This is a genomic window from Dictyobacter vulcani, from assembly GCF_008974265.1.
In the GTDB taxonomy this organism is placed as follows: domain Bacteria; phylum Chloroflexota; class Ktedonobacteria; order Ktedonobacterales; family Ktedonobacteraceae; genus Dictyobacter; species Dictyobacter vulcani.
In genome coordinates this window covers 115,343-173,013 of record NZ_BKZW01000004.1, presented here as the reverse complement: position 1 = coordinate 173,013, position 57,671 = coordinate 115,343, and the positions used below count along the sequence as shown (strand labels likewise).

Annotated in this window: 47 protein-coding genes and 5 pseudogenes (2 of these 52 running past the window's edge); 27 read left to right on the top strand and 25 right to left on the bottom strand. The window is 53.6% G+C overall.

The window, feature by feature from the left end; translation table 11 throughout:
- Both KDW_RS28045 and KDW_RS28040 read right to left on the bottom strand, forming a co-directional pair.
- A protein-coding gene (locus KDW_RS28045) for an SIS domain-containing protein (RefSeq protein ID WP_162005683.1) crosses the window boundary here: on the bottom strand, positions 1-538 show its 5' portion. It extends 470 nt beyond the left edge of the window; 538 of the gene's 1,008 nt are visible here — the first part of the coding sequence; its start codon is at positions 536-538; its stop codon lies off the left edge, out of view.
- Between the two features lie 141 nt (positions 539-679).
- Positions 680-949: a hypothetical protein gene (locus KDW_RS28040; protein ID WP_151759223.1), complete on the bottom strand. Its 270-nt coding sequence runs from the start codon at positions 947-949 to the stop codon at positions 680-682.
- Positions 950-1,179: 230 nt separating this feature from the next.
- On the opposite strand from KDW_RS28040, the gene KDW_RS28035 reads away from it, so the two are divergent.
- From KDW_RS28035 to KDW_RS27990, 10 genes are all read left to right on the top strand, one after another.
- Positions 1,180-2,769 (top strand): DUF7125 family protein, encoded by a 1,590-nt coding sequence (locus tag KDW_RS28035; protein ID WP_151759222.1) that lies wholly within the window; start codon positions 1,180-1,182, stop codon positions 2,767-2,769.
- A 17-nt stretch (positions 2,770-2,786) separates the two neighbouring features.
- Complete coding sequence (locus KDW_RS28030) at positions 2,787-3,245, top strand: response regulator (RefSeq protein ID WP_151759221.1); 459 nt, start codon at positions 2,787-2,789, stop codon at positions 3,243-3,245.
- A 158-nt stretch (positions 3,246-3,403) separates the two neighbouring features.
- On the top strand, positions 3,404-4,093 hold the full coding sequence (locus KDW_RS28025) for an HAD family hydrolase (RefSeq protein ID WP_151759220.1): 690 nt from the start codon (positions 3,404-3,406) through the stop codon (positions 4,091-4,093).
- Between the two features lie 454 nt (positions 4,094-4,547).
- A complete protein-coding gene (locus tag KDW_RS28020; RefSeq protein ID WP_151759219.1) occupies positions 4,548-5,027 on the top strand; it encodes a M67 family metallopeptidase in 480 nt (159 codons plus the stop codon).
- Positions 5,028-5,223: 196 nt separating this feature from the next.
- On the top strand, positions 5,224-6,423 hold the full coding sequence (locus KDW_RS28015) for a zinc ribbon domain-containing protein (protein ID WP_151759218.1): 1,200 nt from the start codon (positions 5,224-5,226) through the stop codon (positions 6,421-6,423).
- Positions 6,424-6,489: 66 nt separating this feature from the next.
- Complete coding sequence (locus KDW_RS28010; RefSeq protein ID WP_162005682.1) at positions 6,490-7,983, top strand: spermidine synthase; 1,494 nt, start codon at positions 6,490-6,492, stop codon at positions 7,981-7,983.
- 116 nt (positions 7,984-8,099) lie between these two features.
- Positions 8,100-9,497, top strand: coding sequence for an adenylosuccinate synthase (locus KDW_RS28005; RefSeq protein ID WP_151759216.1), 1,398 nt, complete (start codon positions 8,100-8,102; stop codon positions 9,495-9,497).
- 365 nt (positions 9,498-9,862) lie between these two features.
- Positions 9,863-10,846, top strand: a complete 984-nt coding sequence (locus KDW_RS28000) for an ABC transporter ATP-binding protein (protein ID WP_151759215.1) — start codon at positions 9,863-9,865, stop codon at positions 10,844-10,846.
- The gene (locus KDW_RS27995; protein ID WP_151759214.1) at positions 10,843-11,613 is read left to right on the top strand and encodes an ABC-2 family transporter protein; all 771 of its coding nucleotides are present in this window, start codon (positions 10,843-10,845) and stop codon (positions 11,611-11,613) included. The genes KDW_RS28000 and KDW_RS27995 overlap by 4 nt, the downstream gene beginning before the upstream one ends.
- 6 nt (positions 11,614-11,619) lie before the next feature.
- A complete protein-coding gene (locus tag KDW_RS27990) occupies positions 11,620-12,390 on the top strand; it encodes an ABC transporter permease (RefSeq protein WP_151759213.1) in 771 nt (256 codons plus the stop codon).
- A 1,072-nt stretch (positions 12,391-13,462) separates the two neighbouring features.
- Here the strand turns inward: KDW_RS27990 and KDW_RS35415 are convergent.
- A complete protein-coding gene (locus KDW_RS35415; protein WP_269822540.1) occupies positions 13,463-13,591 on the bottom strand; it encodes a hypothetical protein in 129 nt (42 codons plus the stop codon).
- A gap of 874 nt (positions 13,592-14,465) precedes the next feature.
- On the opposite strand from KDW_RS35415, the gene KDW_RS32035 reads away from it, so the two are divergent.
- A complete protein-coding gene (locus KDW_RS32035) occupies positions 14,466-14,609 on the top strand; it encodes a hypothetical protein (protein ID WP_233097955.1) in 144 nt (47 codons plus the stop codon).
- Here the strand turns inward: KDW_RS32035 and rsmG are convergent.
- The 13 genes and pseudogenes from rsmG to KDW_RS27935 all read right to left on the bottom strand — a co-directional run bounded on the left by rsmG (position 14,588) and on the right by KDW_RS27935 (position 28,790).
- On the bottom strand, positions 14,588-15,121 hold the full coding sequence (gene rsmG, locus KDW_RS27985) for a 16S rRNA (guanine(527)-N(7))-methyltransferase RsmG (RefSeq protein WP_151759212.1): 534 nt from the start codon (positions 15,119-15,121) through the stop codon (positions 14,588-14,590). The genes KDW_RS32035 and rsmG overlap by 22 nt on opposite strands.
- 2 nt (positions 15,122-15,123) lie before the next feature.
- Positions 15,124-15,951, bottom strand: coding sequence for a VWA domain-containing protein (locus KDW_RS33290; protein ID WP_198925626.1), 828 nt, complete (start codon positions 15,949-15,951; stop codon positions 15,124-15,126).
- A 67-nt stretch (positions 15,952-16,018) separates the two neighbouring features.
- Positions 16,019-16,282: a hypothetical protein gene (locus KDW_RS33285; RefSeq protein WP_198925624.1), complete on the bottom strand. Its 264-nt coding sequence runs from the start codon at positions 16,280-16,282 to the stop codon at positions 16,019-16,021.
- A complete protein-coding gene (locus KDW_RS33280; RefSeq protein ID WP_198925622.1) occupies positions 16,273-17,256 on the bottom strand; it encodes a hypothetical protein in 984 nt (327 codons plus the stop codon). The genes KDW_RS33285 and KDW_RS33280 overlap by 10 nt, the downstream gene beginning before the upstream one ends.
- Positions 17,257-17,268: 12 nt before the next feature.
- A pseudogene (locus KDW_RS27975) lies at positions 17,269-18,671 on the bottom strand (sigma 54-interacting transcriptional regulator).
- Positions 18,672-18,985: 314 nt separating this feature from the next.
- On the bottom strand, positions 18,986-21,160 hold the full coding sequence (locus KDW_RS27970) for an APC family permease (RefSeq protein ID WP_233097954.1): 2,175 nt from the start codon (positions 21,158-21,160) through the stop codon (positions 18,986-18,988).
- 399 nt (positions 21,161-21,559) lie between these two features.
- Complete coding sequence (locus KDW_RS27965; RefSeq protein WP_151759211.1) at positions 21,560-22,081, bottom strand: putative universal stress family protein; 522 nt, start codon at positions 22,079-22,081, stop codon at positions 21,560-21,562.
- A gap of 142 nt (positions 22,082-22,223) precedes the next feature.
- Complete coding sequence (locus KDW_RS27960; protein ID WP_151759210.1) at positions 22,224-23,495, bottom strand: universal stress protein; 1,272 nt, start codon at positions 23,493-23,495, stop codon at positions 22,224-22,226.
- 130 nt (positions 23,496-23,625) lie between these two features.
- A pseudogene (gene kdpC / locus KDW_RS27955) lies at positions 23,626-24,218 on the bottom strand (potassium-transporting ATPase subunit KdpC).
- 31 nt (positions 24,219-24,249) lie between these two features.
- Positions 24,250-26,381 (bottom strand): annotated as a pseudogene (kdpB, locus tag KDW_RS27950) (potassium-transporting ATPase subunit KdpB).
- A gap of 4 nt (positions 26,382-26,385) precedes the next feature.
- A pseudogene (gene kdpA / locus KDW_RS27945) lies at positions 26,386-28,124 on the bottom strand (potassium-transporting ATPase subunit KdpA).
- A 53-nt stretch (positions 28,125-28,177) separates the two neighbouring features.
- Positions 28,178-28,273 carry a potassium-transporting ATPase subunit F gene (locus KDW_RS27940; protein ID WP_151759209.1) on the bottom strand — a complete coding sequence of 32 codons (96 nt, stop codon included), beginning with the start codon at positions 28,271-28,273 and terminating at the stop codon, positions 28,178-28,180.
- 88 nt (positions 28,274-28,361) lie between these two features.
- Entirely contained in the window at positions 28,362-28,790 is a 429-nt protein-coding gene (locus KDW_RS27935) for a response regulator (RefSeq protein WP_151759208.1), read from the bottom strand.
- Between the two features lie 643 nt (positions 28,791-29,433).
- On the opposite strand from KDW_RS27935, the gene KDW_RS27930 reads away from it, so the two are divergent.
- Complete coding sequence (locus KDW_RS27930; protein WP_151759207.1) at positions 29,434-29,736, top strand: hypothetical protein; 303 nt, start codon at positions 29,434-29,436, stop codon at positions 29,734-29,736.
- A 274-nt stretch (positions 29,737-30,010) separates the two neighbouring features.
- Here KDW_RS27930 and KDW_RS33270 read toward each other — a convergent pair whose 3' ends face one another.
- A complete protein-coding gene (locus KDW_RS33270) occupies positions 30,011-30,238 on the bottom strand; it encodes a VOC family protein (protein WP_198925616.1) in 228 nt (75 codons plus the stop codon).
- 127 nt (positions 30,239-30,365) lie between these two features.
- Here KDW_RS33270 and KDW_RS27920 point away from each other — a divergent pair, with 127 nt between their 5' ends.
- Both KDW_RS27920 and KDW_RS27915 read left to right on the top strand, forming a co-directional pair.
- A complete protein-coding gene (locus tag KDW_RS27920; protein WP_162005680.1) occupies positions 30,366-31,346 on the top strand; it encodes a helix-turn-helix transcriptional regulator in 981 nt (326 codons plus the stop codon).
- A 166-nt stretch (positions 31,347-31,512) separates the two neighbouring features.
- Positions 31,513-31,818 (top strand): hypothetical protein, encoded by a 306-nt coding sequence (locus tag KDW_RS27915; protein WP_151759205.1) that lies wholly within the window; start codon positions 31,513-31,515, stop codon positions 31,816-31,818.
- Between the two features lie 318 nt (positions 31,819-32,136).
- Here the strand turns inward: KDW_RS27915 and KDW_RS33265 are convergent, their stop codons facing one another.
- The 4 genes from KDW_RS33265 to KDW_RS27895 all read right to left on the bottom strand — a co-directional run bounded on the left by KDW_RS33265 (position 32,137) and on the right by KDW_RS27895 (position 37,900).
- Positions 32,137-33,930, bottom strand: coding sequence for a helix-turn-helix transcriptional regulator (locus tag KDW_RS33265; RefSeq protein ID WP_162005679.1), 1,794 nt, complete (start codon positions 33,928-33,930; stop codon positions 32,137-32,139).
- Positions 33,931-34,348: 418 nt separating this feature from the next.
- Complete coding sequence (locus KDW_RS27905) at positions 34,349-34,663, bottom strand: response regulator transcription factor (RefSeq protein ID WP_162005678.1); 315 nt, start codon at positions 34,661-34,663, stop codon at positions 34,349-34,351.
- The gene (locus KDW_RS34405; RefSeq protein ID WP_371876289.1) at positions 34,660-35,907 is read right to left on the bottom strand and encodes a tetratricopeptide repeat protein; all 1,248 of its coding nucleotides are present in this window, start codon (positions 35,905-35,907) and stop codon (positions 34,660-34,662) included. Before KDW_RS34405 ends, KDW_RS27905 begins: the two co-directional genes overlap by 4 nt.
- The gene (locus KDW_RS27895; RefSeq protein ID WP_151759201.1) at positions 35,840-37,900 is read right to left on the bottom strand and encodes an ATP-binding protein; all 2,061 of its coding nucleotides are present in this window, start codon (positions 37,898-37,900) and stop codon (positions 35,840-35,842) included. The genes KDW_RS34405 and KDW_RS27895 overlap by 68 nt, the downstream gene beginning before the upstream one ends.
- A gap of 993 nt (positions 37,901-38,893) precedes the next feature.
- Here KDW_RS27895 and KDW_RS27890 point away from each other — a divergent pair.
- From KDW_RS27890 to KDW_RS34395, 8 genes and pseudogenes are all read left to right on the top strand, one after another.
- A complete protein-coding gene (locus tag KDW_RS27890) occupies positions 38,894-40,003 on the top strand; it encodes a LacI family DNA-binding transcriptional regulator (RefSeq protein WP_151759200.1) in 1,110 nt (369 codons plus the stop codon).
- An 87-nt stretch (positions 40,004-40,090) separates the two neighbouring features.
- Positions 40,091-41,809, top strand: coding sequence for an ABC transporter substrate-binding protein (locus KDW_RS27885; RefSeq protein WP_151759199.1), 1,719 nt, complete (start codon positions 40,091-40,093; stop codon positions 41,807-41,809).
- A 197-nt stretch (positions 41,810-42,006) separates the two neighbouring features.
- Positions 42,007-42,996, top strand: a complete 990-nt coding sequence (locus KDW_RS27880; protein ID WP_151759198.1) for an ABC transporter permease — start codon at positions 42,007-42,009, stop codon at positions 42,994-42,996.
- A 3-nt stretch (positions 42,997-42,999) separates the two neighbouring features.
- The gene (locus tag KDW_RS27875) at positions 43,000-43,977 is read left to right on the top strand and encodes an ABC transporter permease (protein WP_151759197.1); all 978 of its coding nucleotides are present in this window, start codon (positions 43,000-43,002) and stop codon (positions 43,975-43,977) included.
- Positions 43,977-45,152, top strand: a complete 1,176-nt coding sequence (locus KDW_RS27870) for an ABC transporter ATP-binding protein (protein ID WP_151759196.1) — start codon at positions 43,977-43,979, stop codon at positions 45,150-45,152. The genes KDW_RS27875 and KDW_RS27870 overlap by 1 nt, the downstream gene beginning before the upstream one ends.
- Before the next feature lie 12 nt (positions 45,153-45,164).
- Positions 45,165-46,238 (top strand): ABC transporter ATP-binding protein, encoded by a 1,074-nt coding sequence (locus tag KDW_RS27865; protein WP_443092591.1) that lies wholly within the window; start codon positions 45,165-45,167, stop codon positions 46,236-46,238.
- Between the two features lie 24 nt (positions 46,239-46,262).
- Positions 46,263-47,545 (top strand): annotated as a pseudogene (locus KDW_RS27860) (GH1 family beta-glucosidase).
- Entirely contained in the window at positions 47,545-47,676 is a 132-nt protein-coding gene (locus KDW_RS34395) for a family 1 glycosylhydrolase (RefSeq protein WP_233097943.1), read from the top strand. Before KDW_RS27860 ends, KDW_RS34395 begins: the two are co-directional and overlap by 1 nt.
- A 796-nt stretch (positions 47,677-48,472) precedes the next feature.
- On the opposite strand, the gene KDW_RS27855 is transcribed toward KDW_RS34395, so the two are convergent.
- Entirely contained in the window at positions 48,473-49,138 is a 666-nt protein-coding gene (locus KDW_RS27855) for an RHS repeat-associated core domain-containing protein (RefSeq protein ID WP_151759194.1), read from the bottom strand.
- Between the two features lie 1,205 nt (positions 49,139-50,343).
- On the opposite strand from KDW_RS27855, the gene KDW_RS27845 reads away from it, so the two are divergent.
- Complete coding sequence (locus KDW_RS27845) at positions 50,344-52,365, top strand: APC family permease (RefSeq protein ID WP_151759192.1); 2,022 nt, start codon at positions 50,344-50,346, stop codon at positions 52,363-52,365.
- Positions 52,366-52,472: 107 nt separating this feature from the next.
- Here the strand turns inward: KDW_RS27845 and KDW_RS27840 are convergent, their stop codons facing one another.
- Positions 52,473-53,171 carry a response regulator gene (locus tag KDW_RS27840; protein ID WP_151759191.1) on the bottom strand — a complete coding sequence of 233 codons (699 nt, stop codon included), beginning with the start codon at positions 53,169-53,171 and terminating at the stop codon, positions 52,473-52,475.
- Positions 53,164-54,837, bottom strand: coding sequence for an ATP-binding protein (locus KDW_RS27835; RefSeq protein ID WP_151759190.1), 1,674 nt, complete (start codon positions 54,835-54,837; stop codon positions 53,164-53,166). The genes KDW_RS27840 and KDW_RS27835 overlap by 8 nt, the downstream gene beginning before the upstream one ends.
- A 111-nt stretch (positions 54,838-54,948) precedes the next feature.
- Here KDW_RS27835 and KDW_RS27830 point away from each other — a divergent pair, with 111 nt between their 5' ends.
- From KDW_RS27830 to KDW_RS27815, 4 genes are all read left to right on the top strand, one after another.
- Positions 54,949-55,269 carry a hypothetical protein gene (locus KDW_RS27830; protein ID WP_151759189.1) on the top strand — a complete coding sequence of 107 codons (321 nt, stop codon included), beginning with the start codon at positions 54,949-54,951 and terminating at the stop codon, positions 55,267-55,269.
- 143 nt (positions 55,270-55,412) lie between these two features.
- The gene (locus KDW_RS27825; protein WP_162005676.1) at positions 55,413-56,336 is read left to right on the top strand and encodes a TolB family protein; all 924 of its coding nucleotides are present in this window, start codon (positions 55,413-55,415) and stop codon (positions 56,334-56,336) included.
- A 490-nt stretch (positions 56,337-56,826) separates the two neighbouring features.
- Positions 56,827-57,192, top strand: coding sequence for a nitroreductase/quinone reductase family protein (locus KDW_RS27820; protein ID WP_151759187.1), 366 nt, complete (start codon positions 56,827-56,829; stop codon positions 57,190-57,192).
- A gap of 92 nt (positions 57,193-57,284) precedes the next feature.
- On the top strand, positions 57,285-57,491 hold the full coding sequence (locus tag KDW_RS27815) for a hypothetical protein (protein ID WP_151759186.1): 207 nt from the start codon (positions 57,285-57,287) through the stop codon (positions 57,489-57,491).
- Between the two features lie 28 nt (positions 57,492-57,519).
- On the opposite strand, the gene KDW_RS27810 is transcribed toward KDW_RS27815, so the two are convergent.
- A protein-coding gene (locus tag KDW_RS27810) for an ABC transporter ATP-binding protein (RefSeq protein WP_151759185.1) crosses the window boundary here: on the bottom strand, positions 57,520-57,671 show its final stretch. Its footprint extends 553 nt past the window's final position; 152 of the gene's 705 nt are visible here — the last part of the coding sequence; its start codon lies beyond the right edge, outside the window — the gene reads right to left on this strand; the stop codon is at positions 57,520-57,522.

Here is a 57,671-nt window from a genome sequence, read left to right as displayed (position 1 = left end):
CTGCCAGCGTGGCTTCAATGGCGGCCGGGATATTCTGGAGTCCTGTCAGGAACTGCTGGCCGTGCTCTCCAGACATTGTACCGACCAGTTTGGCCAGCACGGCAAGGGCGGTGGTATAGGAGACGGTGTGGGTGCTGGATAGCTCTCCAGGACAGGTACGCAGGATTACGTCGGCCTCGGGCTCGGGCGCATCGATGCTGGTAATGGCAACCGTGTAAGCTCCAAGCTCACGGGCCCGGCGCAGAGCCTCGCCAGGAAAACGCTTGGTGCCACGATGACTGACTACAACCACCTGGTGCTCACGGGTCAGTGGGGCCGTGAGAGCCAGATCATGGGCACTCAGCGCCAGCGCCAGGATGCGCCCCCCACTCAGCGTATACAGCCAGTGCGCCGCCACCCGGCAGGCGTGCAGCGAAGTACCGATCCCCGCAAAAATAAGCGGCCGACCGGCATCCAGAGTCGGCACCTCAACCTGAGCCAGCACACGCGCAATAGCCTCCGGCTGTGAAGCGATCTGTGCATCAAGCGCAAAATTCATCGTAGCAAACTCCTTCTCAAATAGTAACGGCATGCTCTTGCGGCCAATACGTTTCGGTGAAGCGCATTCTGGTCGAGATGGGGAGACCTGTCGTACGTCGAGAGGTCGCTGCGACAGGCGCTGCCGGTACGAGAAATTGGTTTATGGTTCAACGTCGACGGTGAAACCTTTAGATTTGAGGCCGGCGGCCAGGCCGAAGAGGCGGGCATCTCCCTCAACGGTCCAGAGCAGCTCGGGCTGTCGGCCCTTGCTGACGTTTTGCTCCCACTCACACTCATAGGTCCCTTGCCATTGCCGATGCTGGACCCGGCCCTGGTATTGCCAGGGATTGGCCATCGGGCGGCGGTGATTGAAACCAAAGCCCGATCCATCAACGCTGGCAAAATCTTTACTCTTGAAAATAACCTTCATTGCTCACTTGCTCCCATCTCTCGTGCACGGGGATTGCGGGAATGTCTCCCGCTCCACCGGCTATCTCTTGGATAAACATATTGCAATATTTGGTATACTGTATACGAAACGGTGCAATAAGAAAAGATATAAAATGCCATGGATGTGCTAAAAGCAACCTTCCTCTCGCCAAATAGAGGAAGCCCGTGACATACTATAGCATCTGTGTTTTTTTGATCAAGAAAGAAGGCATGATGGATTTCCTTCCGCCTGATACAACATCGATCCCGATGCTTCCGCCGCCATCACCATTTGAGCCAACAGGCGTTCCCCAGTTGGATCTAGTGTTGGGGGGAGGACTACCAAAGGGAGCACTCACAGTTATCCTTGGACCTCCTGGAAGTGGGAAGACCACTCTTGCCAGTCAGATCGCGTTCGCCACTGCTCAACGTGGAGAAAACGTCCTTTTCTTGACGGCTTTCTCTGAACCAACAAGCAAGCTCCTGAATCACCTGCGTTCCTATCGCTTCTTTGCGGCAGACCTGATTGGCCGTAACGTACAGGTGTTTAGTATACAACAATTTTTTCCATCGGAAGGTCCCATCACGGAACAGGAGATTGTGGCAGAAGTGCGCCGTATAAAGGCGAGCATCATAGTAATTGATGGCTTCCAGGGGTTACACGATCAGGTGATCGCTTCTGTAGCCACCCGCCACCTGCTCTATAATCTTGGCACACAACTAAGCCTGCTTGGCACAACCACACTTGTCACAGCGGAGGCAGATCCGCACGATGCAACGCTCTTTCCTGAAATGACCACTGCGGATGTACTGATCGGGCTCTACAATACATTGCCTGGCGGACGCACCCATCGCGGCCTTGAAGTGATCAAAACACGAGGGAGAGCACCATTATCAGGTCTCCATGGTTTGTCGATCAACGAGCGAGGGATAGAGGTTTTCCCACGATTGGAAACACGGCTGGCGCAGCCGTTCCAGATGGGCTGGAATAAGAAGCCGCCTGCAACCACGCCAGCCAAACGAGCAACCTTCGGATTACCAGAACTTGATACCTTACTGGGTGGCGGCTTGACCCGCCAGACAGGAACGGTCCTGGTGGGAAACCTGGGAACGGGTAAGACATTTCTCGCGCTCCAATTTCTCCTCGCAGGGGTGGAACAAGGAGAACCGGGGCTTTTCCTTGGCTTTCGCGAGACAGCGGACCAGATGGTGCAAAAATCAGTGGGCTTTGCGTGGAGCCAACAGTTGCAGAACGCGTTGTCTCCCAACGGGGGATTGACCTTCCACCACTGGGATCCGGTTGAATTAGACCCCGATCATGTCGCCACAGAACTGCTGGATGCTCTGGAGCAAACCGGCACACGGCGTCTGGTCATTGATAGTATTACTGAATGGGAGCGAGTTATCCAAAGAAGCAGTGGAGCCGAACGTGTTCCCGATTATCTGGCGGCATTCCTGAGCATCTTACGGGACCAGGGTGTGACGCTGCTCGTGATCAAAGAACTAACCCAGAGCGTCAACACATACCAGGATTTCTCAGTGGATGAACTGACATTGCTCACAGAAAATGTGATATTCGTACAACAACTCATTTATCAAAAGCAATTCCAGCGCATTCTCTCCGTGCCAAAGATGCGCTATTCTGCTCACGATGAAACGCTCCGCAATTTTCTGATTCGGGCACCCGAAGGGGTACGTGTGCTGGCACCCAATGAGAGTGAACGGGACACCTTAATCAGAATAGCAGAACAACAAGCATCCGTCCCAAAAAGAGTGTCCCATCCGCAGAGGAGTTCCCTCTCAGAACAAGGACAAGACTAAGAAAGAAGTGTGCACATTTGCATGAAGAAATACCCATCGTTTTGATTGTTGACGATGACATACCGATTACTGAGGTGCTGGCGCTGGTGGTCCGGGAACTCGGTTACCAACCTCTGGTTGCCTTTAATGGACAACAAGCGCTGAACATCGCCCGTGAGCATTGGCCTGCGCTGGTGCTCACAGACTTGATGATGCCGGTATTGGACGGGGAAGGTGTAGTACGAGGATTACATAAAGAAGCAAGCAAACGGGACACGACACCACCATACATCGTAATGCTTACCGCGGCCAAACTATGGTCTGAGGTATCTTTGCCTGTAGACGCGTTCATCTCTAAACCATTTGAGGTCGAGCAAATTGAGCAACTCATTCGCAGCTTCCTTCCACCGGCCGATTCCCCTAATCGCACTCATTTCCAATCACTATTCATAGTAGCGATGCCAGCGGCCATCCAGGGCCGTCAATTTTGGCGGTGAAGGCCAAAAGCGAAACAAAAGAAAATAAAAGAACGTATCATTACACGTAGATGTACAGCGGAAAAGCTGTCGTTGCTAACAAGCGGCCATTGTCTTCCCACTGGTGGGATAATTGGACCGAGACATTTTTAATCTACTAGATAAGAGAGAAAGAACCCATGCCAAAACTGGTATTCTGGATCGATGTTGATAATACATTGCTCGACAATGATGGAATTAAGGACAAGCAGAACGAGTTTCTGCAAGCAGAACTGGGACCAGAGCTGACAAAGCTCTACTGGGATATCTATGAAGAGGTGCGTGAGGAACGCAGTGTGGTGGATATTCCTCTGGCCCTGGAGCGCCTGCGCGAGCGCGTGCCGCAAGACAAACTGGACGAGCAGACCTATCAGCATACGCTGTCGATGTTCCATAATTATCCTTTTGCCCAGGCATTGTATCCACATGCCATCGAGACCGTCCATTATTTAAGTTCCTTAGGAACCGTAGTAATCGTCTCCGATGGCGACCTCGTGTATCAGGCGGAGAAAATTTTCAATAGTAATCTGGCCGAGGCCGTCGAGGGACACGTCATGCTCTTCGTACACAAACAAGAACATCTCGACGAGATCCGCCAGCGTTATCCCGCCGACCACTGGACCGTCATCGACGACAAGCCCCAGATCCTGTTTGACATCAAGAAATTGATGGGTGATGACGTCACCACCGTCTTTGTGCGCCAGGGCAAATATGCCAGAGAAAGCTTCCCGGAAAACTACACACCCGACATGGACATCAACCATATCGGCGACCTCCAAAAATATCCCGGCAAACGCTTCTGGCAACAACACGATATCGCCTCATCGTAATCCTCTATCAGACATCATTTGATGGAGAAGCAGGCGTCAACCCGGGCATGCACGAGGCGCCAACCCGGGGATACAAGGGGCGTCAACCCGGGGATACAAGGGGCGCCAACCCGGGCATGCACGAGGCGCCAACCCGGGCATGCACGAGGCGCCAACCCGGGGATACAAGGGGCGTCAACCCGGGGATACAAGGGGCGTCAACCCGGGCATGCACGAGGCATCAACCCGGGCATGTACGAGGCGCCAACCTGGGGATACAAGGGGCGGCGAGCCCCTTGACTGGGGGATCGGGGGCTGTGCCCCGGCATCTCCCCCCATCCCGCCCGCGTAGCGGGCGCACAACCCATCAAACGAAGTTTGACATATAGTAGGTTCTTGCTTGCTGTGGTATAGTAGGGATAGCTGTTGTAAAGAAATGCTTTTTCTGCATTTATATTCATAGCTGGGAGCCTTTATGAGACAGCACGCTATTCCTTATCTGGCATTGGAAAAGACGGCGCAGGAAGCACTGTTAGAGGATGTATCACAGCGCGCGGAGATTGAGGCGTGCGGGGTGTTGCTAGGGCGCATGGATACTGATGGCAACTGGCTGGTGGAGCAGGCACAACCATTACAAAATACGGCCGGCTCACCAGTGTATTTTGAGTTTGAGCCAGGCGAGTTACTGGAAACCGAGATGCTACATTCCGGTGAAGTTATCGGCGTGTACCATAGCCATCCCACCGGCTTTCCCCGCGCCAGCCAGACAGATCGGGATAATATGCAGCGCGTCAATCAGGAGCAGCAGATTCCCTGGGTCTGGCTGATCATTAGTGGTCCCTTCGATGCGGCATTCCTGCAACGGGCCCGTGGTTCACTGGAAGCGGCCCCACTGATTGCCTATCACCACTTTGATCGCGAAGGCCTGAAAAATATCCCGATCCATCTCTCATGAGCCTGCTTGTTTGCTGCACCATCAGCAGCGGCTTCACCACACAAAGGTCATGAGAGATATGGTTACCTTTATAGCCACACCCCGACAAATACAGTATAATAAAAGCTGCTTAATCGGCGAAAGAAGGTAATCAAAAGGAGGCGTGCTTCCTCCCTGTGTTTACAAGCGGGGGTTTCCGCACGATCAAAAAAAATATATGAAATGTGCACGGTGTGGAAATGAACTCCGAGCGGGAGAAGAGTTTTGTAGCAATTGTGGGCGACCATCGGGCCCACTGGTCGGCACGCCAGGAAATGCGCAGTTGTCGTTTCCGCCACCAGGACTATATCCCGCACCCGCTGCTGCCCCCCCTACAGCATCATTGAGTCAGGACACGGCTATGCCATCCCCACAGGTCCAGAGCGCCTGGTCGTACGAAGAACCTGAACTTGCTTATGGACAGCAACAGCCAGTATCAGCAGGCATCTATCACGAGGCCACCGAGGCCTTTGTGCTCCCCCCCAGACAAAGCCAGGGCCTGGCTAATCCAGCAGGAAATCAGCTACAGCGAGCGCCAGCCAACTTTCGGCCTGCCACGACCAGACAGTTGGCACCGTCAGGAAGCCAGCAGCATTACGGAGTTGTGCCCGCACCCGCTCCAACAGGCTATCCACGGGTGCCACAGACACCATATCAGCGACAAGGCGGCCTGCCACAATCCAGACCGCCGATCTCACACTATAAACTACTGATCATCTCAATCTGCTTGCTTACCCTGATCATTGGCGTGCTCGGTGTCGCAGCAATCGTGGCCAGTACACGGCAGGATCAACAGGCAAAATCTACGCAGCAGCCCCCTCACGCGCATGCCACAACCAGGGTCGCCCCTACCCTAACGGTCGTCAGTACGCCAACGGCGCTCAGCACACCAACAACCGTGGCCATCGCCACATCGGTCCCGGTGGCAGGCTTTACCTGGTGTGGCACCGAGTGCGCTCCCAATGGCTTTATCGATCAGTACGCCGTCGGCTGGCAAAAAACACCGGTCGCAGGTAGTACTGGTATGCAATTTTTGAATCCACAGCAGGCAGATCAGATCGCGATCTTTAAGCGCCAGGACACCGCCACAGCGGCCGCGGGACAGTTGTTGGCGAACGAGATTCAGACGGTCTATGCCAGTCAACCAGGCTATCAAGCCCCGCAGGCGGTACAGACCGCGACAATCGGCGGCGAAACCTGGTCCGTGGCCGGCCTGCTCTATATGGGCGCGAATCAAACAATGGAGCAGGTGACCGTCTGTGTGACCGTTCACCAGGGAAAAACCTTCATCCTGGAATTTCAGGCACCGCAAAGTCAATTTGCACAAGTCAGCATCGCGTACTACAATATCATGATTGGTAAGTTCCAATTTATTTAAACCGGAACACCATAATCGGAGGAACAGTTGAAACACTTTCTGAGCGGACTGGTGTTCGTAAGTGGCATGACAAGCTTAGCCCTTGAGATGTGTGCATCACGTCTCCTGGGAGCCTATTTTGGGACCTCGCTGTTTATCTGGGGGAACCTGATTGGTCTGATCCTGCTTTATCTCATGGTGGGTTACTTTTTGGGTGGGCGCTTCGCGGACCGCTATCCACACACGCGCGTGTTGTGTATGATTACGGCGGTGGCTGGCATTTCCATCATTATCATCCCCTTTGTCTGTCAAAGCATCCTGACCTGGTCTGTCACTGGACTCGAACAAGTTTCTGTCGGCATATTTTTAGGCTCGCTGGTTGGCACTATGCTGCTCTTCGCCATACCAGTTATTCTCCTCGGACTCGTCTCACCGTTTGCGGTCCGCCTGGTGACGAGCGATGTGAAGAAGAGTGGACGTGTCAGTGGTTCGCTGTATGCTATTTCGACCGTGGGTAGTATTCTCGGTGCTTTCTTGCCTGTGCTCTGGCTGATTCCAACCTTTGGCGTACGGCGCACCATTCTGATTTTCGGTGTCGTGCTGCTGGCAGCCTCGCTGTGGGGCCTGCTACCGCGCTGGCAACGCGTCTCGTACATCCTGCCGGCACCGGCGCTGGCCATCCTGCTCACCATCGCCCTGCTCATCCAGATGGGACCCCTCAAAGAGATCCCGCATCTGATCCACGAACAGGAATCCTACTATAACTATATCCAGGTCACCCGGGAACCAGATGGCACACGCCAGTTGATCCTCAATGAGGGGCAGGCCATCCACTCGGTCTATAATCCACAGAAACAGGATATTCTGACTGGCTGGTACTGGGATTATTTCCTGGCGGCACCATATTTCAATAAGGGCATTCAACCCTCACAGGTCAAACGCGTTGGCATTATTGGATTGGCCGGCGGAACAGTTGCTCGCCAGTTCACACAGGTCTATAATAATGTCCAGATCGATGGCGCGGAAATTGATCCTGCAATCGTGCGCGTTGGGCGACAATATTTCAATATGAATGAGCCTAATCTACACGTCTATACTCAGGACGGGCGCACATTTCTCGCGGCCAGCAAGCATACATATGATATAGTAGCAATTGATGCGTTTCAACAACCATATATTCCATTCCAATTTACGACCCGTGAATTTTTTACCCAGGTGCGCAATCACCTCTCATCCACAGGAGTCGTGGCCCTCAATACCGGGCACACGGCGAAAGATTATCGACTCGTACAAGCATTTGTAAATACGCTGAGCACCGTTTTTCCAAGCGTGTACGTTTTTAATGTACCAGGTACAATAAATACTGAGATTATGGCAACCATGCAACCGACATCACTTGACACATTCCGGGCGAATCTCTCCCAGTTTTCAGCGGAGACAACCTTGGGACAACTCGCTACCGAAGTCCTCCCTGTAGCCACGCGCGGACGCGTTGACGGAGGTATAGTTTTTACCGATGACAAGGCACCCATTGAACAGATTACCGATCAATTGTTGCTGAACTACATATTGCAACCATAGTGCGAGACACCAGGAAGGTGTATTGACAGCAACAGAGTAAATTTGTTGTAATGGACAACAGGGTTATCCATAAGGCATGGGTAGACGAATCTAGAAAGCTGAGAGGAAACACGATCATGGCGGTAGTAGCAGTTATAGGTGCCCAGTGGGGAGATGAAGGCAAAGGCAAAATTGTTGACGAACTGGCGATGCGCGCAGACTACGTGGTGCGCTACCAGGGTGGCAACAATGCCGGCCATCGTGTGGTACACGACGGCGGTGAGTTTTCCTTTCATCTCGTCCCATCCGGTATTCTTTTTCCCAACACCATTTGTATCATTGGCAATGGTGTCGTAGTCGATCCAAAGGCACTCCTTGAGGAAATGGAGCAATTAAAGCAACAAGGTATAGATGTCTCGCGCCTCTATATCAGTGAACGGGCCCATGTTGTCATGCCCTATCATTTTGTGCTGGATCGACTCGAAGAAGAGTCTCGCACCGGCGAGAAACTGGAAGGTACACCACGCGGCATCGCCCCAGCCTACGTCGATAAACATGCACGCACCGGCATTCGCATGTCCGAGCTATCCGATGTCGATGCCTTCCGTGCCAAGCTATCGATGATTCTGCAACAGAAGAATCGCATGATCACCCAGATCTATGGCCAGCCCGCGCTCTCCCTGGAAGAGATCCATGGAGAATATTTCAAGTATGGACAGCAACTGCATACCCGCGTCGTCGACACGCAGAAGATGCTGCACGATGCCCTGGTCGAGCACAAAACCATCCTGCTTGAAGGCGCACAGGGAGCCCTGCTGGACATCGACTTTGGCACCTATCCCTACGTCACCTCATCATCGACCATGGCCGCCAATGCCGCCGTTGGCGCAGGCCTGCCTCCACGCTGTATTGATCGCGTGGTCGGAATCTATAAAGCCTATATTACCCGCATCGGTAGTGGTCCCATGCCCACCGAGATCTTTGACGGCACCGCCGAAGTCCTGCGCGGAAAAGGACACGAATTCAAAGGCAACAACGGCCGTGAGCGCCGCTGCGGCTGGTTCGACGGCGTAGCCGGACGCTTCATCGCCCAGATCAACGGACTCGATGCCGCCGTGATTACCAAACTCGATGTCCTGGATACCCTGCCCAGCATCAAGATCTGTACCGCCTACAACCTGCGTGGCCAGACCATCCATAACCTGCCCGCCTCACCCAACGACCTGGCCGCCTGCGAACCCATCTATGAAGAGGTCCCGGGCTGGCAATGCAGCACCACCGGCATCAGCACCTACGACGAACTACCCGAGGCCGCCAAAAACTACCTGAAACGGCTCGAAGAAATCCTGGAGACCCCCATCGTCATGGTCTCCGTCAGCCCGCAGCGCGGAAAAACCATCCAGATCCAGGATATCCTGACCGAACCAGACCACGATAATCGCTACCCAGAAACAGCATGCGCTAACGTAATCAAAATGCGAGGCCCGCGTGTTTGGGCCTCGCATTTTGATATCTTCCCGCCCCATCCCTCGTAGGTTCGGAGCATGTCTCCGATTTGTCCCATCACGATAACGTTTCTCGTAGGTTCGGAGCATGTCTCCGATTTGTCCCATCACGATAACGTTTCTCTTCAAGCCGTATCGTGCGGCGAACCAATCGAGGACAAGCCTCGAACCTACGCGATATCATGTAAAATTCTCAAGTGCAAATGTAGACTTGCTGGCTGCAATGCTGCTTATAGCGCCACCTCGTGCTCACCAGAGATAAGCTACTCTCAATTCTTGCATTAGTGTCGTATAGTATTCTTGTTGTCCATCAAGAGCAGGGCCGGCTCGGACAGCGGATGGTTGCATGCATGCACAGAACAGTGAAGCTTATGCAAGAGGGAAGGAAAGTTTCGATGGTTTCTGTGATTGATGTCCAGGATCTAACAATGGTTTATAAGGCTCCGTTACGAGAGGCTGGCTTGCGGGCCGCACTGGTCTCGGTGGTTCACCGCACCTATCGCGAGATTCATGCGGTAGAGAATATCTCGTTTACAGTGGATAGCGGTGAGGTGGTCGGCTTTATCGGGCCGAATGGTGCGGGCAAAACAACGACACTGAAAATGTTGAGTGGTATCCTGCATCCAACGCGTGGCGAGGTCAGGGCGCTCGGCGCTATTCCCTGGCGACGCGAGCCAGCTTTTTTGCGGCAGATCGCCTTGATTCGTGGCAGTCAGCCGATCAGTGGTCCAGGTGAGCTGACGGTGCTGGACTCGCTACGCTTCCAGCAATTGATCTATGAGGTGTCGGATACGGACTTCAAGAAAAGCCTGGCGGTGCTGGTCGAGATGCTGGATCTGGAGCAGCTATTGCGACGGCAGATCCGTGCCCTGAGCCTGGGTGAACGGATGCGCTGCGGCCTGGCTCTGGCCTTGATCTATCAGCCACGACTCCTGTTCCTGGATGAGCCAACGCTGGGACTGGATGTCACGGCCATACAGATGATGCGCCGCTTTATCGCCACCTATAGCCGCGAGACGCACGCGACCATCCTGCTGACCAGCCACTATATGGCCGATGTGGAGACACTCTGCAAGCGTATCGTGCTGATCGATAAGGGAAGATTGCAGTATGATGGTAGATTGGAGGAGCTTGCAGCCACGCTGTCATCCTATAAACTCCTCAAGGTCGCCATCTCCGATGAGCTATGTCCTGATTGGAGTGGTTATGGTGAGGTGGTGGAGACAGAGGACCGCAAGGTTGCCCTGCGTGTACAGCGTGATCAGGTTGCCGCAGTCACCACACGGCTCCTGGCCGAGTGTACGGTCATCGACCTGGCCATTGAAAATCCGCCGTTGGAGCGCGTCATGGATCAGGTCTATCGGGAGGGCATCGCATGAGGCGTATCCTGCACTTACTCGTGATCTCGACCCAACGCGAGATCCTGCAATGGCTGGCATGGCGCGCCTTTCTGCTAACCTTGATCATCAACCAGATGGTGGCCCCCTTGATCGGGCTCGCCATCTGGTCGGTGGCGCTTCCCGGCAATCACCAGATCTCAACCTATTATGTGGCCCTGCTGGCCGTTCAGCTAATGACGGTCTCTTATGAAAACCATACCGTTGCCAACGGCATCTACGACGGAACATTCAGTCAGCAATTGCTTAAGCCGCAACCGGTTATACTCGGGCCACTGGGCACAAATATCGCGCTGCGTGTACTGCATCTGCTATTTGGACTCCCCCTGCTGATCATCGTCGGGATTGGCATGGGAACCACATGGGATGTGAGGATGATACTCCTGGCGCTACCGGCGCTGCTGCTGGCCGCGATCCTGCGCTTTCTCTTCACATACCTGCTGGCACTTTCAGCCTTCTGGAGCGAGCAGGCGCACGCCATCGTCAGCTTTGGTGAAACACTGATCTTCCTGCTCGGAGGTTCAGCGGCCCCGATCGCACTTTTTCCTGCCAACCTGCACATTCTGGGAGAAATAGCGCCCATGTATGCCCTGCTGGGCTTTCCCGCCGAGATCATGAGCTCCGGACTACAGCAGAGCCAGATCCTGAGCGGCTATGGCTGGCAGATCCTCTGGATCCTCGTGTTTGCGCTGGCCCTCCAACTCATCTGGCGGTCCGGCCTACGCCGCTATACAGCCATCGGAGGTTAAGTTACAATGAAACTCATCAGAATCCTGGCGGCCAGCTTCTCACTTTCACTGAGACGAGAGTTAACATTTCGGGCCAACCTGCTCTTTCAGCTGTTATTGACTATCCTGAATATCACCGCCAGCTTCCTGGTACTGGGAGCTGTCTATACCCAGACCCGCACGCTGGGCGGCTGGAGCCTCGGCGAGTCGATGAGCTTACTCGGCACCTTCCAGATCGTCAGCGGGATCTACGCAACATTTGTCGAACCGAATTTAAGCTGGTTCGCCGGTCAGGTCAGAGACGGCAAACTTGATAGTGCCCTGGTCCAACCTGTATCCAGCCTGTTCATGCTCAGCCTGGGAAAATGTGAGCCGCTCGCACTATCCCAGGTACTGCCGGGCCTGCTAGTCGTAGCCATCGGCTGGCACAACCTGGGCACTATACCTACCGGGTGGAGCATCCTTGGCTGGCTGATTCTGTTAGCAGTCGGACTGATCATCGCCTGGGCTGCCCGCGTCCTGCTGGCTTGCCTCAGCCTGTGGGTACCATCCATGGACCTGGATGTACTCTATAGCGCACTCTGGCAATTCGGGCGCTATCCCGTGGATATCTACCGCCAGCCCTTACGCTTCTGCCTGATCTATATCCTGCCCTTCGCCTTTCTGGCCACCTTTCCCGCAGGAATACTCACAGGCAAAAGCAATCCGCTGCTACCGCTGATTGGTATAGCGACAGGCGCGCTAGCCATCGCCATCGTCCACCAGGCCTGGAATATAAGCCTGCGCCGCTACACGTAGCGGCAGCCGTGAAGGCCTATCAGGCCCGCCGGAGAAATTTACAACGCTAAGGGCTTAGCGCTGTAATCCGGTCCGTTCATACTCAAGAGCCATTAAAGAGTGGAACGTAGACCTGGTGATTATCATAATATGGGAGTAAGGTACGAAGGAACAAATGAACAGAAATGATCACACGATTGAAAGGATTCTGCTTGATTGCCTCATTGCCCACGAAGCCTCATGTTTCTGTCCACAGAGACATGAGGCTTCGTGCCACAGGAACAGATCGAGGAACAGATTGTCGATGCCGGATATGTGGATGGTGAACTGCTCGCCAGCAGTCGATCAACTTGGTGCGCCTTGATGCGTTCTTCACCCATGCCCTTGGCGGGAAAACCAGTTAGTCACACTCTGTTCGCTTGGCATCCTCCGACTCGAAGTCGCATGTGTTAACAGGCTGACCAATGACCACATTTCCGCTTGATCTAATTGTTAGATCCGTAGGTGTAGTGCCTGAGGGTGGAAGGTACTTACATTCTACGTGGTAGGTGACTGGGATTGAGTACTCGTCCTCCATGCGCGTGGGTTCTACGTTAGCATTAAGTGGGAACGAAGCATTTGACGCGTCTTCGTCTATGTCATTTTCTGCATGCCCGATTACGTTGTTTCTACTATCAACAAGTTGGCAGGTGACAGTAGACGGAAAATTTTCAGGCGTATTTTGTCCCGTTTGGTGAACGGTGATTTGATCCTCCATGGTGAAGGCACAGTTAGATGGGACAGTAAAGCTCTCTCCTGGGATTGGAGTGAACGTGGTTGTCAATGCCACTGGCCCTCCTGCGATCGATTTTATTCGAGTAGGCTTACACTTTCTGAAGTGATCGGAACGATAGTTTTTAGCAGCTGATGTGTTCTGCTGATGCGCGTGTGTCACATTCGAACCGTGCGCGTTAGCAGGTGAATGGGCAGAGGCGACACCCGATAAAACAGCAAAACTTACTGTGAGGCCAAGCAAAGGGGCTGCAACCAGTGTGTTTAGCTTTTTCATAAAAGCCATCTTCTCCTTCTTTCAAAAAGAACATTTCTAAAGTCGTTATGGATCTTCTGTCGTCTTAATCAAACTCTCCACATCTCCCTTCTTGCGAAATACTTTGAAGAGAAACGGTCGTATCGTTTCTGTAAGATCCGTGGCATACCGTTTGCGGTGCAATGGGCTAGACATCGGCTTCGATCCTTTCTTAATGCGTGTTGAGCTCCTTTCTTTTATTCTGACGCACTATAATAATTTATCATGCTTTATGTTTATAATGTAGTACTTTAAACAAAAGCTTCATTTCAATCTTCTGATTTGAGGTAGGGCCAGGAGTACGCCAGTTCGCTTATCGAGGAGCTGCTCAAAGAGCCCTATCTCAATAAAGGCTGTGTTGCCACAAGCTTGAATGCTTTCATGCGTGATATTCTTGTTTTCTATGTTGCTGATGCCGTCGCTGATTTCTCTTCCGATGAGCACTATGCGGCCTTCGCTTTGTTTCCCAGCTTTGTGAGCAACCCCTCACTACAGCGCAGGTTGTACACCAGAGTGGGAAGCAAGAACAGAACAAGTAAGGGGTAATTCGTGCTGGATACGAGAAAATAGACAACCAGTACAGATCAAAGGAGAAGAAAAACAGGCCAGATAGGTCAAACCCGTATTGCCTCTCAAGTCATGCTCAATCTTCTCTTACTTCCCGCTTTGTACTTCATGATAGCTTGCGTGACGCTGGTCTTGACGAACCTTCTCCTCCCTGCGCTGGGAGCGGGTACGTCCCAAGAATGCAAGAAAACCAACAGTGCGGAGAAACTCCCATTATCGGCAGCGTGAGCCGCCAAAATCGTGTCTACGCTGCTGATAAGGTGCCGAAATTGGCGCTCTCTCTGCTTTGCCGTCGCTGCCGATAAGGTGCAGAGTTCGTTAACGTTGTAAATTGCACGGGCGGGCCTAATAGGCCGTGAAGGCTGCCGCTACGGTACGGAGCGGGGCGGGGCGATGCCTACGTGGAGAGGGGATTTTTGGTGAGGACGGCCCATGGACGAGGATATTGGGGTGGGCAGGGCTTTTGTTGTTCCCATTGCAGCAGGCGGCGGCCGTCGTTGAGTCCCTGGAGGGTGACGGGGATGTCGGCTTTGAGTCGGATGCCGAGCAGGTTGGCGGCGCGTTTGCCCTGGGTGAATTCGTCGGTCATGTCGCCTTTTTTGGGTAGGAGGATGGTGCCGCCAACTTTACAGAAGGGGCGCAACATTCCAGCAGGCCGGCGAGGGCGGTGACGGCACGGGCGGTGACGAGATCATAGGCTCCACGATAGGCGCGTTTATGGGCGATATCTTCGGCCCGGCCATGGATGATCTCGACGTTTTTGAGCTCGAACACATCGACGATATGCTGCAAAAAAGTAGTTTTCTTGCCGGTGGCTTCAATCAGCGTAACATGCCAGTCGGGCCGCGCCAGCTTGAGCGGCAGGCCGGGAAAACCGGGTCCGGTGCCGATATCGAGCAGGCGGATCTCTTGCTGCCGCTCATAGACTTGCAGCAGGGAGAGCGAATCCAGAAAGTGCTTGATCATCACTTCCTCTGGATCCTTGATGGCGGTCAGATTAAAACGGGCATTCCAATCCAGGAGCTCCTGGCGATAACGCAGGAAGGCCTCTCCCACCTGTGGGGAGAGACCCAGCTGTGTCAGTCCAGCCTGGAATACAGGTGAGACTTCTTCAGACATAATTACGATACTAACTTCCGCTTACTATTCAGGTAATCAACCAGGAGATATTCTCCCAGGTTGTCTTTGTCGGTATAAAAGGTACGGCCACGATTGAGCTCGGCTAGCTGATTGACGAAGGCAACCATCCAGTTATCATCATAGAGCATGAAGGTGTTGATGGTGATACCGTCACGCGTACAACGCTGGCCTCCAACAGGGTCTGCTGCTCCGCCAGAGGACTCGGGTAGGCGAATTGCCAGCCGTATTCTTCCTCGTGCCAGACGGTGGACGCCGTCGGTGATCATGATGATCTGCTTGTTGGTGCCGCGCTGCCTGGCGAGCAGTTGGCGCGACAACATCAGGCCATGGGCCATATTGGTGCCACGATCATTATCATAACGGCTCAGCTCCATCAGCTCGTTGGGCTTGTACTCGCGAGCCATGAAGGAGAAGCCGACGATGTACAGGTTGTCGCGTGGGAACTGTGAGCGGATCAGGCTCTCCAGGGCCACCGCGACCTTTTTGGCCGCTTGCTGACACCCATTATACACCATACTCAGACTCATATCGATCATCAGGACCGTTGAGGACTGCGTGGTGAACTCGGTCCGGTAGACCTCGAAGTCGTCCTTTTGCAGCTGTACAGGCGTGCCAACGCCACGTCGATGGACAGAGTTCATCAACGTTTTCTCCAGGTCGAGCAGGAAGGCATCACCGAATTGATAGGGCTTACTCTCATCGGTACGCTCACCACCCACACCACGGAACGGACTCACATGCCGTCCGAAGCCGTCGCGCTTCATCTTGTTAAAGATATCCTGCAAGGCCTTCTGACCGATTTTGCGCATACCGCGGGCGGTCAGTTCCAGCGGTTGCCTTTCTTCTGAATATAGCCAGCCTCCTCAAGGGTCTTCATCAGTTCCTTGAGTTGCTCGACCGACTGATATTCATCATCGCCAGCAGATCCTTGACCTTCTCACTATCGATGGCCTCGATATTATCCAGACGACGCGCCTCCTGAAACTGCTCCTCCAGGCCATCCATCTGTTGCATGCGGCCCATCATACGCATAGCTTCATTCAGCGGCAGTGACTCATCACCACGGAAACGGAAACGGGTACGCATCTGCTCAGAAGGCGCGATCGCCTCCAGATTTTGCGCCAGCTCCATCATATCCACACGGATCGATCGTCACCCATCATCTGCTCCATCAGATCCTGGAGCTCCTGACGTTGATCAGGCGAAAGATTATCCATGATGCCCTGCATGGCCGCCGACTGCATCTGCATCTGCTCGATCAGATCATCCAGCGAGTTCACACCCGGAAAATACTGACCATGCTTCTGCATAAACGAATCGAAGTCAGGCTCAAGGCCCTCCTGGCGCTCACGCAGCATCTTATTCAGGTCCCGGATCATCTCGCGCATATTCGCGACATCTTCAGGACTCATATTCTGCAACGACTGCTGCATACCCTGAAAAAATTGCTGCATCATTTGCTGCTGCAAGCCCTGCACCAGCTCATTGAACTTATCACGCGCCTCTTGATCCATGAAATCATAATCAGATAAGCCCTTGATCTGACCCGGCACATCCTGCGGCAGACCATCCAGGAAATCTTGCTTACGCTTCGCAATCATCTCCAGCATACGCTGCTTCTGCTCAGATGTCAGGCCATCCGAGTCGCCAGCCTGTCCCGACTGACCAGATTGGCCGGCTTGAGACTGCTGATCCTGGGATGTCTGGCCCTCCTGACCAGATTGGCCCTGCTGGGGCTGGCTGGCTTGATTTTCAGAGGATGGTTGCTTGCCATCGAGACGTTGCTGGATGCCATCACGCTCCATCTGCTTGATCTCTTCCAGCTTTTCGCGCAGGTCATCCATGACGCCCGAGGCCATGTTATAGCGACTGAGTTGCTCTTTGCGGCTATTACGCATGCGCTCCATCATCTCGCGCAAGCCCATAGCACGCTTGCCATCCTGGCCCTTGACGCCGTCCTGCATCAAGCGCTTGAGCGCCTGCTGCAGGTTGCCATCCTCCATATAATCATCGGCCAATGCGTTGAGAATATCATCCGCATCTACGCCGTCGATCTTCTGCGTTCCATCCCAGCGTGTGTAGCCATAGCGATTGCGGTTAAAACGATTGAACATGGTGCGCATCCTTTAGCGTCGATAGCGAGTCTTACCACCTACTGCATCCTTATTAAGACGACGATTAAGATGGAGTCCTTCAAGGATAAACTCGACGGTAGAGGCAATCGTAGCGGGATTGCCACGGCCACTGAGTTTGTCGATGGCCTTACTCAAACCACCAACCTTGGAGAGCTGATTCACATATTCCATCGAGGGCATATCGTCTCCGACCTGGACATTGAGACCACGCTCAAAGCCGGCCACCAACTGCTCAAATTCCTTGGGCTCAAAGTACTGACCAAAGACGCTCATGATCGCGCCATTGATCAACTTTTTAACCACACGCTCTTCTTTGACATCACCAACGGTATCCAACTCGATTTTACCACTGGTCGAAGCAATAATGGCTTCAAGATCGCTGACGCGTGGCACAACCTGACGCTCTTTGAGGCGCAGGGCGCGGCGACTGGCATTACTGAGCACGTTCTCATAATTTGCTACCGTAACACGCACACTCACACCGGAACGCTGACTGATATCGTTGCTACTGCGAGCCAGATGCGTAACTTCCGCCACGATCTCCTTCATAAACTGCGGCACCGTGACATCCAGTCCATCGGTCAGCATCTTACTGCTCTCCTCCTCCATGATCATAATCTCATGATCAATGGTCAGAGGATAATGCGTGCGAATCTCCGAACCCACACGGTCCTTCAAAGGCGTAATGATACGACCACGGTTGGTATAGTCCTCAGGGTTGGCACTGGCCACCACATAGACATCCAACGGCAAGCGAATCTTATATCCACGGATCTGCACATCGCGCTCTTCCATAATATTGAGCAGACCAACCTGGATGCGCTCCGCCAGATCCGGTAGCTCATTAATACAGAAGATACCACGATTCGTACGCGGAATCATCCCATAGTGGATAGTCAACTCATCCGAAAGATAACGGCCTTCCGCCACACGAACCGGGTCAACCTCACCGACCAGATCAGAGATCGTAATATCGGGGTCGCCAATTTTTCACCATAGCGGCGATCCCGGGGAATCCACTCAATCTCCGTACGATCTCCAAATTCAGCAATTTTATCGCGACCCGCCTTACTGATAGGCTCAAACGGATCATCATTAATTTCACTGCCCGCGATCGCAGGCACGAATTCATCTAACAAATTGACCAGACTACGCGCAATACGAGTCTTGGCTTGTCCGCGCTCCCCCAGGAAAATCATATCCTGACCTGAGAGGATCGCGTTCTCTATTTGAGGAATCACAGTATCCTCGTAGCCAATAATCCCTGGGAATAGCTCTTCTCCGTCACGAATCTTCTGGATCAGATTCTTTCGCATCTCTGCTTTAACCGAAAGCACCTGATAGCCACTATCACGCAATTCACCAAGAGTGCGCGGTCGAGTAGTGATGGTCATTAAGTTTCATGCTACCTTTCTTGGGGGTTGGCTCGTGAGATGCATGTCTTCGATTGAGGGCGAATAACCGATCCGGCATGATCCTACGGGACCAAAAAAACATGTGAACCATACTTGATTCTACAGCCTGCACACAGAAAACGCAAGGGTGGGGGTGTGCCAGGCACACTTTTTATGCATTATGCTGCGCCGCCTGACGGCGGCACAGCATAATGAGGAGGATATTTGGGGACACCCCAAACCCCGGCAGAGGGACTACCGTCCCCCTGCACCCCCTGCCATCACCCTTATATATGATTGTATGAGGAAGATATTTATGGTGTCGTGACGGTCTCCGGCAGGTCGTGCATGCGCGAGGTGAGGTGTTGGGGTACGCTGGTGACGATGATGCCGGGCCGGAAGAGCAGGGCGGCTTTGATGCTGAGCGCGGTCTGGTTGTGCAGGATGTGTTCCCAGAGATGGCCGACGATGAATTCTGGCAACAATACGGTCAATGTGTATTCTGAATAGAGCTCGTGTACGGTGTCGATGTAGGCGAGCAGGGGCCGCGTCAATGAGCGATATGGGGATTCGATGATGATCAGTTCGGTTTTTTCGTCGGCTCCGATGTTGGGTCGCCATTGTTTCCAGGCGGCTCGGACACGTTTTTCGTCGTCGCCGTCGATGGCGACGTGGACGGCGATGACGTTGTCTGAGATCGAGCGGGCATAGGAGAGACTCTGGACGGAGACACGATCCATACCGGCAATCGGAACGATGAAGAGGTGTTTGATGTCGGTTGGGCGGGCAGGAATGTTAGTGGTGCGCTCCTGTTCGACACGTTTGTAGTGGGCGTGGATACCCATGAACATCAAGACCAGCAGCGGGATCAGGACTACCACGATCCAGGCACCAGAGATGAATTTGGTTGAAGCAATAATGATCGCCACCAGCGCCGTTGTCAGAGCACCTGTGCCGTTGATGATGGCGCTGCGTAGCCAGGTTTTTTGTTGGGTGCGCAAGCGCCACCAGTGCAGGACCATACCACTCTGCGAGAGGGTAAAGGAAAGGAACACGCCAACGGCATACAGGTCGATCAGGTGGTCGACGCTGCCATCAAAGACCAGGAGTAGAATGCTGGCCATGATGGCCAGGCTGACGATACCAATCGAGAAGGCCAGACGATCACCACGGAACGCGAATTGATGTGGCAAAAAGTTGTCACGCGCCAGCAGCGAGGCCAGGCGCGGAAAGTCGGCATAACTGGTATTGGCGGCCAGCGTCAGGATCAAGAGGATGCCAACCTGGAAGAGCGGAAAGAAGAAAGCCAGGGGGCCACTAAAAATGTGCGACGCCAACTGAGCAATCACGGTCTGGGTGCCGGAGGGATCTGGAGCGATGCCGTTGGTCAGGGTCAGGATCGTAATACCACCAAACAGGAAAGCCAGGATCGACGCCATCCAGACCAGGGTCAGGCGGGCGTTGCGGGGTTCAGGCTTCTTAAAGGCTGGCACACCATTAGAGATGGCTTCAACACCAGTCATGGCCGAACAGCCAGAGGCAAAGGCGCGCAAAACCAGGAAGATGGAGACACTTTCAGTGGCATGCACCGCCTGATTGTTGAGGGTATGGAAAGTGGAGACCAGCGGTTGATGGTGCAGCACAAAGGCCTCAAACATACCCACCACGATCATAAAGACCGCACTGATAATAAAGAAATAGGTCGGAATAGCAAAGATCGAGCCCGACTCGCGCACACCGCGCAGATTGACAACGGTAATAATAATGACCAGGCCCACATCCAGCAAAGCCTCCATATGGGGCGCATTCAAGAAGTGGAAGAGCGGAATCGAGGCCAGGTTCTGCACGCCCGAAGCCACACTCACCGAAACGGTCAACACATAATCGATCAAGAGCGCCGAGGCCGCCACCAGTCCGGCGGACACACCAAGGTTATCTTTGGCTACAATATATGAGCCACCACCACCAGGATAAGCTGGAATGGTCTGGCTGTACGACATAGCCACGATGGCCAGCAGCACAATAATCGCGATACTGATCGGCAAAATCAGGTTCAAGGAACCCAGGCCAGCGAACAGCAGGATACCCATACAGGCTTCAGTCGCATAAGCCACCGAAGAGATCGCGTCCGAGGATAGGACAGCCAGCGCCTTCACTTTTGTCAGACGCTCATGCTCAGCCTGCGAGGTCGCAATCGGCGCGCCAATCAACGTACGCTTCAGATAAAACAAAAAGCGGCCGCTCCCTTGGGGCGGCACCAGCATTGCATCCGTGACCTTTAACAAGCCAGGACTCACGCTCTCCAAAGCTTTTTTAGTGGGACGAACCGTACGGATCCGCTCATGACTGGGGTATTTACTACCTTTAATAATTTGCGTACGAGCAATGTGCGCAGGATCATCGCCGTCGATGAAACCTTTGGACATCTGTGCTTCCTGATTACCATTTTCTGCAGGGATATTGAGAACGCGTGTCTCCCTCTGATCCATTGCTTTTGCTCTCCTAACAATGCCGCATTCGTGAAAGAACCAACCTGTAGCCGCCTCTCGCAGATCATTATTGATACTAATTGATATATCTTATCCTGCTCGGCTTGACATAACTGATGCATTATATGGCATACGTTCTCAAAATTGGCTAAAGAAAAAGCAAGAATCACTAAAAAAACGCACAAAATTTCCCCCGTAGCGGCAGCCTTCACGGCTGCAACCACTTCACGTCCGAGCAAGCGCCTCCCACGTCACGGCGCCTTCACGGCTGCCTCCGTTCCACGTACAGATAGGCGGCTTACTTATACGTAGAACGGGGGCAGCGGCAAGCGTTGCCGTTGCGTGGAGGTTGCTTGTAAATACGATGAACAGGTCGCAGCCGTAAAGGCTGCCGCTACGTCAGGCGTGAATGAGATGTTCATCGAGCACGACGGCAGCTACTTTTTGTGGGTTGCGTATGCGTTTTACCCAGCAGCCCAGGCGGGCCGTGATGGTATGCCAGAAGCGTGTGCGGGCGGTCATCTGCACAAATAAGAGCGGCACGCGACTCATGACCAGCAACTGCTTCAACTCAAGTTCATCCAGTAGCACTGCCTTGTGATTGCGTTGAAATAAGAGGAGCGCATCACAATCCATCTCGCCCGCCATCGCCATCATACTCTTGACGACATTGGCACTATAGAGCTCAATGCGCTCAATCGGCACCTGAAGACGCCTGGCCTTATGTTCTACCAGCGCCAGAAAATCCTGGGATTGCTCAATAAAGCCCAGGCGCGGCTGCTCAGTCGTAGTAGCGTCAGGTGATGTATGCAGCCAGGAAATCACAACCAGGATTGCCTGTTCCTGCTGCGCCATCGAGAGGGCAAAATCGATGGCATTGCCATCGATGCCATGTGTAAAGGGAAGCAACAAACGCCTCATCGAGAACGTCCCCTATCTAACAGCTTATCTTGCTATGATAAAAGTTGGTCGCTATCATCAACATAATAACATAGCCCGTGGGCTATATGCATCTATATCTCTTCTATTAGAAACACTTTTAACGATATCTTCATTCCATGCCTCAGGTTACGTCCCTTTTTAAGGGTACGAGATGAATATCGGCGTCCGGAGTCAGACGCAGGATGCGATTGGTGACCGAACCATAGAGCAGCACTTCCAGGCGTGTATGCGCTGGCTGCCCCATCACGATCTGGGTCACATGGCGCTGCTTGACAAGCTCGGCCAGGGTGCCGGCGATATCACTACTACTGCGCCGGATCACTTCCGCGCCCAGATCCTCGGCCAGGAGCGCGTGCTCATCCAGCTGCTTGCGCATCTCTTCCTGCTGCTGGCGGTAGTCACCATCATATTTTAAATAGTCCATACAACGGCGCAAAAAGGCGGGATAGCCAGTCAACTGGATCGAGACCGCGATGATGTTGGCATGCAGGCCGTGGGCCAGTCGCCAGGCATCACGGATAATGGCGCGACTCTGCGGACGATGATCAAAGCCGACCAGCACACATTCATTGGTCGCCCACGGCGACTTGATATCGTGTCCGGTCATATACTGCTGCAGTTGCGACTCGGCTTTATTGGCGGTCTGGCGCAGCGCCAGTTCACGCAGGGCCGTCAGATTGCCTTCGCGAAAGAAATTATTCAGCGCCGGCTCAATGCGTTCCTCGGGATAAATATTGCCATGTTTCATGCGCTGACGCAGAGCATGCGGCGCGATATCGATCAACTCGACCTCATCCGCCTGATCCAGAATGCGATCCGGCAAGGTCTCGCGCACCTCAATGCCGGTAATACTGGCCACCAGATCATTCAGACTCTCCAGATGCTGCACATTCAGCGTGGACACCACATCGATGCCCGCATCCAGGATATCCATCACATCCTGATAGCGCTTGGGATGCTGCGAGCCCACCACATTGGTATGGGCCAGCTCATCAACCAGCGCGATCTGTGGATGACGCGCAATAATAGCCGCGGTATCCATCTCCTTCAACTTCACACCGCGATACTCTACAATCTGCGGCGGAATCACCTCAAGGTTTCCAATCTGGGCCTGCGTCTGTGCGCGCTGATGCGTCTCCACATAGCCAATCACCACATCCGCGCCACGCTCCTTACGACGCTGACCCTCATTCAACATCGCATATGTCTTCCCCACCCCGGCGGCCGCCCCGAGATAGACGCGCAAGCGACCACGCCGAGGACCATCATGATGGAGTTCCCCGCTATCTTGCCGCGCCACATCCTGATCACGCAAATGATAACGCACCAACAAAGCCTCAGGATCCGGTCGCCCATCTGCCTGTACACGTTTTTCCGGAGGTTGACTTGCCATGATTTACCCCATCCCCCGTAGGTTCGACCCTTGCGGTCGATTAACTCCGCCATTGCTACCTTCTCCGTAGCGGTCGGCTTCGTTCTCCGAGAAATCGACCACAAGGGTCGAACCTACGTGTGCATACCGTTTATTTCTTGGCGGCGTCGAGGGCGAGGTTGAGGTCGAGGACGTTGATGTGGTCTTCGCCTAAGATGCCCAGGAAGCGGCCCTGTACATGATCCATAACAATCTTCTTAACATCATTTTGACTCATATTACGCTCCCTGGCAATCCTGGGAACCTGGAAGAGGGCTCCTGCAACCGAGATGTCGGGTCGAGTCCGGAGCCGGAGGCGGTGACCAGATCGACCGGAACAGGGGTGCCTGGATTCTCTTTCTGGAGCTTTTTAACGTTCTGCTGCACATTCTGGATCAGCGTGGCGTTAGTTGGCCCCAGGTTAGAAGCCGCCGAGTTCTGCGCGTTATACGGCTCACTCTTAGTGGAGTCCGTCTCCGAGAGAGTCGCAGACGGACGACCATGAAAGTAGCGCGCCGAAGTCCAGTATTGTCCGATGATGTCGGAACCGATCTGCTTCCCATCCGAGGTCGTATGGATACTACCGTTGGCCTGATACGGGAAGATGACCTGGGCGAGGCCAGTCACGATGCCCGGATAGAGGAAACCAGTGACGATGGTCAGGAGCAGCGTTAAGACGATGGCTGGCCGAATGTTTTTTTGCAGAGTCTTCATGATCTATTCTTCTCCATCCACGCTAAGCCAGATGTAACACGACTAGCAGGAGGTCAATAATTTTAATACCAACAAAAGGAACAATCAGTCCACCCAGTCCATAGACCAGCAGGTTGCGCCGCAGGAGCGGTCCAGCGCCCAATGGACGGTAGGCGACACCACGCAGGGCCAGTGGCACCAGAGCGATGATGATCAGGGCGTTAAAGATAACGGCCGAGAGGATCGCGCTATGTGGTGTGGCCAGATGCATGATGTTGAGCGCTTCCAGTTGTGGGAAGGCCACCATAAACATGGCCGGAATAATGGCAAAGTACTTGGCAACGTCGTTGGCAATACTAAAGGTTGTCAGCGCGCCGCGGGTCATCAAAAGCTGTTTGCCGACTTCAACTACCTCGATCAGTTTGGTCGGATTCGAGTCCAGATCGACCATATTGGCAGCCTCTTTGGCGGCCTGGGTACCGGTGTTCATAGCCACACCGACATCGGCCTGCGCCAGGGCAGGAGCATCATTGGTACCGTCACCGGTCATTGCCACCAGACGACCACCGGCCTGCTGCTCTTTGATCAGGGTCATCTTGGTCTCAGGGTAGCCTGGGCCAGGAAATCATCCACGCCAGCCTCGCGGGCAATCGCCGCCGCGGTCAAAGGATTATCACCCGTGATCATCACGGTACGGATACCCATCTTACGCAGTTGCTCAAAGCGCTCGCGCATACCGCCTTTCACGATATCTTTCAGCTCAATCACACCCAGGACCTTTGCATCCTGGCGATGACCATTCTGACCTTGGACATTGGTCTCAGCCACGACCAGCGGCGTACTACCACTACTGGCAATCGATGTCACCAGTTGCTCCAGTTCCTCATCGACCTCACCACCGGCATCCAGCACATAGGTCTTGACCGAGTCGGCCGCACCCTTACGTACTCTATATAAAGAACCATCGGCGTGACCGTTCAGATCGACACCACTCATGCGCGTCTGGGCCGAGAAAGGTACGAACGTCGCGTTCTCAGTCGTCTCCTCATGCAGTCCATAGCGCTCATTGGCCAGAGCCACAATCGAGCGACCTTCAGGCGTCTCGTCGGCCAGACTGGACAGCAGCGCGGCCCGCGCCAGCGATTGCTCATTGATGCCTCGCAGCGGCACAAAGCGACTGGCCATACGGTTACCTAACGTGATCGTGCCGGTTTTGTCCAGCAGCAGAACATCAACGTCACCGGCGGCCTCTACGGCGCGACCACTCATCGCCAGTACGTTACGCTGCACCATACGGTCCATACCCGCGATACCGATCGCGGAGAGCAGGCCACCAATGGTGGTCGGGATCAAGCAGACCAGCAGGGCCACCAGCGTCGTGATCGAGACAGGATTATTCGAGTAGATCGCGAATGGTTCCAATGTCACAACGGCTAACAGGAAGATAATCGTCAGGCTGGCCAGCAGGATGTTCAGGGCAATCTCGTTCGGTGTCTTCTGGCGCGCCGCACCCTCAACTAGGGCAATCATGCGATCCAGGAAGGTCTCACCAGGATTGGCACTGATCTGTACCACCACCCAGTCCGAGAGTACTCGTGTTCCACCGGTCACGGCACTGCGATCGCCACCGCTCTCACGAATCACCGGGGCAGACTCGCCGGTAATCGCCGACTCATCCACCGAGGCCACACCCTCGATGACATCACCATCGCCAGGAATAACATCCCCGGCCTCAACCAGGACCAGATCACCTTTGCGCAGATCGGGAGCGGCCACCTCCTCGTAGCCGCTGGTGCGATCCCGCTGCTTCAGGCGTTTGGCCGGTGTCGTGGTACGTGTCTTACGCAGCGCATCGGCCTGCGCCTTACCACGGCCCTCAGCCATCGCCTCGGCAAAATTCGCAAAGATCACGGTAAACCAGAGCCAGACCGCCACACCAAACACAAAGAACGCCTCACTGGCAGGACCCGTAATCAGGTAGCGCACAAACTCGACCGTCGTAATCACGCTCCCGATCTCAACCACAAACATCACCGGATTCTTCAACTGCCAGCGCGGATCCAACTTCTTCAGCGAGTCCAGCAGCGCCCGGCGCAGGATAGGTCCATTGAAGATCGAACTGGCACCCTTACGGCGTGTCTTCCAGGACTTTGTCTCTAAGGTATCAGTACTCATCGCGTTAAAATCTCTTTCCTGCCAGCATCAATAAATGTTCAACCACTGGACCCAGCGCATAGGCCGGGAAGTAGGTCAGGGCACCTACAATCAAAATCACACCGATCAGCAAGACAACGAACAGGGTCCGGTCGTCGGGAAGGTTCCAGCGTTGGCTGGTACGACTTTTTTCTTGACCAGTGCACCCGCCAGGGCCATCACTGGCACCACGAAAGCGAAACGCCCAAACAACATCGCCATCGCAAGCGTCCAGTTATAGAACGGCGTATTGGCACTCAAGCCCGCAAAAGCCGAACCATTGTTACCAGTTCCGGATGTATAGGCATACAGTATTTCCGACAGCCCATGCGGCCCATGATTCAGAGTCGAGCTCGTTCCCACTGGCAGGATGGATGCAATCGCGGTAAAGCCCAGGATCAGCGTCGGCAGGATCAGGATGGCCAGCGCCGCCATCTTCATCTCTTTTTGCTCGATCTTCTTGCCCAGGAATTCCGGGGTACGTCCGACCATCAGGCCAGCGATAAAGACGGCCAGCACAGCAAAGATCAACATACCGTAGAGTCCTGAACCCACACCACCAAAGATGATTTCACCCAATGCGATATTCAACATTGGTATCATGCCGCCGATTGGCGTAAAGCTATCAAAGAAACCGTTGACCGCTCCACAGGAGGCATCGGTCGTGATCGTACTAAAGAGCGCCGTCTGCGTGATCCCGAAACGGACCTCTTTTCCTTCCATATTGCCGCCAGCCTGATATTGCGTTATCGCCTGGTTGGCTCCGGCCTGCGTCAGGAAAGGATTGCCCGATTGCTCGGCTGGCATAATCACAAAAACACCAATCAAGAAGAGGATCGCCATCGCGGCAAAGATCACCCAGCCCTGTCTGGTATTGCCGGCCATCTTGCCAAACATATAGGTCAGGGCCGCTGGAATCGCGAAGATCGCCAGCATCTCGATCATATTCGTCAGCACATTCGGATTCTCAAATGGATGCGCCGAGTTGGCGTTGAAGAAACCACCGCCATTGGTACCAAACTCTTTAATAAACTCCTGCGAGGCCACCGGCCCCTGCGCGATTACCTGCTTGACACCTTCCAGCGTCACCACCTGGGTATAGGCATTGAAGTTCTGCACCACACCCTGTGAGACCAGCACCAGCGCACCGATGATCGAGACCGGCAACAGGATATAGAGAATACAGCGCGTCACATCGACCCAGAAGTTACCCAGATGCTGCGCACTACGCCGGGTCAGACCACGTACAAAAGCCACCGCCAGCGCGATACCAGTCGCCGCCGACGCAAAGTTATGGAAAGCCAGGCCAGCCATCTGCGTCAGATACGTCATCGTCTGCTCACCGGTATAAGCCTGCCAGTTAGTATTCGTAGTAAAACTGGCCGCAGTATTGAAAGCCAGTTGTTGTTCAACCGCCCCAAAGCCCTGCGGATTAAACAGGGTCCCATGCCACTGCTGCGTCCGTTCAAACAGATACAGCAAGAGCATACCTGCCAGACTAAACAACAACATCGAAACAGTATAGCCAGTCCACTTCTGCTCCTCCGCGGCATCCACACCCGACAGCCGATAAAACAGCCGCTCAACCGGAGCAAAAACGGGGGTCAACCAGGTCTTCTCACCCGTAAACACCCGGGTCAAATACAAGCCCAGGGGTTTGGTAATCAATAACAGGATTACCAGGTAGATCAGAACCTGAATGACGCTATTTGGCGTAATAGGCATCTCTCTTCCTCGATTTCAAGCTATAAAGCCACATAAAATGAATAATATAGTAATTAGAACTTTTCAGGTGCCAATAAGGCAATTATCAGATACACCAGAATGGCCAGGGTCACAATACCAACCAGCACATACTCAAGTGGCGTATTCATCGTGCGCACCTCCTACAAGCGTTCACAGCCGGCGGTAAAACCAATACACAGCATAAAAAAGGCAATGCTCACCAGAATAATCAAGATATCAAGCATGAAATTTCTCCTTCCCGGCGCACTGCTCACGCCGGGTCGCGGCTTCCGCGGCCAGCCGTAACACAGCATCCATCGGAAACGGTTTAGGCAAGTATGCAAGAGGATGAAACTCAGCCAGGCGCACCGGACTGACCCGCACAGCGGAAAGCACCACCACCGGCAACTTCCCCTGCAAGCCCGCGTCCCGCCAGTAGCATTCCATACCTTCAGCCTGGACAGCACGCAAGACATCCCAGCCCGTCTGGTCTGGTAAATTGATATCCAGCAGGATAAGGTCCAGCGGCTGAGAACGCAGATAACAGAGCGCGCTATAGCCATCAGCCGCACAATAGACCTCATGTCCACGAGCCAGCAGATTACGCTCAACCACGCTGCGCAAAACATCATCGTCCTCAACCAACAGAATTCGTGCTCCAGCCATTCCAGCACCACCCTTCACTAAGTTATCAGGGAATCATCTTTCCTCTCACACAAAAAATATACCGCGTATTAGCTCAATACGCGGTAAAGAGAAAAAAGCTACTCCTCAAAATATACTCAAGAGATTCACAGTGGAAAGCGGCAACACGCTTAAGAAAGTACAACTTAATCGCAAGCATCCTGTCGTACCGGCGGCGCCTTTGAAAGACAATCGTGAACGCCGCTCAATCGCGGCTAACTGCGCTCACACGATTGCAAGGTAGGGCTGGCCGCTGCGATCTGTCGGCGTACGAGCGAGCACCCTGGTTGCATCCGGGACAGCGCCACGCCATACAGAAGGAGTAATACTAAAAAATGCCTATATCTATGAAGAACAGACAGCATGCCTATGGTCTGCACAGAAATGTCTTACGCTCTTAAGTTCTTAAGTTCTTAAGCTGGAGGATACATCGTGGCCAGGTTCGTAGCAAACTCGCATCCTCTCTGAGCACATATGCGTGTTACAAAAAGAGAAAAAAGAAGTTTATTATGTTAAATACATAAATCGCTGATAGCAATTTTTAGCGTTATCAGCTTCATATGAACAGCTCGAATAGAAATAAGCATTGATTGGTAGGTCAGATTCAAGGAAGATGAAAGTATAGATGCAAAACAACAACACACAAGAAAAAGCTCAACCTATTTCCTGGCAAGTAGCGGTAGTGGGTGGAGGCACAATCGGGCTGGGGATAAATTTCCTTTCTACTTTTTTCACCCATTATCATAATCTCTGGCGGCTATTGCTGGGATGCCTCCTTCTCGGTATGGGAATGAGCGTCATTCTCTTACACAATCGCTTACAGTACCAGCGTTTCTGGAAAAATATCGTATGGGCAGTGTTCATTATTACGCTAACTATTTTTATTGGTTATAGCTGGATACTTTACAAGTATGGCGTAATATTTTAGTGCAAGTAATATGGCTTTCAGCAACAGATTTGTCTTAACGATTTATTGGTTCCATGTCTGCTGTCCTCTCTCGTAAAAGTTCTCATGGTTGAAGTGGGACGGCCTGAGCGTCCCACTTCAACCATGAATTGACTGCCGCTTTAGCTTTCTTTGAGAGAGAAGTGCGGATTCTCGATAATGCCGAGCAGGTTGCCGAAGGGGTCGAGGACCGAGCCGATGAGGATTCCGTCGCCGACATCCTCCAGAGATTCATTCTCTTGTGCTCCCTGTTCGATCAGTTGGGTCCATGCTGCATGGGCATCCGGGACTCCCCAATATGCTTTCGGGCCTGTGGTACCTGGTGTGGCATGCGGGACAGGCCCAGTTCAAATCCTCCTACGTTAAAGCCAACATACGCTGGCTGGTCAAAGTAGGGCTGGGTACCAAGCACGGTGCTATACCATGCCTTGGCCTTTTCAATATCGTTTACTCCATAGATGGTTGTTCGCAAGCCTTGAAACATGAGTATTTCCTTTCTCTACTACTCTCTGGCGAGAAATGCTTCTCTTCATGAACAGTATAGGATAGAATGTGGCGTGAATCGGTCCTATTTGAAAGCCAATATGCTGAACACCAGAAGGAAAGGCACTATGTATTCTCCAGTTTCCCGTCTGCTGACCGTGCTCAATCTGTTACAGGCACGTCCGAACATTACTGCCGCAGAATTGGCGGAACGGCTTGAGGTCAACCCGCGTAGCGTCAGACGTTATATGACTATGCTCCAGGACCTGGGCATCCCGGTAGAGGCGGAGCGTGGACGCTATGGAGGCTATCGGCTCCTCCCTGGCTTCAAGTTGCCGCCTTTGATGTGGACAGAAGAGGAAGCCGTGGCGGTGGCACTGGGTTTACGCGCTGCGGAATTGCTGGGACTCGGCACATCTCAGCCCGGAGTGGTGAGTGCGCTGGCGAAAGTGGAGCGTGTGCTTCCTCTGAACATACGGGAGCAGGTCCAGGCGGTGCAGGATATGGTGGCATTGCATCTGGATACCTCTCCTGTACAGGTGATGAATACATGGGTGAGTACCTTGAGCACCGCCGCTTATCGAGGGCAACAAACGTGGATCATCTATCAGGCGAAAGGTAAGGAGCAGACAGAACGCACGCTGGACTGTTATGGGGTGCTCTATTTGCAAAGACACTGGTATGCGATTGGCTACTGTCATCTGCGTCAGGCCATTCGTATGTTCCGGTTGGATCGCATTCTACAGGTTGAGCCACGCGAGGAATATTTTGTACATCCCCACAACTTTGATGTGCTAGCCTATGCCCTGCAAGAGATTGCGGCCATGCCTTCGCGCTGGCTTGGAGAGGTTCTGCTCGAAACCACACTTGAGCAGGTACGTTGGGCTGTTCCTCCAACGTTTGCAACAGTGGAAGAGAGATCTGATGGAATTTTGCTGCGGGCATACGATGATGACCTTGATCACCTGGCACGTTTTTTGGTAAACCTCGGTTGTCCTTGCTTGAGGATACAGCCGCCAGAATTGCTTGAAGCCATGCAGCAACTGGGAAAGAAAATTTCTGCCATGGTAGCACAAGCACAACAAAATCGTAGCGGCAGGTCCCCTTGAAAGACAATCGTGAACGCCGCTCAGTCGCGGCTAGCTCCGCTCACACGATTGCAAGGTAGGGCTTGAGCCTAATACTTTTCACTTAAGCGCTTTTGTGACCATAAAAAACATGGTGGAGAAAAGCAGCAAATCATCCGTCGAGAGGGCGCCACACGCGGAGGCCGGCATGCGGCGTGATGGTGGAGCGAGGGGCTCAACGAGCCTCGCATGCCTGTGGCGCCTACACCGAGACGGATTATGGTTCGCGATCCTCTCCGAGAAGGTACGGGGAGGATCCACGCGCGCTCCCACCACGTTGCTGCGCGAGCAGGCCACGGCACACACGATCCCTGGAGGCGCCACAGCACTGCGCGTCGTGCTCACACGCTGGCCTGTGCAAACGCAGCAGTGCGGCCTCCGCGTGTGGCGCCCTCTCCACGTACACCTGGCTTGCTGGTCACGTCGAACCATCTCTGAACGTCTCGCTACGTGAAAAGTATTGGCCATGAAGGCTAATACTTTTCACTTAAGGGATTGAATGGCTGAAATGATAGCATGACGGTGAAGGAATACCTTCTCAAAGGATTAAGAGAGGTAAAACGTGTAGGTTCGACCCTTTGGGTCGATTCGTGCCTCCACGATACCCTCACCTCCGCAGGATCACGCAAGTGAAAAAGCGGGTGAAGCAAGGCGTGAAGAGGCTTGCTCATGGTCAAGCAAGGATAGTATGCAGGCACGAATCGACCCAAAGGGTCGAACCTACCTGTTTCGCTTTTCTTGATCCTTTGAAGTCACTGGGCCTCTGATCGGCTTAGATGCTTTCGTCAATCTCGTCCAGAAAAAGGCTTACGTGAAAAGTATTAGCCATGAAGGCTGCCGTTACACATGAGGGCCATGCGAGAGGGCTTTGGCCGACGCGATGGCCTGGGTGCGACTCTGGACGCGAGTTTGTTACAGATGTTTGAGACGTGCTTTTGACGGTGCCTTCGCTGAGAATGAGGTTCTGGGCGATATCACGGTTTGAGGCTCCGTTGATGATGAGCTGGAGTACGTCGCGTTCGCGATTGGTCAGCTTTTCGGGTTTGTCTTCGGTTTCGTACAGCGAGATCCGTTTGGGGGTTGCGGTATCGGACACGGAAGGTCTCGTTTGCATAGGTAGGTAGGTGTCTTCCTCCTGCTGCCTGGACCAGTCGTGCGCGCGTTGCTGTAGGGTTGTCAACTGGACAGGCTGGCTGCGCTGGAGTTGCTGATAGAGGACGGTCTTCAAGAGTTGGGGATAACAATAGCTGTACTCTTGTGTGTCCACGCTAATCAGGTTGAGCCGCCGCAACTGCTCAAGCCAGTACTGACTGTCCTCGGCCTGCCGGATGGCATTACAGGCTGCGACCTCTAAACGGGGCAGAACACTGGTCTGCAACATGAATTGTTGCAGTTCAGGGCTTTGTCTGGTCAGGATCTCTTCGCTGATATAGTCTATGATATAGCGATTACTGGCCACCGGCGTATACTGCTGTGGATAGCGCGTCTCGTGCTCTTTACTATAGAGCGCGCAGAGCTGAATGCCGGCGATCCATCCTTCGGTCTGGGACGCGATAGCCGCACTACATTCGGGCGCAACGGTGGTCTGCGCCATATTTTGTAGCAAGCGAGCTGTCTCTTCAGGTGTAAAGCGCAGGCTGCTATGGCATAACTCGGTGAGTGCTCCCTGCACACGTAAACGGGACAATGGAAAGCACGGATGGGTACGGCTGGCAATAATCACATGCAGCCTGGCCGGTAAGCGCTCCAGCAGCAGAGTCAATTGTTTGTGAATTTCGCTGGACTGGATGCGATCATAATTATCAAGGATCAACACACTATCCGTTTCGATCTGCTGGCAGGCATGTAAAAATAACTTGAGGACCTGCACATCTTGTAGATTCTGAATATTCTGTACACTGGACAGTGCATCCGCCAGCTTGTCCGTCTGCGAGATATTGAGGGCCGTGAGCAGTTGCAGCCAGAATTCGCGCGGCTCATTATCCTGATCATCCAGTGAGACCCAGGCGATGGGCCAGTCTGGTGCCAGCTTGCTTGTACACCAGCTACTGAGTAAGCTGGTCTTACCCCAACCCGCCGCAGCCGAGAGCAAGACCAGCTTGCCCTTTACACCCTCGGTAATCCGTTTAAGGAGCCGGGGACGCTCAATCGACGCAATCGCGGAACTGGGAACCGTAAATTTCTCATTCAGGATCGATTGAAGTTGCGCCGATAACGGGGCTGTACGCCGTTTGTGCGCTAGCTGATTAACCTCTTTATGCGCCAGGATGGCAGCCGCGTGCTCCAACCGGGCAGGCGTCATCTCTTCAGGACGCCCCAGATACGTCTTCAAAACCTGACCGGACCGCTTGCGATACGCATACCAATACCACCCACGCCGCTGCCGCTCCTGGCGAGCAGTAAAAGTTCCGCCAGCATGCTTAAATGAAAAGGATGGATGTAGCCCACCGGCCAACCAGGCATACCAATCAGGTGAGCCAACATAAACCGTTTTTGTGGCGCTACTCATTTGATCCGGTATGTATAAATATTCGTCAACGACGACTGGAATATGTTTACGAAGCATGGACATCATCCTCTCCTCTTTCTCCATCGAAATGAAAAGTGCGTGTCCCATAAATGTACCCTATTGAAGCCCATCTCTACATCCGCGAAAAAAACGTATTTCTTGCCCCCCATAGCGCCATTCCAATCCCGTATGCGCAAGATGGCGTACGCATAATGGCGGAGACAACATTAAACGCCCATGGCCTCGATCCTTTGACATAATGGTGAAATCATCTACGCCAATAAAACTCGCCCTCACCTCAAATGCTCAAAAAAAACGATCATGTAGGTTCGACCCTCGAGGTCGATTGTCTCCCCCCATATCGATCGCCTTTGGGGCGAGGGTCGAACCTACGTGATCGCGTTGGGGCCTCAGGCGAGGTAAGGGCTCTTCCAATCGACCTCGAGGGTCGAACCTACGTGATCTCGTTGGGGCCTCAGGCGAGGTGGTGTTCGAGGGCGTAGCGGGTGGCGGCGCTGCGGGTGGCGACGCCGAGTTTGGCGTAGATGGTGCTGAGGTGCGTCTGGACGGTACGGGGACTAATCACGAGCTGGTCGGCGATCTGGATGTTGGTCAGGCCGCTGGCGAGCAACTGCAGGACTTCTTTTTCACGGCCGGTCAGTCCATTTTGTGCGCTGGTTTCTGATGTGGGTTGTTTGACTAATTGTGGCTCCAGGGTGAGCGTCGAGTCAACAGGCGAGCTGACTTCGGGGCTGGCTTGTAATGAACTCAGAACTTCTTCCAGGCTCATGATTTCACCATTGTTCCATTCGGTGCTAAAGCGTTCCGGACCAAGTTGTTTCCGGACATGGGTGAGCGATTGCTGGTAGAGGGTCTGCTCGATCGGTGGCATGGGCGCACTAATGGTGGCCCGCATAACGGTCGCGGTCCCCAGAGTCTGGCGGCTTGCTCTGGTTGGCCTTGCATTACGCTCACCTCTCCCAGGCGTTCAAGGCAGGAGGGAATAAACCAGCGATCACCGACGTGCAGACATAACGCCAGGCTCTCTTCAACCAGGATGCGGGCCATGGTGCTATTCTTTTGCTGTAGTGCCAGTAGTCCCAGGTCGGCCAGTAGATAGGCACGCGTCGATCCAATGCGCATCTCGCGATTAGTATGCAGACTTTCGTTGAAGTGATTCTGGGCCGTGGTGTAATCTCCGGTATAGAGGCTCAGCAGGCCATGGATGTGCAGGGACTGAGCAATATAGCGTGGATCACCACTGTCTTGCGCGGCCTGCATACTCTCTTCAATCAATGCACGGGAACGGGCAATATCACCCTGATTCAACAGGATTAAGCCGAGCTGGGCCAGGCGTGAGGCCAGATGCCAATGATCGTCGATCTCACGCGTGATCAACAAACATTCCTCCAACTGGGCACGCGCACGGGCATAGTTACCCTGATGGGCCTCCACCTGTCCCTGCATATTGTAGACCGCCGCCGTCATGACGCGATTGCCCAGATGCTGGAAGAGATCCAGGCTTTCGGCCAGGGATTTACGCGCATCGTTAAAGTTACCTAGCGAGAATTCAATACAGCCAAGGGCAAACAATTTGCTGGCAATGCCCTCATCGTTACCGGTTTCTTTAAAGATCGCAAAGCTTTCGCTCAGGATCTGGCTGATTGGTGTATGTTCGGTGAACTGGAATTGCGGGAAGTCGCCGCTACTGCCAGGCCGGGCCATATTGCGCTGATGGCCCAGTTCGCGGATCACGATGCGAAATTCCTCTAATAAAGAATGGGCAATACTATAATCACCCTGATAGAGCGTGACAATGGCCAGCGGCAAGAGCGCAAAGGCCATACCGACACGATCACCAATCTCTCGATGCAGGACCAGGCATTCCCTTAGATGCTGATTTGCCTGTGGATAATCGCCAAGGTGCGCGGCAATCTGGCCCAGGCTCTCCAGACAATAGGCAATGCTACGCGTATCTTCCAGACGCCGGCAGATGGCCAGGCGTTCCTCGAACGTGATCCGGGCCTCGCTCAAGAAACCAAAGGCAAAGGACTCCTGGGCCAGCGACTCCAACGCGTCGGCGATGCCATAGTCGTCCTGATACTGCGTGGCCAGACTCAGGCTGCGCTGGAAAAAACTCATGTGCCTCCACAGGCGCATTGCGCGCATAGGCCGTTCCCAGTTTATTCAGGGCCGCAGCCACGCCCGCCTGATCCTCAATTTTCTCATACAACGTCAGACACTGCTGCCACAGTTCGATACTGCGCTCATAGTGTTCCTGGCTATATGCCAGCGTCGCGGTAGCAAAACAGGCTTTGGCCTGTAATGCAGGCTCCACCTCGGTACTATGGAGCAGGGCCTTTTCCGCCCATTGATAGCCTTCCTGCTGACGATTACGGACCAGCCAGAAACGCCAGAGCGCGCCACAGAGGCGAAGCGCCGCCTCATGGCCCGCGCTATTCTGCTGAGTACTAAACCAGTGTAAAGCAGCGCGCAGGTTATCATTTTCCCGTTCCAGTCGCCGCAACCACTGCGCCTGTCGCACCTGACGCAGCTCTGGCTCAGCCTGTTCAGCCAGTTGCAGATAGTGGCGCGCATGCGCCTGAGCCGCCTTATCTTTCTCGCCAGCAGCCAACAGGCAAGCCTGACCATACTCCTGAATCGTCTCCAGCATCCGCAACCGAATCTCACCGTCCGACTGTTCGCGCTGCTGCAGAAAGCTTTTATCGATCAGCGAAGCAATAATATCCAGGATCGGGACTTCCTGGTCCTCGTGCTCCCCTTGCAGAACCAGACAAAAAGCTTCAGCAGACGACAGGGTACAGCCGCGTACAAAGATCGAGAGATAACGAAAAATCTTTTGTTCATCCGGATTTAAGAGCTCATAACTCCAGTCCAGCGTATCGCGCAAGGTCTGCTGACGCCTGGGAAGATCGCGCGCGCCACTGGTAAGCACCAGCAGCCGTTGCTCTAAACGCGACAGTAGCATGGTGGGAGAAAGATGCTTGATGCGTGCAGCCGCCAGTTCCAGGGCCAGCGGCAAACCATCCAGACAGGTACAGATTTCAGCGATGACAGCGGCATTTTCATGCGTAAGCTGAAAATCACTCTTAACGGCAGCAGCACGTTGTACAAACAACAGCATGGCAGGATACGCGGAGAAATCCCCATTAACAGGAAGCTGTTGCAGATTCGGCAATGTCAGACATGGCACCACGAATTCATGCTCACCACGTAGATGCAGTACTTCACGGCTCGTCACCATGATTTTGAGCTGTGGACAGAGCGCCAGCAGTTCCGCCAACCGGGGAGCGGCTGCCATGATCTGTTCAAAATTGTCAAGTACCAGCAGCGTATGCTTGGAGTGTAGATAGGCCGCGATACGCTCAAGTAAGGAATCATCGTTCGTCTCCACCAGGCCAAGTTTCTGCGCCACCGCCGGCAATACCAGCGCAGGATCGGAGATGAGTCCTAATGGGACATAGAAGACGCCACCCGGAAAACTATCCTTGAGCACACGCATCACTTCTATGGTCAGACGCGTTTTCCCTACCCCACCGGGACCCGCAATCGTCAGCAAACGCACATCTACACGTTGCAGCAAAGCACAAATAGATTCCGTCTCCTTTTCACGACCAATCAACGGCGTGGGCGCCATGGGCAGGCTATGACTATAAGGAACGGGCAATGCTGCAGTTGGTGTGCACTGCTGCTCTTCCGCGTTCTGGGCCAGTTGGATCGCGATAGTCTGTAGACGCTCAAGGGAGAGCAGATGGGCCTTGCCGATATAGGCATGCAGCAACTTACCTTTGCGCTTACTATAGGCTTTCCAGTATTCCCCACCACGTTTATTGCCCGCCTGTTCTTTCCGGGCGGTAAAAGAGCCCGAGGGACAGGTGAAGCTAAAGGTTGTGGCATGCGCCAGCCAGTCATACCAGTCGGGGCTGCCTACGAGCACACAGCAGGGCTGCTCTTGTTCTTGATAATAAAGTGTGTCGTTCCGTACAGTGGGTGTTGAGCGTGTCATTGCTTCTCATTCTGGAACTAAATAGAGAACTGCCTCAAAAGTCACACCAAACCGTCGTTGGCTTGTCGTTACCTGTTCGGTAACTTTCAATGCTTGCTCCGCATCTGACTTAATCAGATTTGTTGGTACGCAATAGAAACCAAAAAAGTTTCCAGGTGATTATAACTCGCCACAGAAAATTACTGCTCATCGCCATTAAAAAGTTACATAGCTATAGTATACAATAGATCATTTTCTATGACTATATTTCAGCTTTTGATTTTGGGATAAATGCTCTCCCGCCTGCGGCGGGAGGGGGGAGGGGGGAATGACGGGGGACACCCCCGCGCCCCCGGCAGGTGGGGCTTAGCGCCCCTCCTGCACCTCCCCGCTTATACCCGTGCAGGTCCCTGGTGGGAGCATCGCTGGGAATGCCTGGGCCGTCATGGTGGGGAGGTGCAGGAGGGGCGTCGAGCCCCTTCTGCCGGGGTGCGGGGTGTCCCCGCTATTCTTCCCTTTCCGCCGAAGGTGGGAGCATCGCTGGGAATGCCTGGATTGTCATGGGGGTGGTGCAGGAGGGGCGTCGAGCCCCTTCTGCCGGGGTGCGGGGTGTCCCCGCTATTCTTCCCTTTCCGCCGAAGGTGGGAGCATCGCTGGGAATGCCTGGATTGTCATGGGGGTGGTGCAGGAGGGGCGTCGAGCCCCTTCTGCCGGGGTGCGGGGTGTCCCCGCTATTCTCTCCCCTCCCCCTCCCGCCGCAGGCGGGAATCAAGATGTGCTATTTCGGGGTGTTAGGTAACCGGATTGGGGGCGGTGAGGATAGAAAGTGGTAGAAAAAATAAGCCGCAAAATACTACTTTCGTTATCTTTGTTTTATGCCTGCACCCTTTACACTTGCTTTATGAAACCGTTTCCGAAACCGCTAACAGTAACGGGTCCGGAACATTTCCGTTCAGGTCGCTGATGTGCGAAGAACATTGTATGCATTCTGTTATGTGTCAAAGAAGGATCTAGATGACAACGGGTAAGATCACCATTCAAGATATTGCGCAACTGGCAGGTGTGAGCAAGACAACTGTGTCTCGCGTGCTCAACCAGCGGCCGGATGTGAATCCGGAAACACGTGAGCGTATCTTACAAATTATGGATCAGCAGGGCTTTTTTCCAAGCCTTGCGGCCTCTGGACTGGCCGGTGGCCGTAGCCGCTTGATCGGCGCGCTGGTCTCTGTCATTCATTGGCCGCTTATCCCTGAAATTATGAGGGGCATAGCGGAAGTGATTGATCAGAGTCCATATGAGTTGGTGCTCTACAGTGTGAATGCTGGCAATGATCAGAAAGACTATAGCGATGTTATTGAGCGCATTCTAGCGACGAAGCTGACAGCCGGGATACTGGCAATTTATCCTGGTCAATCTGCTGCACATCTGGCGGAACTCTGCCGCGAGGGGTTCCCATTGGTGATGTTCGATGATCAGATCAATCCACCAGAAGATATTTCCTGGGTTGGCGCTGATCAAAAGGCCGGTGCTTATGCGGCAACACGACATTTGCTGCAACAGGGGCACCGACGCATTGCTCATATCCAGGGACCACTCCAATTTCAGGTATCACTGGATCGCTATCAGGGATACTGCGATGCACTGGCCGAGGCAGGCATTGAAGTGGAGCCGGAACTGGTGTTACAGGGTGATTTTATGCCAACAGGCGGAAAGGAGTGCACGACTCAACTGTTGCAGGCGCTGGAAAAGCGACCCACCGCGATCTTTGCGGCGAGTGACTTGATGGCTTATGGTGTGCTATCAACCATAACCGAGTACGGCTTACGTGTTCCTGAGGATATTGCCGTGATTGGCTATGATGATATTCCTTTTTCAAGGCATGCACAGCCGGCACTGACAACGGTGCGGCAACCCTTGCATGAGATGGGGAAGCGCTCGATCGAATTGTTGTTACAGATGATTGATCCACCTGAAATCAAGGTCCGACCCTGGAATCATAAGTCGGCTTTGCGCTTGCAGGATGCGATGGCAGCACCTGTTCTGCCAGCATCACCGGTACACATCAAGTTGTCAACCAGTCTGGTCGTCCGTGCTTCATGCGGTGCGACACAGCATAGCTTGTGAAATTGCACTTCTCCTTCATTTATTGGCGCTTAGAATAAGTATTTATCAATCAGTGGAGATTTTATTTCCTGCGTTTAGGAGGTTTGTATGTCATTCGGAACTTACGAGAAGTCCGCTGAGCACAAACATCGTCCAGGGAAAATGCTGGGTACCACGTTGGTCTCAGTGCTGGCGATCGTCATGCTCGTGCTCTCAGCCTGCGGTGGCGGTGGTGGATCAACACCCGGCCAGAGCAGTAACAAAAAGGTAACCATTACCTATGTGCCCTCACCTAAAGGTGACAACGTCAGTAACTACAATCCGTTTAGCCCCAATGCTGGCACCGGTACCCAGGGCTTCCTGTATGAAACCTTGCTCTTCATCAACCGCTACACCGGCGTGAAGAATCCCTGGCTGGCCTCCTCATTCAATCAGTCAAGCGATCTGAAGACCATCACCTTCAAGATCCGCGATGGCGTCAAATGGAATGACGGACAACCCCTGACCAGCGATGATGTGCTGTTCACCTTCAACCTGATGAAGACGAACACTGGTATGGACACCAACGGTCTGTGGACACGGTTCATCCAGGATGTAGCAGCTCCCGATGCGACAACCTTCACCGTCACCCTGAAGCAGCCTTCTTCAGTAGCGATCTGGTGGATTGGTGGCGGTACCTACATCGTGCCAAAACATGCCTGGCAGAGCGTTTCTGATCCAGTCAAATTCGCGAACGACCAGAAACCGGTTGGCTCAGGTCCTTATCTGCTGGACAAAAACACCCCTCAGCTGGTGACCTACAAAAAGAACCCCGGCTTCTGGCAGGCCAGCAGCGTCCATGTCGATCAGATCCGCGTTCCAGCAATCAAAGACAACTCAAGCGCCGTCCTGATGCTTGCTAACGGTCAGCTCGACTGGTTAGGTGTGGCCTGGGATCCTAAACTGGATGCATCCTACACCCAGAAAGACCCTGAGCATCTGCACCACTGGTTCACCCCCAGTAACGCCGTTATGTTCTACATGAACACCAAGAAATATCCATTCAATATCCTGGAAGTCCGGCAGGCAATTAGCCTGGCGATTGACCGCGACGACATCTACAAGAAGGCCGCCGTGTTCGCACAGCCAGCCAGCCCAACCAGCATCCTGCCTTCACAGAAGTCACAAATCGCATCCCAGTATGCGGACAGCAAATTCACGGTTGACACCGCCAAATCCGAGTCCTTGCTGCAGAAGGCTGGTTTCACCAAAGGTAGCGATGGCATCTATGCCGACAAGAGCGGCAAAAAGATTTCCTTCAACATGATCGCGGTCTCCGGTTGGGACGACTGGGTCGGTTCCACCAAATTGATCTCGACCTATCTGAAGAAGATCGGTATCGACGCCAAGATCAACACCGTAGGTGACTTCACACCATACATCAATGCCCTGCAGACAGGTTCATTTGATGCAGGTATCTCCTGGACCAATCCTGGACCTACCCCTTACTTCCAGTTCTCTGATCTGTTGGATGGTCGTAAGACCGCCCCACTCGGACAGGTCGCAACCGTCAACTGGGAGCGTTGGGATGATCCAGCAACCAACAAGTTGCTGCAACAGTACGAGACCTCAAACGATACTGCCGTACAGAAGGCCGCCATCGATGGTCTGCAGAAGATCATGGTGGAGCAGGTTCCAGCCATTCCGTTGAACTACAACGTAACCTGGGATGAGTACACCACGACCCACGTCACCGGCTGGCCCGATGAGAAAAATCCGTATGATTATGCTGCACCAACCAATACACCTGATAACGAGTACATTATCCTACAGTTGAAAGCAGCCTAGCACTTCACGTGACCTATGTTGACTTCCACTGCCTTGTAGTCCTCTTGTCTATGCTCCAGTTCGCTGGAGTGTAGACAAGGGCACCTCACCATCCTCAACAACACAATCTACTTTACGACGGTACGTGCAACCCCACAGGCATAATCCATGGCAAGCGCCATGCAACACAACTACAACAAGAAAGAGGAGGAGCAAAGATGCGTCGTCTACTTAGCCGAATTGGCTTCTATATAGTCGCATTATGGGCTTCCGTCACCATAAATTTTTTGCTGCCACGGCTGATGCCAGGTGATCCCGCACAGGCATTTTTAGCAGGCATGCAGGGAAAGTCCGTGACCCCACAGCTACTGGCATCCTTACGGGCCCAGTTTGGTGTGACCAATGCGCCCTTATGGCAGCAATACTTCGCATACCTCAACCAGTTATTACATGGAGATCTGGGTGTCTCAAATACCAACTATCCCGAAACCGTCAGCCAGATCCTGGCAACCTCGATTCCCTGGACGGTTGGTCTGTTAGGTGTATCGGTCATTATCGCCTTTGTTATTGGCACCCTGCTGGGCATCCTGGTCGCCTGGAGACGTGGCTCCTGGCTAGACTCACTTCTCCCCCCCGTCATGACCTTTATCTCCGCTATTCCTTATCTGTGGATGGCCCTGGCACTGGTCTATTTCCTGGGCTTCATTCTGCATATGTTCCCGATCGGCGGTGGCTTTGACGACATGCTGGACATTGATTGGACGTCGATGGACTTTATTTCAAGTGTGGTAACCCACGCCATCCTGCCCGCCTTTACGATTGTACTGGGCTCGATCTCCGGCTGGATTCTGGTGATGCGCAATAGCATGGTCACCACCCTCTCCGAAGATTATGTCCTGATGGCTCAGGCCAAAGGCCTCCCCACACGCCGCGTCGTCTTAAGCTACGCTGCCCGCAACGCGATCCTGCCCAGTATTACCAGTTTCTCCATCTCGCTGGGAGCAATCGTCGGTGGCGCACTCCTGACCGAACTCGTCTTCAACTATCCTGGCATTGGATACGCACTGATTACCGCCATTGGTCATCAGGACTATAGCCTGATCGAAGGCTGCTTCCTGGTCATCGCCGTCACAGTACTGGCTGCTAACCTGATCGCTGACGTGGTCTATACCCTACTCGATCCGCGAGTACGGCAGGAAAGGTCATAGAACATGCAAGTAAGTTCCGAGACACTTCAGCCCCAAAATTTTCCGACGACGTTCTTACGTGGTGGACGCAATATATTCAAGTGGTTGACCTCCAATCGCAAGATGGCCATTGGCAGTGGCATCCTGGCTTTCTTTGTCCTCGTGGCCATCTTTGGACCCTTGCTGACGCATGTGTCACCTGATGCCACCTCCAATGATATCTTCTTACCGCCCTCTCTCAGTCACTGGCTCGGGACAACCAAGAGCGGTGAAGATGTTTTCTCGCAACTGGTCTATGGTGCCCGCGTCTCACTGCTGGTTGGTTTCCTATCCGCCCTGGGCTCGATCATCTTACAGGTCGCCATGGGCCTGACCGCCGGCTACTTTGGCGGCTGGATCGATAACATTTTATCATTCATCATCAACGTATTCCTGGTTCTGCCAGGTATTCCGCTGGGCCTGGTTATTGCATCCTTCGCTCCCTTAAAAGGATCCGTGGTGATTACGCTCTTGCTGATCTTCACCTCCTGGAGCTATGGCTCGCGCGTCCTGCGGGCACAAACCTTATCGATGCGCAACCGGGAATTCGTGGAGGCGGCCCGTTCTTCGGGTGAAACGACCGTACGCATCATCTTCGCGGAAATCCTCCCCAATGAGATCGCGCTGGTCGCCTCCAGTTTTATCGGCACGTTTGTCTATACCATCGCCGCCGACGTGGTGTTTGAGTTTCTCGGTCTGGGCGATGTCACCAAAACCAACTGGGGCGTCATGCTCTACTGGGCGCAGGCCGGACAAGCCCTGCTGGCCGGTGGCTGGTGGTGGTTTATCCCACCCGGTTTGTGCGTCGCCCTGGTCTGTGCCGGACTGACCCTGCTGAACTCGGGTATCGATGAAGTCGCGAATCCTCGTTTGCGCACTGAACCCAAAACGGAGAAACTGGCACGTAAGAAACAGGCAGAGATTGAGAAAGCCCCCCAGACACAGGAAGAAGTGGTAGCCTGATGAGCACACAGAACAAAAACAATCTGTTACTGGATGTACGGAATATGAGCGTGGACTACTATGCCGCCAATGGCGCGGTCCACGCCGTGCGGGACGTGAATCTGAGCTTGAAGCGTGGAGAGATTGTTGGTCTGGCCGGTGAGAGCGGTAGCGGTAAATCGACGCTGGCCTATGCGATTGCTCGCCTGCTACGTCCACCGGCAGCGATTACCGCAGGTCAGGTCCTCTATTATCCCAGTATTCAAGAGGGTGAGCGGCGCACCGCCTTTACCGCCGCCCTGGAGCAGGCAAATAGCAAAATCACGGATCCCGTGAACTCTCCCACACAATCCAGTGGCGTCGATATCTTAAAGTTAACGCCGCCCCAGTTGCGCGCATTTCGCTGGAATGAGCTCTCGATTGTCTTCCAAAGCGCGATGAATGCCTTGAATCCCGTCATGGATATCGGCACCCAGATCATCGATGTACTACGCGCCCACCAGCCAGAGCGTAGCGTGCAGTCCTGCAAAGAACGGGCCCGCGAACTCTTAAAGCTGGTCGGCATCGCTCCCGATCGACTCAGAAGCTATCCACATGAGCTGAGCGGTGGCATGCGCCAACGCGTCATTATCGCCATCGCCCTGGCCCTCAAGCCAGAGCTGATCATCATGGACGAGCCAACCACGGCCCTGGATGTCGTCGTGCAGCGCGAAATCCTGGACCTGATCAGTTCGCTGTGTAAAGAGACCGGTACCGCGCTCATCTTCATCACGCACGACCTCTCACTCTTATTAGAGCTCGTCGACCGGGTCGCAGTTATGTATGCCGGCAAACTGGTCGAGGTCGCGGATCGCAACAACTTCTACGCCCATGCCCGCCATCCCTATAGCTATGGCCTGATGAACTCGTTTCCGACCCTGCACGGGCCACGGCGCAAAATGGTCGGCATCGCCGGCTCACCACCCGACCTGCGCAACATCCCGGCCGGTTGTCCTTTCCATGATCGCTGTCCCATGGCCTTTGAGGCCTGCCATCAAGTCATACCCGCACTGCGCACCCCATTCGCCGATGCACCAGAGCAGATCGCGGCCTGTCACCTCTACGATCCCAAAATCACCCGGACCACTCAGATGCCTGGCCCTGCTGACTTAGGACGTGGTTATGAAATCCAGGCCGAAAGGAGCGTTGCCAGATGAACACCCCGCAAAATCAAGAGCCACAAGCCCATTCTGGAAGCGGAACATCTCTATAAGGAGTTTCCACTCCATAGCATGAATCCCTTCGCCGAAAAAAAATCGGTGAAAGCTGTAGAAGACGCCTCACTGGCACTCTATCCCGGCCGCGCCACGGCGCTGGTAGGTGAGAGCGGTAGTGGTAAGACCACCGTGGCACGTATGCTGGCGCGTATCTATGATCCGACCACGGGCGTCATACGCTTCCGTGGTCAGGAAGTCAAATATAAAGGCGCCCGGGTCGCATCCTCGCTACGCGCCTACCGCCGCCATATCCAGATGGTCTTCCAGGATCCATTCTCTTCGTTGAATCCGGTCCATAATGTACGCTACCATCTCAGTCGTCCACTGCGCGTCCATGGACATGCACGTAGCGAAAAAGAAGTTACCGAACAAGTTCTGGCCCTACTCAGAAGAGTAAGCCTGAGTCCGGCGGAACAATTCATCGAGAAATTTCCGCATCAGCTGAGTGGTGGCCAGCGACAGCGCGTCGCCATTGCCCGCGCCCTGGCAGCCCGCCCCGAAGTAGTACTGGCCGACGAGCCCGTCTCAATGCTCGACGTCTCGATCCGCCTGGACATTTTGAATCTATTGACCCGCCTCAAAGACGAAGAGCAACTGGCCTTCCTGTTCATTACCCATGACATTGCCAGCGCCCGCTACTTCGCGGAAGACACGCTGGTCATGTATGCCGGACAGATGGTTGAAGGCGGACCCAGCGATGATGTCATTCAGTCGCCCAGGCATCCCTATACCCAACTCTTGCTCTCGGTCGCCCCGGATCCTGATCGTGTCCAGCAGGTCATCAATCATGGCAACACCTCTGTTCCGACACGTGGAGAGATTCCAAGTCTGATCAAGCCACCAAGCGGCTGCCGCTTCCATCCACGCTGTCCACATGCCATGCCCATCTGTAGTCAGGAGAAACCGGCACGTACAGAGATCACACCGGGACACTGGACCCACTGTTTCCTCTATGATCAACCAGGAGAGAAGCCAGCAAAGCAGGCTAAGATTATTGACGCCAAGAGCGTGCAGCGCGCAAAGTAGAAAAAGAAAAAGAAAAAAAGGATTATGAATAAAGAACCACAGACATCTATTTATAGTCGCGAAGACGCCGAGCTCGCCGCCCGTTTCCTAGCCGATTTCCTCTGGGGAGCCGCGACATCGGCCTATCAGATTGAGGGGGCCGCAGCAGCAGACGGCCGGGCCCCTCAATCTGGGATCGCTTCGCGGCCACGCCGGGTAAAACCTTCCAGGGCGAGACCGGCGAGATCGCCAATGATCACTATCATCTGATGGAGCAAGACGTCGCCTTAATGGCCGAAATGGGCCTGCGCGCCTATCGCTTCTCCATCTCCTGGTCCCGCGTGCTGCCAACGGGCACTGGCGCGGTCAACCAGGCCGGATTGGACTTTTATTCACGACTGGTTGATTGTCTGCTGAAACATAATATCCAGCCCTTAGCGACACTCTATCACTGGGATCTGCCAACGCCCCTACAAGATCAGGGGGGATGGGAGAACCGCGCCACGGCCGAGGCCTTCGCGGATTATGCCGAGTTGATGACAAAGCATCTGGGAGATCGGGTTGAGAAATGGATCACCCACAACGAGCCATGGTGTGCCACCTTTCTCGGCTATGGTATCGGAATCCATGCACCCGGCATCAAAAATATTCCAGTCGTCGGCATCGTCGCCCATAATATATTGCTCTCGCATGGACTGGCCTTGCCACGCATGCGCGCACAGCTTAAAGAGACGGCCCAGATCGGCATCGCACCAAATCTATTTCCAGTCTATACCACCGAAAAATCAGCGGCCGCTTTAGAGCGCGTCGAGCAAGAACTGGATTTCCGCAATCGCTGGTTCCTGGATCCTGTTTTTAAAGGCCACTATCCCCCCAACCTGTTCAAGCATCTCAATTGTCAGGCACCCGACATCCAGCCCGGAGACATGGAACTGATCAGCGCCCCGGTCGATTTCCTGGGCATCAATTACTATAATCCACTGCACCTGGATACCTGGAAAGAAAGCGAGCAGCCAGGAGAGAAGCAGAACAGCTTCGAGATCCTGAATGCCAGTCCCGATGCAGAGATTACCGCCATGGGATGGGAAGTCTATCCCCAGGGCCTGCAGGATTTACTCGCCTGGCTGCAGCAGAACTATGCAGTGCCCGCAATCTATATTACCGAGAACGGCTCGGCCTTTCCTGATCACCTGACCCGTATCGACGCCGAGGAACGCGTAGTGGATGAGCAACGCTTACGCTATTTACGCGGCCATATCGAAGCCATCAGCAGAGCCATCGAGCAAAAAAAGACCCCCCTCTCAAAGGCTATTTCGCCTGGTCCCTGATGGACAACTATGAGTGGGCCGAAGGTTACAGCAAGCGCTTCGGGCTAGTCTATGTGGACTTCGCCACCCAGAAACGCATCATCAAGGACAGCGGCCGCTGGTACGCCGCTTTCCTGGCCGCGCAAGCATAGGTTTCGACCTACAGTTGCGGTTGACTCAAAAAAGAGAGAAAATGGTAGGCTCGGCCCTCGCGGCCGATTGGTGCCCTTCACGCGAACCTTGCCGCACCGAGATCACTTGAAGCGAGACCCACTGCGGCGTGATCATGGTGAAGAGGAGGATAGCGTATGGGGAGCCAATCGGCCGCAAGGGCCGAACCTACATTTCCGCTTTTATTGATCATTTCATGTAATTGAACCTCCTGTCGGCATAGGTAATCCGCCAACAGTAGCTGGCCGCCATATTCCCGACATTGTCCATCAGGCCGACAATAGAGCCGAGGTTGTCGAAGAGATAGTAGTGGGTACGCTCACTGCTGGTAGCCCGCTGCTAAAGCGCACACACTCCTCTTATGATGATGAATAATAATGATTTTTTCTATCTTTCCACTTATTTTTTCAACGGCTTCAGCTACTTTAGACATAGTTGGCCCTAGAAGCTTAAGGATGTCTACAAGCTAATCTTTTGGCCTGAATGGTGCAGTAATAAGTATAATAATACCGATCACAATGAAACCAATCCATATTCCATTAATAACACCACGTAATAGCAGATTATGCTGTAGATCAATACTGAACCTGAGGATGAGAAAAAGTATCCCCAAAATAATGCAGACAACACTGATAATAATTGATGTTTTACGACTTACTCTAGATTCTCTCAAGATGGCTCCTTTCATATGCTCACACCCTGCTCAACCTATTATAAAAATCGAACAGAGCATGAACATCATCACTACCAAATGGCGTATCAGTTGATTCTCAAAAATCAGACTAAACCACACAAACCTCCAGAGATAGTTTCTGCTATGTGAGGGATAAAGCCTATAATTTTATCCGCCAAGACTCTTGATCCAATTACAGTAGCTAATGCATCCGCATCAATTAATGGACCAATTGCCGCAGCCAAACCACCTTCCAAACCACCAGATATAGCTCCACAGATTATATCTTGACCAAGCTCCCATCCACTATGCTGTTGAAATAATCCGCTTAGAAGTCCATAAAATGCGCCAGCAGCAGCCCCAACGCCCATGCCTATAAAAATTTCCGCTGGATCAGGGAGAGCTCCACTCCTATCAGTTGCATTGACAGGATTATTATCAGCATACACATACGGGTTGGCCTTGAGTGTCTCCTGCAGGGTACCGCCGACGGGGGTGCGCTGGGTCCAGCGGCCGAATTGTGCATCGTAGTAGCGGATGCCGAATTTGATCAGGCCAGTCGTGGTGTCATAGTAGCCACCGGCATACTGCCAGGGGTTACGGACGCCGGACTGGACAACGCTGCCGGCGATCCCGCCAGAAGCATCGTAGGCATAGCTGGTGCTGCCGGCGGTCGGCTGCCCATCGGCGCTTCCTGTGCTGGTCGCGGTGGTGGGCTCATTGGCCGCGTTATACGTATTGTAGACCGCGGTATTTATGCATTTGTACATACAAACTTTGAAAAATTGCTTCCCTGCGAAAAAGAAATATGATATCTATTCATCTATTCAAATAAAGATAATATGACTTTTCATGCATATCTGCTAGAACCAAGGATACCCAAAGTTACGCAAAAAATCAAGATGTTTTTCGAGCGATTTGCCATTTTGATTTATTTTTTATTGTATTAGCATATAAACTCATCTATAAATGAATGAAGAGCTCATATGCATTAAGCTGAATGCTGGTAGTGAATGATTCAGGAGAAAGGGGATGCGTGTGGAGCGTGGCCTGGTTATACGTGAACAGGTCGCAGGTGCAAGCCCCAATACGTTTCGGTGAAGGTGAATAACCTCAACTCCATAGCGTGGCGTCGTGTACGTCGAGTGGGCGCCACACGCGAGGCCGCACTGCTGAGTTTACGCAGGGCAACGTGCTCGAACGACCCGCAGTGCTGTGGCGCCTACACGGATCATATTTGGTGGTGCCGGGTTGCTCGGCAACGTGGTTGGAGAGCACGCGGATCACCCCCGTACCCCTGGCGAAGAGGATCAAGAGACATGATTGATGTAGGCGCCACAGGCATGCGATGCTCGTTGAGCCCCTCGCTCAACGAGAACGCTGCATGCCGGCCTTGCGTGTGGCGCTCACTCGACGTACGATTCGCGGCTTTTGTACACAACGTCTTTCGCCACCACAAAAACGGGTCAAGCTCAGGGACATTGCTTACGTGAACAGTTTGCAGGTGCAAGACCTGCCGCTACGTTGGGGTTCTTCCGTCGTACGCCGAGCGTTCCGGACGTTTCCAGGATGCTTGCTCATGCGCGGAGTGGCCTGGACGCAATGAGGATGCTTGCTCGTACGGGGAGGGGTCGCAGCGGCAAGCACTTGCCGCTACGTTGGGTTGCCTGCTCGGACGCCAACTGGTCGCAGCGGCAAGTGCTGCCGCTACGGGGAGGGGTATGGTTCATCAGGGAAAACTAAAGAAAAAAGCCACAGTACTCAATATTCAGTCAAAACCTACACAAAGATCCTAAAAATTCGGTCAAAATTCCACCGCGGGGGTTTTACTTGTGCTATCTTGCTGTGCTACACTATGTAAGCATACATTGTTTCGACTACGTATATTGTTGTAGGACTATCGAATGTGGTAAGGATAGTTCTAACGTTGGTAGGAACATGAAGAATTTCCCTTCTCAAAGGACGATAAAATAGTATGGCACAGGAATCTGTGACACAAAACACGCAAATTGCCGTGGATAGCCACGGGGACGAGCACGCATCAGGCAAAAATCTGCTTGGTCCTTTGCTCTGTTGGGCCGTTGTCTTTGCGGACATAGGAACCTCTGTGTATTATACCCCGGGCATTCTGTATCAGACGGTCCAGGGATTAGCGGGCTTTTTCGTGTTCCTGACGATGTCAGTTTTTATTTTGCTCGCACTCAAATACGCAGAAGTCACGCATCGCTTCCCGCAAGGTGGCGGTGTCGTAACCGTAGCCGCCCAGGCTATCAACCCCTGGTTTGGCGCCATCGGTGGCATGTTCATTCTGGTGGATTACTTTCTCACCGCGGCGATCAGTAGCTTATCGGGTATTTTGTACCTGAGCGTGGTCTTTCCCGCTATTAGTGGCGTAACCGCCTCTGTTTTCATTACTATTGGCGTGCTAATATTGCTGGGTATCCTGAACTGGGTCGGCATCAGCGAGAGCGCCAAAGTTAGTCTGGTAGGCGCGGTAATCGCCTTCTTTAGCAATATCGCCATTCTGGTCACGGTCTTTACACACATGTCGTTGCCGCAGGTGCTGGCATTGATCCCGACCATGTTTAAGAGCCATACCCTGACGCCGTTATCATTCCTGGCAGGCTTTGCAGGCTCATTCCTGGCCTTCTCAGGTCTGGAGAGTATCTCACAGCTATCTCCGGTAATGAAACAGCCGCATAAAAAGGTGGCAGGTATTGCCCTGACCCTGGTCGTCTTGACGATTGGCCTGACCAGTCCAATGCTGACCATCTTCTCAACCCTGCTGCTGCCAGAAGCTGCCAGGAGTGAAGTACAATCCGCCCAGATTATTTCGCTACTGGCTGGCAAATGGGGTGGACCAGTCCTGCAGACCGAAGTGGCCATCAGTGCCAGTGCCTTGCTGATCTTCGCCAGCAACACCGCCATCATTGGTGCCTATCACGTCTTTATCGCGCTGTCACGAATGGAGTTCCTGCCTGGAGTTATTCTGCAGCGCAACAAGATGCGTGGCACACCGCACATTTCAATCGCCCTGGCAACGGGTATCCCGATTATTATTCTTGTTCTGGTCTGGGGCCGGATTAATATTCTCGGTGAGATGTACGCCTTTGGCCTGTTGGGGGCCTTCGCCCTGACCTGTCTGGGCCTGGATATTGTGCGCTATCGCGACATGAAACGCGCCGGCAGTACCCAGAGATCAGTGGCGACGACGAGGAGTGGAGAACTCGCCAATCGGGGCGAGGAGCATAAAGCGACCGAAGTCCATGATCTGATGAAATCGAACGTCCAGCCAGCAGTCATGACAACAAGTGGCGGCGTTGGTGGACAGGTGAGCGAGGTCGAAGAGGCCAGCACCCTCTGGTTCAAAATCAACTTTGTATTGGGTATTATTACCACGATCCTGGTCGTGATTGCCTGGAGTACCAATCTAGTGACCAAGCCGCTGGCTACCGCCTTCGGTACTGGCGTAACGCTGCTTGGTATGAGCATAGCGTATTACAATCATAGACGCCATCAAAAAGAGGGCAAGGTACCAGTCCCGGTCGTGGTCACACAGATCCGAGACACCTATCCCGACAACACCCTGGCCGTGCTAACCGCGGGCAACCCACACAATGGAGCAGTGATCCGTGCAGCGATCAACAACGCTGATTCACAGAAACCTGTCATCTTCCTCTACCTGGCCGGCAAGCAACAACGCGCGACCGCGCCACGCATGATGGAGATCATTGATCCTTACCTGGATGACCAGCAAGCCAAGGACACCTTCAGTAAAGCTGAGGCCCTGGCGATCAAAGGGAAGGTGCCGAACCGCACGTATGTCTATCTGATGGAAGAGCCCGAACTGGCAACCCAGATCTGGCAATCGATCCATCCACGTGACACGCTGGTGGCTATCGAGGACGACGCTCAATTCAAGGATATCAATCCGGACCGTGTGCGTTACGAACTCACGCCAGAAGGAAAAGTGGCCCACCTGCTCAAACGCTGGTAAATCCCACAAAAAATGTACTGGTCCTTGCGGCCCGTTACATCCAGAGGCCGTCATTACTCATCCGATGGGCAATGACGGCCTCTGTTTTCTATACATCAGCGATGGGATTAATCGTCGCTAGTGAAGCGGTAGCCGACCCCGGAAACCGTGAGGATGAAGCGGGGATGGGTAGGATCAGGCTCGATCTTACGGCGCAGTTGGCCGACATAGACATGCAGATAGTGGGCTTCTGTGCCATAGCCGGTGCCCCAGACCTGCGTGAGCAGCATCTGGCGCGTCATGATCTTGCCACGGTTCTTGATCAGTGCTTTGAGCAAATCATATTCGGTCGGCGTAAGTTTGACATCTTTGTCGTTCACATGCACGCTACGCTGAGCAAAATCGACTTTGAGGGGTCCGGCGCTGAAGATCGGCTCGGTCCCGGATTGGATCTGGGCGGTATGGCGCAGGGCGACCCGGACACGGGCGAGGACTTCATCCATGCCGAAGGGCTTGGAGACATAATCATCGGCACCCAGATCAAGGGCAAGAACCTTGTCGCGCTCGGTGTCTTTGACCGAGAGCACAATAATCGGCAGGTTCGATTGCTCACGCACCTTGCGGCAGACATCCAGGCCACTGATCCCTGGCAAACCCAGATCCAGCAGGATCAGGTCCGGACGATGCTGGATGACCCCTTCGAGGGCGGCCTCACCGGTATCAGCCGTAAACACCTCGTAGCCGTGCGCCGATAGACTGCGCTGGAGCGCACGCAAAATTTCGATCTCGTCATCAACGATAAGAATACGAGCCCCACTCTTACTCATGACTATGTTCCTCTTTATTATCTAGTGGCAAGGTAAAGCGAAAAATCGCGCCACCCTCAGGCCGATTTTCAGCCCAGATACGCCCACCATGGGCCTCAATTAAGCCGCGACAGACCGCCAGGCCCAGACCGGTGCCCATAATACTGGTAGCCCGGCGCTTTGCGCCTGAGACGCGATAAAACTTATCAAAAATACGCTCCAGATCATCCGGTGGAATACCGGGACCATGGTCCGCGATACTGACCTGGACCGCATCCCCCACCACCTCTACTGTAATGTCCAGCGGAGAATCGGGCGGCGTATAGCGAACAGCATTCTCTAGCAGATTAGTAATCACCTGATCGATCTGTAAATAATCCAACGGCACCGGTGGCAGATCCTCTGGGATGCGTGTATGCACCGTGCGATCTTGCAGGATCGTTTGCATATGGCCGAGCACATCGTGGATCACCTCACCCAGCGGATACAACTCTTTTTCCGCCTGCAAGGCACCACCCTCGATGCGTGACATATCCAGGATATTCCCAACCAGGCGATTGAGTCGATCAGCCTCTTTCTCTATCGCCAGCGCAAAACTACGCCTCGCCTCTTCATCCCATTCTACATCCTCTTGCAGCAAACTACTGGCCGCCGCCTTAATCGAGGACAGAGGGGTACGCAGATCGTGCGAGACCGAGGAGAGCAGGGCCGAGCGCAGGGCATCGGTACGCCTGAGTAGCTCGATCTGGAGCGCCTCTCGATGCAAGCGAGCCCGCTCAATCATCGCCGTGGCCTGATCCATAAAGGTCCAGAAAAAGGTCGCCTGATGATTCAGATCTCTGGCTGTATCCAGCAGCGCCCGCTCAACCGGAAAACGGCGCAGACCATTATTCATCAACAGCCGTGCTACCCCGACTACCCGCGTCCCCTGATGCAACGGCACCAGACGCACATAATTTTGTTCTGAAGGCGTCCCATGCAGGATACGGCGGAACCGGAACGGGAGCTCTTTGGCGGCATCGATATAGAAATCAAAGATGCGCCCCTCGCGCATCACCGATTCCGCGGTACGCATCTCATCCGGTGACAGTTGCATATGCACCACATCCTGACGCGCATCCGATTGCAGCGTCAGCTTGCCATGGACATCCGGCAGCAAAATCGCGCAATCCGTCACACCAGCTGAACCAAAATTATTCACGACCGCATGGGACACAACATCCAGCTGGCGATCCAGATTATCCTCGTTGGTCGTCGCATTCACTAGCTCATAGAGTGCCCGCGTCTCTTTCTCACGCAAAAGGGCCTGTTCGGCCCGTTGTCGCAACGCCGAGGCAAGCTCGCCCGTAATAATCGCAGTAACTAAAAATATGAAGAGCGCCAACCACTCTTCGGATTTATTAATCGAGAACGTAAAGAACGGCGGCACCAGAAAAAAGTCAAAGCTCATGAACGCGATCAGTGACGCAATCACAGCCGCGTAGAGCCCACGCATCGTGGCCAGCCCCAGCACAACCAATAGATACAAAAACGAGATGTTCGGGATAGCTGGATAGAGATGCGCCAGATAGATAATAACCGTCACAAGCATCGTCAACACAACGGCCAGACCGGCATCTGTGGCAAAACGCTGACGGCGCTGCCCCTCGGTGTTCCCAAGGAACAGCAGGTGCTGAAATTTTTTCATTGCACTCGATGAGACCTCTAGATAGTTCTAGATAGGTTCTAACTACAAATTTGATATTTCCTCATGAGAGGATATCACACAAGATAAAGAAAAAAAAGGAGAGCGCTCTTTATGCTCAGTCGCTTGGCCAGGCATTCGCACGACACCCGGCCCACAAAACACAAACACAAAAACATCCTTGCATTCCTCCTCCTTGTGCTCAGCCTGGGACTCCTGGCGGCGTGCGCCCCCGGACATTCTGGGGAGCGTGTGGTGGCATTTATACGCGATGGCAAGCTCTGGACCATCGATCCCGATGGCAATAATGCCTTTGCGACCGTCTCCCAGAACACGCCCGTGGTCGGCTATGCCTGGTCCCCAATCATCAACTCCTGGCCTTTCGCAGTCTGGATGAAGACTTCAACAAAACGCTGGAAGCCAGAGAACTCTTAGCCGAAACCACCTCACCAGTCATTACCGACACCCCCGCCACCCTCAACACCATCGGAGTCGATGGCGGCACCCCGATCTCGATCGCCTTCTCCAGTCCGAGCGTCAACTACAGCAATCCACAATGGAACAGCAACGGCACACGTTTGCTCTATCGTCAAACCCCAAAAAACACGGTCACCAATCCCAGCGACGCCCAATGGTGGATCGCCCAGAGCGACCAGCCCGGTGGCATCGCCGCCAAACCCTTCGCCCCCACCTACTCGATCCCCTCTATTTCTTATGATACACAAAACTACCAGATCCTCGGCAATAACGCCAACGACATCTTTACCACCAGCATAGCGGGCAGCGATAAAACAAAGAAAGGCGATGTGCTTCCGGGTCATCCCCTGCCAGCCTCATTAGAGCGCCTGCTCTGGCGGCCGGGACACCAGAATCAGAGCTTTCTCTATGCCATCGAAAAGCAGACCAGTGAAAATAGCACCAAAAATCAGCTCTCAATCCAATTGAGATTACGCACCCTCGAAGGACCTTCCACCCCGATTGCCACCTGCACCTGCACCCAGTTCGCCTGGTCGCCCGACGGCAACTATGTCCTCTACAGCAGTGGTAATCAGTTCACCCTGATCAACATACAGGATAACAGTCAGTTCACCATTAAAGCAGAAACCGACGCTATCCCGGCCTGGTCCCCCAACGGCCAGTTTCTCCTGCTCGACGGCCACCATAATCTCTCTATCGTCAACATCGCCAGCAAAAAACAGACCCGGCTACTCAGTGACAGTAGCAGCAACCAGGCCACGCCACCAGCCGCCCTGGGACAGACCAGCACCCTGCTGCAACCCATCGCCAACAGCCCCTGGTCCAGTGACAGCCAACAATTCATCTTCCTGAGCCACGGCCGCCTCAAATGGCAAAACCAATCCCTACCCGACAGCCAGGGACTCTACACCGCCACCATCAACCAGCAAGGCCAGATCCAGGGCAAACCCCAACTCATCACCAACGGCCAGATCACCCAACCCGGCTGGACCCACCAGGATCCCAACGCATCATTCTTATCGTAGCGGCAGCCTTCAAGGCCAATACGTTTCGCTTAAGCCCAGGGACGGTTTGATCCTTAGAGGAGATGAACGAAAGTAGGTTCGACCCTTTGGGTCGATTGGTTCCCTGCATACTATCCTTGCTTGACCATGAGCAAACTATGACATGTTAGGCAATGCATTCGTGTGGGGGGAGACAATCGTGTGGGGGAGACAATCGTGTGGGGGGAGACAATCGTGTGGGGGAGACAATCGTGTGGGGGGAGACAATCGTGTGGGGGAGACAATCGTGTGGGGGGAGACAATCGTGTGGGGGAGACAATCGTGTGGGGGGAGACAATCGACCCAAAGGGTCGAACCTACCATTTGTATCTCTCTTGATCATTTTTGCATGCGTTGCTTCATGATCATGCCACCATTGTAGCCATTCCATCCATAACCGAAACGTATTGGCCTTCAAGGCTGCAACCCGTACCCGTAAGCGTAACAAATCACGAAAGGAACACAAAACTATATGAATATAATACAATATGTTGAAGACGATTTTTGTTATTTGAGCACAACCGGACGGCGTTCCGGGAACATGCATACAATTGAGATCTGGTTCGCGCTCCAGGACACCACCCTCTACCTGCTGGCCGGTGGCCGCGAGAAAGCAGACTGGGTGCGGAATATTATGCAGCAGCCAGAAATACAGGTTAAATTGGGAGAACAACTGTATCGAGGCGAGGCCCATGTAGTGGAAGCCGCCAGCGAAGAGGATGCACTGGCCCGTCGCCTGGTAGAGACGAAATATACGCCGCGCAGCAGCGACGACCTCACCGAATGGGCCCGCGACTCGCTACCCATTGCTATTGTGATACGAAATAGGATACAGTAGGAACCAGCGATAGGAAAACTGAATACTGCAAAGGTCCTGATCGAGGGCCTGGACAATACAGAGACGCAGTTATTGATTATTTGGAGGACCACATGAGCAAGAAAGATTCTAAATTACACCTGGTCGGCCGGAACCCGGAGCCCGAAGAAGATACGTTGGATGACATGAATGAGTACAGCGAAATGGAGCTCCTGGAGCACCTGGAATCCCTGCGCGAAGACATGGAAGACCTCAACGTCACCACCCTCGCCCAGGTCATCGAACGCATCGCCGAACTCCACACCAAACTCGACAAGTAGCGGCAGCCTTGTAGGCTGCCGCTACGGGTTAGCTGCCCAGGTAGGCCTGGCGGACCAGGTCGTTGGTGAGTAGGTTTTTGGCTGTGTCGCTCAGCACTATTTTTCCGGTCTGGAGCACGTAACCACGGTCGGCGAGGTTGAGGGCCATGGAGGCGTTTTGCTCAACCAGGAAGATGGTCA

Excerpts from the sequence above, each read along its gene's own strand:
- KDW_RS27870 (WP_151759196.1), top strand. The coding sequence starts at position 43,977 with ATGAGCACACAGAACAAAAACAATCTGTTACTGGATGTACGGAATATG.
- KDW_RS27930 (WP_151759207.1), top strand. The coding sequence starts at position 29,434 with ATGCAAAACAACAACACACAAGAAAAAGCTCAACCTATTTCCTGGCAA.
- KDW_RS34395 (WP_233097943.1), top strand. The coding sequence starts at position 47,545 with ATGGACAACTATGAGTGGGCCGAAGGTTACAGCAAGCGCTTCGGGCTA.
- KDW_RS27970 (WP_233097954.1), bottom strand. The coding sequence starts at position 21,160 with ATGGATCAGAGGGAGACACGCGTTCTCAATATCCCTGCAGAAAATGGT.
- KDW_RS28015 (WP_151759218.1), top strand. The coding sequence starts at position 5,224 with ATGAAATGTGCACGGTGTGGAAATGAACTCCGAGCGGGAGAAGAGTTT.
- KDW_RS27995 (WP_151759214.1), top strand. The coding sequence starts at position 10,843 with ATGAGGCGTATCCTGCACTTACTCGTGATCTCGACCCAACGCGAGATC.
- KDW_RS27840 (WP_151759191.1), bottom strand. The coding sequence starts at position 53,171 with ATGAGTAAGAGTGGGGCTCGTATTCTTATCGTTGATGACGAGATCGAA.
- KDW_RS27940 (WP_151759209.1), bottom strand. The coding sequence starts at position 28,273 with ATGAATACGCCACTTGAGTATGTGCTGGTTGGTATTGTGACCCTGGCC.
- KDW_RS27960 (WP_151759210.1), bottom strand. The coding sequence starts at position 23,495 with ATGGCAAGTCAACCTCCGGAAAAACGTGTACAGGCAGATGGGCGACCG.
- KDW_RS27965 (WP_151759211.1), bottom strand. The coding sequence starts at position 22,081 with ATGAGGCGTTTGTTGCTTCCCTTTACACATGGCATCGATGGCAATGCC.
- KDW_RS27830 (WP_151759189.1), top strand. The coding sequence starts at position 54,949 with ATGCTCAGTCGCTTGGCCAGGCATTCGCACGACACCCGGCCCACAAAA.
- KDW_RS27845 (WP_151759192.1), top strand. The coding sequence starts at position 50,344 with ATGGCACAGGAATCTGTGACACAAAACACGCAAATTGCCGTGGATAGC.
- KDW_RS27890 (WP_151759200.1), top strand. The coding sequence starts at position 38,894 with ATGACAACGGGTAAGATCACCATTCAAGATATTGCGCAACTGGCAGGT.
- KDW_RS27895 (WP_151759201.1), bottom strand. The coding sequence starts at position 37,900 with ATGACACGCTCAACACCCACTGTACGGAACGACACACTTTATTATCAA.
- KDW_RS27885 (WP_151759199.1), top strand. The coding sequence starts at position 40,091 with ATGTCATTCGGAACTTACGAGAAGTCCGCTGAGCACAAACATCGTCCA.
- KDW_RS27835 (WP_151759190.1), bottom strand. The coding sequence starts at position 54,837 with ATGAAAAAATTTCAGCACCTGCTGTTCCTTGGGAACACCGAGGGGCAG.
- KDW_RS28020 (WP_151759219.1), top strand. The coding sequence starts at position 4,548 with ATGAGACAGCACGCTATTCCTTATCTGGCATTGGAAAAGACGGCGCAG.
- KDW_RS27905 (WP_162005678.1), bottom strand. The coding sequence starts at position 34,663 with ATGAGCCTGGAAGAAGTTCTGAGTTCATTACAAGCCAGCCCCGAAGTC.
- KDW_RS33265 (WP_162005679.1), bottom strand. The coding sequence starts at position 33,930 with ATGCTTCGTAAACATATTCCAGTCGTCGTTGACGAATATTTATACATA.
- KDW_RS28005 (WP_151759216.1), top strand. The coding sequence starts at position 8,100 with ATGGCGGTAGTAGCAGTTATAGGTGCCCAGTGGGGAGATGAAGGCAAA.
- KDW_RS35415 (WP_269822540.1), bottom strand. The coding sequence starts at position 13,591 with ATGTCTAGCCCATTGCACCGCAAACGGTATGCCACGGATCTTACAGAA.
- KDW_RS27815 (WP_151759186.1), top strand. The coding sequence starts at position 57,285 with ATGAGCAAGAAAGATTCTAAATTACACCTGGTCGGCCGGAACCCGGAG.
- KDW_RS33270 (WP_198925616.1), bottom strand. The coding sequence starts at position 30,238 with ATGTTTCAAGGCTTGCGAACAACCATCTATGGAGTAAACGATATTGAA.
- KDW_RS28000 (WP_151759215.1), top strand. The coding sequence starts at position 9,863 with ATGGTTTCTGTGATTGATGTCCAGGATCTAACAATGGTTTATAAGGCT.
- KDW_RS28040 (WP_151759223.1), bottom strand. The coding sequence starts at position 949 with ATGAAGGTTATTTTCAAGAGTAAAGATTTTGCCAGCGTTGATGGATCG.
- KDW_RS27875 (WP_151759197.1), top strand. The coding sequence starts at position 43,000 with ATGCAAGTAAGTTCCGAGACACTTCAGCCCCAAAATTTTCCGACGACG.
- KDW_RS27880 (WP_151759198.1), top strand. The coding sequence starts at position 42,007 with ATGCGTCGTCTACTTAGCCGAATTGGCTTCTATATAGTCGCATTATGG.
- KDW_RS28010 (WP_162005682.1), top strand. The coding sequence starts at position 6,490 with ATGACAAGCTTAGCCCTTGAGATGTGTGCATCACGTCTCCTGGGAGCC.
- KDW_RS27855 (WP_151759194.1), bottom strand. The coding sequence starts at position 49,138 with ATGTACAAATGCATAAATACCGCGGTCTACAATACGTATAACGCGGCC.
- KDW_RS28025 (WP_151759220.1), top strand. The coding sequence starts at position 3,404 with ATGCCAAAACTGGTATTCTGGATCGATGTTGATAATACATTGCTCGAC.
- KDW_RS27920 (WP_162005680.1), top strand. The coding sequence starts at position 30,366 with ATGTATTCTCCAGTTTCCCGTCTGCTGACCGTGCTCAATCTGTTACAG.
- KDW_RS33290 (WP_198925626.1), bottom strand. The coding sequence starts at position 15,951 with ATGCGCAAAATCGGTCAGAAGGCCTTGCAGGATATCTTTAACAAGATG.
- KDW_RS27935 (WP_151759208.1), bottom strand. The coding sequence starts at position 28,790 with ATGGCTGGAGCACGAATTCTGTTGGTTGAGGACGATGATGTTTTGCGC.
- KDW_RS27915 (WP_151759205.1), top strand. The coding sequence starts at position 31,513 with ATGCGGCGTGATGGTGGAGCGAGGGGCTCAACGAGCCTCGCATGCCTG.
- KDW_RS27820 (WP_151759187.1), top strand. The coding sequence starts at position 56,827 with ATGAATATAATACAATATGTTGAAGACGATTTTTGTTATTTGAGCACA.
- KDW_RS27990 (WP_151759213.1), top strand. The coding sequence starts at position 11,620 with ATGAAACTCATCAGAATCCTGGCGGCCAGCTTCTCACTTTCACTGAGA.
- KDW_RS33280 (WP_198925622.1), bottom strand. The coding sequence starts at position 17,256 with ATGTTCAATCGTTTTAACCGCAATCGCTATGGCTACACACGCTGGGAT.
- rsmG (WP_151759212.1), bottom strand. The coding sequence starts at position 15,121 with ATGTCTGAAGAAGTCTCACCTGTATTCCAGGCTGGACTGACACAGCTG.
- KDW_RS28035 (WP_151759222.1), top strand. The coding sequence starts at position 1,180 with ATGATGGATTTCCTTCCGCCTGATACAACATCGATCCCGATGCTTCCG.